The sequence below is a fragment of the Nocardia beijingensis NBRC 16342 genome (assembly GCF_001612785.1).
GTDB classification, from domain to species: Bacteria; Actinomycetota; Actinomycetes; order Mycobacteriales; family Mycobacteriaceae; genus Nocardia; species Nocardia beijingensis.
Genome location: NZ_BDBC01000037.1, coordinates 1 through 56,678, shown reverse-complemented (window position 1 = coordinate 56,678; position 56,678 = coordinate 1). Strand labels below are relative to the sequence as shown.

Below are 56,678 nucleotides of genomic sequence, written 5' to 3'. Positions count from 1 at the left end.
GAGCATGGCCTGGTTCGAACACGCCGACCGGTATCTCGACCGCGGCGCCGTGCGGTTCGCCTACGCGATGGCGGCTCGGCACGGAGTGCAGATGCCGTGGCGGTATCAGCTACACCTGCTCACACAGGTCCCCGCCGTGCGCAGGATCCGGCGCGGCATCGACTCCGGACAGCGCTGGTGGCGAGCCGCCCGACGGGGGGAACTCGCGATGACACTCCCGCCGGTGCGCCGGTGGGCAACGGATCATCACCTGCACTGACCGGTGACCCGACCCTCGAGTGGCGATTCGGCAGCACAGGCATGCCGATCGCGTACCCGGAGCGGGCGTAACGGTCTCGGGTGACGCACGTCATATCGCTTCCCTGTCATGTTCCGGCGAGGCCCGGTGTCTCGAGGGCATGACTGAACAAGGCACCCTCCACAAAGTCGTCGTCATCGGTGGCGGTTACGCGGGCACGCTCGCGGCCAATCACCTGCGGATGCGCGCCGATATCGATATCACGCTGGTCAATCCTCGCCGGGAGTTCGTCGACCGAGTCCGGCTGCACCAGTTCGTGGCCGGCACCGGCGACGCGACGATCGACTACGGCACGTTGCTGGGTGCGGGCATCCGGTTGGTCGTCGACAGCGCCACGCGCATCGACACCGCCGCCAGGGTGGTGCCGATTGGCGTCGGGTCATGCGCTGGACTACGACCACGTCGTCTACGCCGTCGGCAGCACCGCCGCCGTTCCGTCCGTGCCCGGCGCGGCGGAATACGCTTTCCCCATCGCCGAATGGGAGCACGCCCAGCGGCTGCGCGCCAGGCTGGACACGCTTCCGCGCGAAGCGCCGATCATCGTTGTCGGCGGCGGGCCGACCGGTATCGAGACGGCCGCCGAGCTGATCGAACAGGGACGCGCGGTCACCTTGGTGTGCGGCCGGGCGCTGATGCCGTCGCTGAGTGCGGCGGGTCGCCGGTATGTCGCCAAGTGGCTGTCCCGCCACGGGGTCACGGTGATCGAGGGCGACACCGTGGCCGAGGTCCGGCCGGAGGCCGTTGTGTTCGCCGACGGTGCGGTGCGTGCGAGCGCACTCACCATCTGGACGACAGGTTTCGGCGTGCCGCGGTTGGCGGCCGAGAGCGGCCTGCGGACCGACGCACTCGGTCGGTTGCTCACCGACGAGACGCTGACCAGCATCGACGACGACCGCATCGTGGCGACCGGCGACGCCGCCGCTCCCTCGGGCCAGCCGTTGCGGATGAGCGGCCAAGCCGCCGGGCCGCTCGGAGCGCAGGCCGCCGACACCGTGCTGAACCACATCGCGGGCACCGAACCCGCGGTGATAGACCTGGCCCTCATGAGGACATGCCTCAGCCTGGGCCGTCGCGCCGGCATCTGGCAGCTCGCGCGCAAAGACGACACCGCCGTGAACATCTACATCGGGGGTCGCGCCGGCGCGCGAATCAAGGAGATGACCTGCAAGATCGGGGTGGGGAAGATTCGCCGCGAAGCCGGCGAGCCGGGTTCGCTGGGCTGGCTCGAGGGCGACCCGCGCCCCGCGCAGCCGGCCTCCACCGCGTCGAAGGTCAGGTCGGCATGACCGCCGACGAGCATGCCGAGCGGTTCACCCTGCTACGGCCACTGCTGTTCACGATCGCCTACGAAATCCTCGGCTCTGCTACCGAAGCCGACGACGTACTGCAGGACAGCTATCTCCGGTGGTCCCAAGTGGACCTGGCGAATGTCAGCGGCGAGCACCGGTGACACGGCCGGGCTGCTCGCACTCCTCGCTCCGGATGTCACCTGGACCGCCGACAGCGGCGGCAAAGCCACCGCGGCGCGGCGGCCGGTGGTTGGGGCGGAGAAGGTGGCCGCCGTCCTGATCAATCTGTTCCACACCGGGCAGCGCACCCAGGACATGCGGATCGAGATGGTCGACTTCAACAACACGCCCGCGCTGGCCGCCTACAGCGGCGACCAGCTGGAAGGCGTCTTTCTGATCGAGATCATCGATGCGAAGATCACCAACTTCTATGCCGTCCGCAACCCGGACAAACTGGCCACGGCGACGGTCCCGCGCCGGATCAGCCGATAGCAGCGCCCCCGCGGTGCGGTGACGGCGCCCCACGACGTCGGGCGGGTCCGCGCGGTCAGGGCAGGGCGAGCAGGCCCTTGTTCTCGCGGACGGTGACGACGGCGACGAGGTCCGCGTACGGCGCCGAGCCGAGCCTCAGTTGGTGCCCGAGCCGGGCCATGGTCAGGCGCCGACCGTATTTGAGCCGCAGACCCTCGGCGACGGTGTCGGCCAGCGGGCCGGGGCCGTAGAGCTGCACGCTGCCCTGATGCTCGCGGGATCCGATGGCGGGCTCGCCGAGCCAGTCCCCGGCCTGGACGATGACCCGGCGGTCGCGCATCATCCGCGCGGCCTCCGGTGACCACGACGAGAGCCGGAACGCCAGCCGCCCGAGCCCGACCGGCACCACCAGACGCCGCAGCCGCTCCCAGCGGCCCGGTTCGGTCTCCTGGGTCACCAGCACGGTTCGGGCATCCCACCACAGTGAGCCCGGATGCCAGTCACTTGGGCGAGCCGGTGCGTTCTGCGGTAGATCGTGCTGGTTTCGAACTAATAAATCTGTATTCATGGGCATAGATCCTGGGTAACAGTGGAATCGGAACCCGGCAAGAGCGAAACCCTCGGCCCGAGAGCCCCCGTCGGACGAGCCCGGGCGCGACGGGCCAGGTAGCGGTGAGCGGCCCAGCGGACCGAGAGCCGAGCGGAATCCGGCCCGCTCGGCTCGCACCGCCGATGCTTACGGGCGGTACCGGCGGCGAGGGTGGCGCGGCCGAGTCGATCGCCCGTGGTCGCCGCGCTGACGATAGGTCGCGGGACGTGGAGTGGTGCCGGCGCGGGTATAGGGGATGATCTGGGTGGCTTCGGGCCCGCGAGGTGTGTCGGCGTAGGTGAAGATCACCGGTTGCCCGGCGGTGAGCGTTTTGTACCCGGGAGTGGTTATGGCGCGATACTCCGCGAATACCGGCTCACCGCGGTCGGGGGTGAGGTAGCCGAAGCCCTTCTCGGTGTTGAACCAGGCGACGTGCCCGTGCTGCCAGCGCGGTAGCTCCGTGTCGGTGTGCGGGTCGAGGTGCGGGATGCGGTCAGTAGGCGAGGTCGTAGTCGTCATACGGGTGCGGGGTGATCCAGGCTTGGTCGATGCGGTCGGTGAGAGCGGCGGTGTCGAACGCGGCACGAATGCGCTCGGCCAGCGGGTGCACCGCGGCGGTGTCCAGGCCGATGTCGCGGTCATGGTCGTAGACGAGGGTGTCCTGGCCGGCGCGATCGGTGTCGCTGCCGTACGGGAACGTGGACATGGCGGTCTCCTTCCTCGAACCGTGATCGTGCGGGAATCCGGCGAAGGGCCGGGTGGGCCCGGAGGCTCTGCGCCGACCGGGCCCACCCGTCGACAGAAGGGATCGAAGGACATGGGTCGATGAACTTCCGCTGACGGGCGGGACAGCGCCTACCCGCGCCACTTCCGGTGGCAGGCACGGCGACCGTCACTTCCCGGAAGGAGCCGGGAGCCGGTCCGCTCGATGCGAGTGCGGCAGGTCGTGTCCCGCTGGTCGCGGAATCATGGTGTGCTCCTGTGCGATACGCGCATCACCTCGCTCTCACTCCTGGTCGGCCATCCAGCGCAGCGGGCGCACGGGCGGGCCGCGCTGGGTGGCGGGCACCGGCTCCGGGCGCCGCCCCCGTAACCGGGGCGGCTGTCGCGGTCGCCGGCTACTGCTCGGGCGCGCCCGGCCTGGTCGCGGCCGCCATCGCGCCTGCGCCCCGCGCAGGATGTCGTCCACCTCGCCGAACAACTCCTCGAGGTCGGGATCCAGCGCGAGCAGCCGGTCATCCAGCCACGACAACTCGGGTGCGGCTACGGCGGTCATCACGAAGACCTCCGGTGCGGCAGCACCCGCGTTCAGGCGTTGATCGCCTGACGCTCGTGCCCGGCACAGGTGACCTCGATCTTGCGGGGCTTGGCCTCCTCCGCCACCGGGACGATCAACCGCAGCACCCCGTCGCGGTAGTCCGCGCGAATGCGGTCGGTGTCGAGGTTCTCGCCCAAGAACAGCTGACGGCTGAACACACCGCGAGTGCGTTCCGTGGCGATCATCGCCCGCCCCGGATCCAACTGCGGGCGTGAGGCCCGCACGGTGACCACGTTGCGTTCGACGTCCAGATCCAGCGAATCGGGGTCGACGCCGGGCAGGTCGAGTTCCACGAAGAACTCGTCGCCGTCGCGCCAGGCATCCATCGGCATCACCGCAGGGCGCGCCGGGGTCCCGAACACTTGTTCGGTCAGACGATCCAAGTCCCGGAACGGATCGGTGCGCATCAACATGGTCGTCACCTCCAGCTCACTCCACTCTCTACTGAAGAGAACTCAGATAACCTATGTCGCTAGACACAGATAATTTTTAGCACTCTCCATAGGCGAGTGCAAGAGGTAGGGCGAAATTTCGACCGGCGCGCCGCGATCACTCCCGCACGGGAGGTGAGGCACAGGCCCGCACGACGGGCTCGGCCGCGATCGTCTGCTGGGAATTCGCTCGGCGGCGGAGCACAATATGGGCAGAGATGGCTGTCCGGAGGGCTCACCGAAGGGCGGACGACATGCATCGAGACGGCGAGCGCCCGAAAGGGCTCTCTGTTTCCGCGCTTGCGGCGGTGGCGAACCCGTCGTACTCGCGCATCGACACGTGGAATCTGCTCGACGACGCGTGCCGCAGGCTCGCCGATGTCGACCGGGCCGGGCTGGACACCACCCATACGGCCGCCAGGGTGCGGCGCCTCCTCGATCGTCTCGGCACCTATGAGCGGTACTGGCTGTACCCGGGCCCGGCGAGACTGACGACCTTTCGCGACTATCTCGACGACCTCGCGACGGTGCGGCTCACCGATGAGGTGTCGCTGGCCGTGCGCCTGCTCTCCGAGTACGGCGACCGCGCGGCGGTGTTCGACACTTCCGCCCCGTTGGCCGATCAGGAACTCGTGGCCAGGGCCAGACAGCAGCAGTTCTACACCGTCCTGCTCGGCGACGATTCCCCGCCCGAGGTGCCCGAGGGCCTCGCGGCGAGCCTGCGGGCACTTCGCGACCCGTCCGACGACGTGCGGTTCGAACTGCTTGTCGTGCCGAGCATCGAGGACGCCATCACCGCGGCCGCGCTGAACGGCGAGATCCAGGCCGCGATCATCCGCCACGACCTCCCGCTGCGCTCGGGCGACCGGGTGCCGTTGATGACCACGCTGCTCGGCGCCAACGACGACGTGGACGTCACCGACCGCACCCGCGACTGGATCGAATGCGGCGAGTGGATCAGGAAGCTGCGACCGCATATCGATCTGTATCTGCTCACCGACGAGTCGATCGCCGCGGAGACCGAGGACCAGCCGGACGTCTACGACCGCACGTTCTATCGGCTCAACGACGTCACCGACCTGTACAGCACGGTGCTCGCGGGCATCCGCGGCCGATACTCGACACCGTTCTTCGACGCCTTGCGCGCCTACGCGGCCGCGCCGGTCGGCCAGTTCCACGCGCTTCCCGTCGCGCGTGGCGCCAGCATCTTCAACTCCAAGTCGCTGCAGGACATGGGCGAGTTCTACGGCCGCAACATCTTCATGGCCGAGACGTCGTCCACCTCGGGCGGACTGGACTCGCTGCTGGATCCGCACGGCACGATCAGGGCGGCGATGGACAAAGCCGCCGCGACGTGGTGCTCCGATGAGACGTACTTCGTCACCAACGGGACATCCACCGCGAACAAGATCGTCGTGCAGGCGCTGACCCGGCCGGGCGACATCGTTCTGATCGACCGCAATTGCCATAAATCGCACCACTACGGCCTGGTGCTGGCCGGGGCGTACCCGATGTATCTGGACGCCTACCCGCTGGAACCGTTCGCGATCTACGGAGCCGTTTCACTGCGCACCATCAAGAAGGCGCTGCTCGACCTCGAGACCGCCGGGCAACTCGGCCGGGTGCGGATGCTGCTGCTGACCAATTGCACGTTCGACGGCATCGTCTACAACCCCCGGCGGGTGATGGAAGAGGTGCTGGCGATCAAGCCCGACATCTGCTTCCTGTGGGACGAGGCGTGGTACGCGTTCGCGACCGCCGTGCCGTGGGCTCGCCAGCGGACCGCGATGGTCGCCGCCGAGCAACTCGAATCGACATTGGCCTCCCCCGGCTACGCCGAGGAGTACCGCCAGTGGCGCGCCTCGATGCGGGACGTCGACCGGGCCGAGTGGAGCGACCGAAGACTGCTCCCCGACCCCGCGCGTGCCCGGGTACGCGTATACGCGACGCATTCCACGCACAAGTCGCTGTCCGCGCTGCGGCAGGCGTCGATGATCCATGTCCGCGACCAGGATTTCAAAGCCCTCGTCCGCGAGACGTTCGCCGAAGCGTTCCTGACCCACACCTCGACCTCGCCGAACCAGCAACTGCTCGCGTCGTTGGACTTGGCACGCAGGCAGGTCGACATCGAGGGCTTCCAGCTGGTCCGCAACGTCTACGACATGGCGCTGGTGTTCCGGCACCGCGTCCGCAAAGACCGGCTGATCGGCAAGTGGTTTCGCATCCTCGACGAGGACGACTTGGTGCCGGAGGAGTTCCGTCCCTCGGCCGTCCGCTCGTACCGGCAGGTCAGACAGGGTGGCCTGGCGGAATGGAACGAGGCGTGGCGGTCCGATCAGTTCGTGCTCGATCCCACCAGGGTCACCCTGTTCATCGGCGAGACCGGCATGAACGGGTTCGACTTCCGCGAGAAGATCCTGATGGACCGGTTCGGCATCCAGATCAACAAGACCTCGATCAACAGCGTGTTGCTGATCTTCACGATCGGCGTCACCTGGTCGAGCGTGCACCACCTGCTCGACGTGCTGCGCCGGGTGGCCGCCGACTTCGACAGCAGCGCGAGCGCGGCGGGCAAGGCCGACCGCGCCCTGCGGCAGCGACGGATCGACGAGATCACCAAGGATCTGCCCGCGCTGCCCGACTTCAGCGAGTTCGACAGCGCGTTCCGCCCCGACGGCGCCAGCTCGTTCGGCGACATGCGATCGGCCTTCTACGCCGGATATGAGGAGTCCGACCGCGAACATGTGCTGCTCGGCGACGCCGGGCGCCGGCTTGCCAAGGGCAAGCCCCTGGTGTCGGCCACGTTCGTCGTCCCGTACCCGCCCGGCTTCCCGATCCTGGTTCCCGGACAGGTGGTTTCGACGGAGATCCTGTATTTCCTGGCCGAGCTCGACGTCAAGGAAATCCACGGCTACAACCCCGACCTGGGGTTGTCGGTCTTCACCGAGGCCGCGCTCCGGCGGCTGGCCTCGGCTCGGCACCCGAGTGCCGGGGCGGCCGACGGCGCGGGAAACGGCGATCTCGTGGTCGCGGGAAGCGATCCGGCCAGGACCGTCTCGTGGTAGCCGCGCCAGCGCTCTAGCCGTCGGCGGCGAGGCGGTCGAGCCACTCCCCCAGCAGATGCCGCTCCGCGCTGCTGAGGGTCGTCTGCTCGGGCAGTGCGGCGCGCAAGGCACGGGCGGCGCCTGCCGGGCCCGGGTCGCGCACGGCCGGCTTCTCATAGGTGACCGCGGCGACCATGGACTCCCGCAGCGTGGTGAACAAGGCCGGATCGCGCCGCTGCTCGGGCAGCGAAAGCCAGGTCAGCACCGCACCGCGCGTGGTGGCTTGGATGATCTGTGCCGCGAGTTCCTCGTCGACGCGCAGCAGGCCACGGGCGGCGAGACGCCGGATACGACCCATCAGGATCTCCATGCCCGCCCGGAAGGCAGCCGACGCGGTCGCGGCGGGTTCGGTGTACATCAAGGTGAACAGCGCGGGATTGGCCGAACCGAACTCGACCGCGACGTCCCAGCCTGCCCTGAGGTCCTCGATGGGGTCCTGCGGGTCGGGATCGACGCGCTTGGTGGCGAGAAACGCGACGAAGCCGTACTCGGCCACCGCGTCGAGCAGCCCGTTCTTGTCACCGAACAGCCGGTAGATGGCCGGTGGCTGCAAGCCCGCCGCATCGGCGACCGCGCGTGTGGTGACCGCGTCGCGACCCCCGTGGGTGAGCAGATCGATGGCGGCCTCGATGACCCGCTGCCGGGTCTGCTCGCGTGCCGTGGCAGGGGCATCGGATCTGACGGTCGCGGCATCGCCGCCGCCGGGATGCGAGGTCATGTATCAACGATATCGCGATATTGCTTCCATCGTTAGTATCAGTGATAACGTATTTGTGATTCCATTGGAAACAACCTCGAAACATGGAGTGCCACATGATCATCGTGACCGGAGCCACCGGGCAGCTGGGGCGTCAGATCGTCGAGCGACTGCTCACGCGCGTACCCGCGGAGCACGTCGGCGTCAGTGTCCGCGACCCACGGAAGGCGCGGCCGTTCGCCGAGCGAGGGGTCCGGGTGCGGCAGGGAAGTTTCACCGACCCCCGCAGCCTCGCCCACGCCTTCGAGGGCGCCTCTCAGGTGCTCATCGTCTCCGTGGACAAGATGGGCGAGGCGTGCGTCGAAGAACATCGCACCGCGATCGAAGGAGCCGTCGCGGCGGGCGCCCGTCGCATCCTGTACACCAGCCAGATGGGGGCCAACCCCTCGTCGCACTTCCAGGCCTGCCGCGATCACGCCGCCACCGAGGACGCGCTGCGCGCCTGTGGCGTGCCGTTCACCTCGCTGCGCAACGGCTTCTACGCCGCCAGCGCGGTGCACTTCCTCGACCACGCGGTGGATTCCGGCCGGATCGCGCTCCCCGCCGACGGGCCGGTCAGCTGGACGGCACACGCCGACCTCGCCGAGGCAGCCGCCGTCATCCTGGCCGACGAAGGCCGCTTCGACGGGCCGACGCCGCCGCTCACCGGGGGGCGAGCGCTGACCTTCGACGACATCGCGGGTATCGCGAGCGAGGTCACGGGTCGGCCCATGACCAGGACCATCACCCCCGACGAGCAGTTCCAGGAGCAGTTGACCGGCCAGGGCGTTCCCGCGCAGCGGGCGGCCGAACTGGTGGGCATCTTCGCGGCCGCCCGCGCAGGCGAGTTCGCCACCGTCGACCCGGCGCTGGCCACTTTGCTCGGCCGCGAACCCATCGGCCTGCGCACGGTGCTGCGCGAGCGACTGGCCGGCGGCGGCCGGTGACCCACCTTGGTGGGATCGAACCATGTGCAGGGGTGGTCGTCGCGCACCCTGAGTGTCCTTTCGGCGCTGTCCTGCGTCGATGAGGCTGGACAACGTCACAACGACAGCGGGAACGCCCCGCAGCACCGACACGAAGGAGCACCCATATGACCACTGACCAGCACTCGACCCGCCGCACCCGCCGCTTCGCCCGCGCCATGACGATCGCCGCGGCGCCCGTCCTGCTCGGCGTGGGACTGGTGACGGCCGGCGTGGCCCATGCCGATCAGGACCCCAACCTACCGACCTGTCGCTGGCCCAACCTGGTGTGCGGCCCGCAGACCAATCTGACGCCCGGCGGCCAGACCGCCCTCACCCCTGGCGGCGCGACCAACCTCACTCCCGGCGCGCCCAACCGGCCGCATTTCCGGCCTCAGGTCTGATAGTTCACGGCTGATGTGCACGGCGCGGGCTTGCGGCCCCGCCATCGAATAGCGGGGCCGCAGCGGAGATCCGGACACCGCGCCGCCGCAAGGGTCCTTCCGGCCGCCGCGCGATCGCAGCCCGGTCCGGCGACTACAGATCGACCCATCGGTCACGCTGCGCTTCGAGCCGAGACAGCCGGTGCCACGCGACCTGTGCCCGCGGCTGGGTCAGATGTTCAGTGGAGCGGTCGGCGGGAAGGTGACCGGCAATTCGGTCAATGCCCGGTGGAACGGACCGGGCCGCCAGTCGGGCGTCCGGTTCGGCAGGTTCAGTTCGATCTCCGGCAGCGCGTCCAGGAGTTGGTCGATGGCCTCTTGCGCGATCAGGTAGGCCAGCGGACGCGCGGGGCAGGCGTGCGGGCCGAGGCCCCAGGCCAGGTGGGAGCGATTGCCGGTCAAATCGCCGGTGCGGATCGCGGGATCGTTGTTGCATGCGGCCATGCTGATGACGACGGGCTGGTGTGCGGGCAGCCAGACGCCGTCGATGAGGATCGGGTGGCGCGGGTAGGTGATCAGCAGGTTCGCCAGTGGCGGGTCGTTGAACAAGACCTCGTCGATGGCGTCGCGGGACGACAGGTTCCCGCCGAGGATGCTGTCGCCGAAGCGCTCGTCGGTGAGGATCAGCAGCAGGGTGTTGGCGATCAGATTCAGCTGGAATTCGATCCCGGTGCCGTAGACCTGCGACACGTGATGCGACGCCTCCACGTCATCGAGCTGGGCGGGATGCTGGAGCAGCACCGAGGTGATGTCGCGCTGTGGTTCGGCTCGTTTGAGCGTCACCAGGCTCATCAGCGCCTCGCCGAGCATCTGATTGCCCTTCTCGGCGTCGACGCCCTCGAGCAGGGCGGCCGTCCCCGCGGCGACCTGCGCACCGATCTCCGGCGGGCAGCCGAGCAGATAGTTCACCACCTCGAAGACCAGCGGGAACACGTACTGGCTGATCAGCTCGGCCCGCCCTTCTCGGCAGAAGGAGTTGACCAGCGGGATGGCGAGTCCCTCCACGATGTCGTGCAGGGCATACAGATCGACCTCGTCGATGCTGGCGGTGATCGCCCCTCGATAACGGATGAAGTCGGTCCCGGTGCTGCGGCTGGCCATCGGCCGCCACTCCAGCAGGGGAAGAATGGGGCAGTCGGCGGGGATGTCCTTCTGCCAGGCGCGCGGGTCGGCGGGAAAGTGCTCCGGATCGTTGAGGATCCGCACCGCGGTGCTGTAGCCGATCACCAAGGTGGCCGGCACTCCCGGCGCCAACTCCACCGGCGCCAAAGATCCGTACCGCCCGCGCATCTCGCGGTACACACGGTGCGGATCGGCCGCGAATTCGGGCGAGTAGATGGGCACTCGCTGGTCGTCGGAATCGGTCGGCGAGCCGTGGACGACGGGGCACGTCCGAACCGGAGCCTGAGATTGCGGCGTACTCAAAGAGCGAACTCCAAACTGTTGGTGTTGCACTACGGGACTGCTGAACTACCGCTCCGTACCGCGACACTGCATCGGAGCGAACTCACCGGGACTACGCCGGGGCCGGTCGATGGTATAGCGTGGGCCCGCCCATCACCACGCAGGAGAATCCGGCCGCGACGCCACGGCGGTGGACGCCCTCGGGGTCAGACGCCGAGGGCCTGCAGAGATTCGTGATCGTCGATGGCCGTGGTGATTCGCTTCAACAACGTCAAGCAGGTCTCCACGGGCTGCATCTCGGGTTGATACGCCGCCCTGCCGATCGTGAAAGCCCAAGCGGCGTAGGCGAACATGGACTGCTGCCGGTACGCAAGCCACGCCTCGTCGAACGACGGCGCCCGGCCGTCGAGACTTCCGAGTTCGTCCAGATACGCCGCCAGCAGTTCACGGTCCCACGCACGCCGGTCCTCGGGCTCACATCCCGAATTGACGGTGTAGGCGAAGTCGTGTGCCCAGCCTCCCCGCATCACCACCTGCCAGTCGACGAAACCCATTCGCCCTGCCTCGGTTCGATAGGTTTGCCCGATGTGCGGGTCGCCGTGCAGCAAAGTCTGCGGAAGCTCGTTGGTCGCGTTGTCGATCGCTCGCTCGACGCCGGCCCACAGCCGGTCCGCCGCGCCGTGCAGGGACTCGGGAACCACCTCGGCGGCGCGGCGCAGGCCGACCTCGCAGCGCTTCTTCATGTCGATGGCGGCGAGGTAGGCCCGCAGCGCCTCGGTCGTGGTCTTGAGGTCCGTGATCGCCGGGTGCTCCCAGAAGGTGCGGTGCAACCGCGCGAGATTGCGCACCAGATCCTCGATCTGGTCCCGGGCCACCGGGGCGTTCGGCTCCACGAACCGCGCGCCGCGGGTCGAGGCGATGTCTTCCATCAGGGCGATCGATCGCCAGGACGCCGGATCGGCGGCGCCCCAGTAGCCGAACGGCGCCTCGATGTCGAGCTGCGGGCGGAAGTCGCGGAAGAAGCGGGTCTCCCCGTCGATCATCTTCCCGCCGCCGAGCAGGATGCGCTGCGAGAAAGCTGTCGTGGTCTTGGCGAACAGGTGCGTCGGCAAGCCTGCCCGCTGCCCCGCCTCGTTGTAGTCGACGCGAATCGCGACGCGGGTGGATGTCCCGCGACTGCCGTTCGAGGTCTCGAACCCGAGCACCTCGGCCTCGGGGACATCGCGGCACAGCACGGCCGTCAGCCCACTGTGGGGTCAGCGTCTCACCCGACACCGGGACGTCCTCGACATCCCTGGCCTTCGGGCGCAACACTTTCTCGCCGATGATGTGCGCACCGACTGTGACGGACCGTCCGAGCAACCAGAGCTTGTGGTTCATTCGTTTGCCTCGATTCCGGAGTACGACAGAAGCGCCCGAGCGGCCGGGTCACCGGCGCACGGGTCCGCAGGACAGTAACGCACTCCGGAAACCGCTGTACCGCATTGTGATTGCCGGACCGACACGACGATGGGCGACCAGCGCGTGATCGCCCACGGACCATAGGGATACGCGGCTGTCACTCGGTCGTGGCCTGCTGCGCGATCCGCGTCAACCGTTCCCAGGCGGGGGAGGTGATCCCGACCGAATCGTTCACCAGGCGGATCAGTCCCGGGTCCAGCGGCGGGGTGGTGCGGCCCGCTCCGGTGCGCCTGCCCGCGATCCACCGCCGGGTGCGGTCGGCGAGGTCCACCAGGCGCGGGTCGTCGGGGGACCAGTCGAACGCCGCGTCGTACTCGAGGCAGATGGCCCGGAAGCGCGGATCGCCGATGGCGTCGAGCTTGTCGGCGGCCCAGTCCGACGCCTGTCGCGGGGCGACCGCTTGCAGCAGAATCCAGAGGTCGCGTTCCATCCGGACCGCCCGGTCGCTCACCCCCAGTTCGCGTAGGCGCTCGAGATACTCGGCGACCTCGGGGGACACGAACAGCCGGTCGCCGGACCCCAATTGCGCGATCTGCTCGCGGGTGCGACGGATCTCCTCGGCGCGTTCGGCGAGCATACGGTCGATCTCGGCGACGGCCGCGGCGAACTCGCCCGAGTCCGCGCTCAGCAGTTCCTTGATCCGCGCCAGGGGCACGCCGGACCGCGCGAGTGTCCTGATCTTCACCAGATCGACGGCGTCCTCGGCACGGTAGCGGCGATAGCCGGAGGAGTCGCGCGGCGGCTCGGGCAGCAGGCCGCGGTCGTGGTAGACCCGCACGGCCTTGATCGTCACGCCCGCGTACCGCGCGAGCTGCCCGATGGTGATCATGCGCGTCTCTCCTTTCCGTGCCGGGGTACCGGCTTCAGCCCGAGGTGACCGCGGCCCGGCGCCCGGTGTCGCCCGCCGGCGGGTGCGCACGGAACAGATTGTCCCAGTGCTGATTCAAGCGCTGGATCGCCTCGGTCAGCGGCACGGCGCACAGTGCGCCGTGCTCGTCCTCGATGAGCAGCCGCCACCGCCGGAGTCTGTGCAGGCCGTCGCGGATCTGGAAGTCGAAGGTCGTCTCCCACCGTCGGCGGAACCACTCCTCCACTCGCCGATCGAGTTCGGTGGCGGTCAGCGGCCGGTCGGCGGTGCGCAGGAAGTGGTAGGCCAGGACGGCTTCCTTCACCTCCGAATCCTCTGCGGCGCCGAGCAGATGGTGGAACACTCCCGCGTCGTTGTCGAGATTGCGGAAATAGAGGTGCTCCGACAGCGTCTTCATCAACTTGATCTTGCGGTTGGAGAACTTGGCGAACTGCCGCACCAGATAACCGCCGAAGGCCGCCAGCCCGGCGCCGAGAGTGACCAGCGTGGCTTGATCGAGCCGCACGGATTCCTCGCGCAACCCCGCCCAGAACGCCAGCAACAACAGCAGCGGCCCCAGCGAGGCGACCAGTTTGGTGACGACCACGACGATTCCGGAGACCACCGCGGGCACCCCGATCAACAGTTTGTCCAGTGGCCGCATCCGCACGCGCACGCTCGGGTACAGCATCTCGAGGTCGTCGCGCGGAACGTTCTGGAACAGCTTCAGCAGCACACCGCCGTTGGGCCGATCCGCGACCGCCTCCGTGCGCTCGGTGAACGCCACGTAGACCAGGACCTTGGCGTAGCTGGTGAATTCGATGCCGCGCCGCCGCAGACCGAACAGCCACCGCACCTGTTCGGTGCGCCGCCCGACCCCGCGCCGGAAGAACATCACCGTATCGATGTCCTGCGCGTCGACCTCCAACCGCACCTTCACCAGGGAGTGCTCCGCGAACGCGCGCTCGATCTCGGCGGCATCGATGCGCGTGAAATCCGCCGACTCGGCCAACGCGACCAGCTCACGCTCCACCCGCGCCCGCGCCGCGGCCCGGTCCTGCGGGGTAGCGGCACGGATCACCCGTTCGTCCTCCGCGGGATCGACCAGCTGATAGGCATCGAGCACGGCCTCACCGCGCGCATGGAACTCGTGGTGCACCGATGCCGACAGCAGACGCGCGAACTCCAGGAACGACTCGCGTTCCGAAGCGGGAAGTTCGTCCGCGCACAGCGAGATCACCGCGCTTCTGCGGAACGGCAGGAAGTGTTCGGCGGCCATCGGCAACTCCTCTCGGCGGACCGGGTCCGTCGGGCACAACCCTATGGGGAGGCCGGGATTCGGTGCTCGAGTGCCGGTCGGTAACCTGCCGGTCGCGACTTCCGCGCGCGGCGAGGGCCCGACGCACGTCGAGCGCGGCGGCGGGCCATCCGGTCTACCGCCGCGCTGCCGCCTCCCGGATCGCCGCTACGGCGGCGGTCGGGGCGTAACCGGCGGGGACGCCTTCCACCAGGATGATGTCGCCCTCGATGTGCCGCGAGCGCAGCGGCGCGATCTCCCGGTACGCGGGCGATTCCCACCATGCCCGCGCCTCGGCGATCCCGGGGAAGCCGATCATCACCACGCCGCCGGGCCAGCTGCCTTCCTTCACCTCGTGCGGTGTCCCGTGCACGAGGTAGTGGCCGCCGAACGGTTCGAGGGTCGCCGGAAGGCGCTCGATGTAGTCCGCGATCTCTGGATGCGGTGCGGCGTCTTGCAGGTGGGCTATGGCGTAAGCGGTCATGATGTGATCGTGACATGGCGATCGCCTACGGTCGATTACCCGCGAGGTAAGCGGTGCGGTTCCGGCGGCGGTGCGCTGGGCGATCGCGATGACCGGCAATGCGTTGCGAGGCGGGCGAATACGCTCGACGCCGCGCTCACGACGGGGGCGGGGCCGTGTGCGCGGCGGTCGCCGTATCGTCGACCGGAAGCAGGTGCGGGCGTTTGGCGGTGCGCCCGTCGCCGGAGGAGCGTCCGGTGAGACGCCTACCGAGCCACGGGCCGAGAAACGACGTCGCCCAGCGCGTTTCGCTCACCACCGTGGCCAGTCGCGTGGTGGCGGGCAGCGGCGGCGACAGGGGTTCGGCCCAGGTTCCGTCGGCGCCGGGCAGGCCCAAGGCGTGGGCGAGGGCGTCGGCGATGCGCTGATGTCCGAGCGAGTTGGCATGGAGCCGGTCGGGGCTCCACAGCCGGGGATCGGTGACGGCGGCGTGCGGCTCGGTGTCGGCGACGACGACGCCGTACCGCACCGCCGACGCGCGGATGCGCTGGTTGAGCGCGGCGACGCGACCGCGGAACGGGCGCGCGAGCGGCGTGATGCGCGCGAGGTCGGGAAAGGTCACCGTCGCCACGACCGCGCCGCGCGCGGTCAGGGCGGCGAACATCGCGTCCAGGTGCCCGGCGACCTCGTCGGCGTCGAAATTCGGTCGTAGCAGGTCGTTGACGCCCGCGACCACGGTCGCGAGGTCCGGCCGCAGCGCCAGTGCGGCATCGAGTTGTTCGGCACGGACCTGACCGGCGAGTTTGCCTCGAACCGCGAGGTTGGCGTAGAGCAGGCCGGGCTCGGCCCGCGCGAGACGTTCGGCCAGCCGGTCGGCCAGGCCGCGTAATCCGGTCCGGTCGTCGCCGTCGCCGACGCCTTCGGTCTGGCTGTCGCCGAGCGCGACATAGCGCGAGTACGAGTCGCGCTCGGACAGGTCGCTCACGCTCCGCGCGCTTCCCGCTCCAGCTGCGCGGCGGCCTCGGCCTTGATGCGCTCGAACTGGTCACCCATGCGCGCCGAGAGGGCCTGGGCCGCCGACAGCGGACGCACCATGACCATGAAGTCGTCGATCTTGCCGTCCTCGTCGAAGTGCAGGAAGTCGCAGCCGGTCAGCCGCTTCCCGTCGACGGTGGCCTCGAACACGAACGCGTGGTCGCGACCGTTCGCGTCGGCGATCTCGCGCACATAGCGGAAATCCTCGAACACGCGGATCACCGCGCGCAGGATGGCCGCGGTGATCGCCTTGCCCGGGTACGGCCGGAACACCACCGGGCTGGTGAACACCACGGTGTCGGCCGGCAGCGCCTCGATGGCGGCCTCGTCGCGAGCTTCCACGGCTGCCCGGAACGGGTGCATCCCACTCTCCTAGTCAACGAATTTAATAACCTCCTCGAACACTATCGAGGTGTATCTACCCTGTCCAGAGCCGATTGGACAGAAATTTGAATAATCGCTTGAAGTGCTAGTCTGGGCGGATGGCGCTACGCAACGCGGTGCTGGCCGCCCTGCTCGAGGGCGAGGCGTCCGGCTACGACCTGGCCAAGAGCTTCGACGCCTCGGTGGCCAACTTCTGGACGGCCACCCCTCAGCAGCTGTACAAGGAACTGGAGCGCATGGCGGCCGATGGTCTCATCGAGACCAGGGTCGTGCAGCAGGAGCGCAGGCCCAACAAGCGCCTGCACGCCATCACGCCCGCCGGCCGGGCGGCCCTGCGCGAATTCGTCGAGAAGCCGGCCAAGCCCACCGCCATTCGGGACGAGATGATGGTGAAGGTCCAGGGCATGGTCGCCGAGGACGCCCCCGCCGTGCGCGCGGCGATCGCGGGCAAACTGGAGTGGTCGAAGTCGAAACTGGCCCGCTACGAACGCCTGCGCTCCCGGCTGCTGGACGGCCGCAGCGAGCAGGCGTTCCTGGCGGAGGCCGAGCGCGTCGGCCCTTACCTCACGTTGCTGCGCGGAATCTCCTTCGAGCAGGAGAACATTCGCTGGGCGGAGTTCGCGCTGTCGGTCATCGACCGGCGGATCGCCGCACACGTGTGACAACGGGACGTACGGCGCTCTACGCGTTGACTCGGACTGGTTCCGCTTCGATCCGTTCGGCCGCGCTCGCCCGGGTGAGCGGACGCACCCGGTGCAGAGCCGCGTAGCCCACGCTCGCGAGGACCAGCGCGACGAAGACACCGAGATTGCTGCTACCGAGGCCACCCGCGCGGGCGGCAGGCGTGAACAGGTAACCCAGCAGCGGACCGACATGCGGATCGGGCGAGGTGACCAGGCCGAGTCCGGCGATGGTCGCGACGATCAGACAACCGACCCCGACGCGGTTCACTTTTCCGTAGCCGCCGAGCGGACTGTAGAGGGAGGTCCGGTCGTAACCGACGCCGCGACGCTGCCACAGGTCCACCACGAAGATTCCGGCCCACGCGGCCATCACCACACCGGTGGTGGTCAGGAATGCCTGGAACGGAGCGAAGAACCCGGGTGCCGCGAAGGCCACATAGCCACCGGCGGCGGCGATCAGAGCGGCGTCGATCAGGACGGTGTAGTGCCGGGAGATCCGGACGCCCAACGTCTGCAACGCCAGGCCCGAGGAGTAGAGACCGATGATGGAGCCGGAGACGAAGCCCACCAGCGCCAGGATCAGATAGGGCACCAGGAACCAGGTGGGCAAGTGGGCCGACAGGGCGCTGATCGGGTCGGTGGCGGCCGTCGCCGCGACCTCGGGATCACCCGCCGCCAGCACCGTGCCGAATCCCATCAGTACCAGGGCGGGAGCGGTGCCACCGAACGTGATCCAGCCGACCAGCGCGCGCTTCTCGGCGGTGCGCGGCAGATAGCGGGTGTAGTCGGCCGCGCAGTTGACCCAGCTCAGGCCCAGCGTGTTCGCGACGAGCATCACCCCGCCGACGAACGCGCCGACGCTCATCTGCCCGTGGGTGGCGAACGAGATCCTGGGCAGCGTCAGCACGACGTAGACCACCGACAGCGCGGTGAACGCGAGAGCGAACCACTTCTGGACCCGCAGGATCACGTGGCAGCCGTAGATGCCGATCACCGTGGTCACCACGATGACGGTCACGAGCGTGGCGACCATGAGCGGCGCGGTGTCCATGTCGGGGTCGAGCCGATGCGCCACCGTGCGTGCCGCCAGGGTCGCCAGCACCGCCGAGAAGGTTTCCCACCCGACCAGAGCCAGGTAGCTCAGCAGCGCCGGGATCTTGTTGCCGTGAAACCCGAACGCGGCGCGGCCCGCCACCATGGTCGCCGCACCGCCTTGCTGCCCGGCCAACGACACCAGACCGAGCAGCAGGAAGGACAGCACCGCACCCACCGCCGCGGCCAGCGCTGCCAGATGCCAGTCCAGGCCCAGCGCGGTGACGTACGGGCCGAACGACACCAGGACCACATTGCAACTGGTGCCGGCCCACGGCCAGAACAAGGCGCGTGGCTTGCCTCGACGCTCCTCGTCCGCGACCCACTCGGCGCCTTTGCGCTCGAAGGACCAGTCCGACGGTTCCGCTGAACTCACAACCATGTCGAATCCCATCGTCGTCGGTGGGAAGGAACCGCCGGCCCAGCCTGACCACCGTGCACTCGATTAGCGTGCCGTTGTTTGTCGGCTCATTCTAAGAAGGTGATCAGCGTTTGGGAACCAAAGTTGACGATGCAACTAAGCATAAGTCCATTTTCGGCGAGTTTGCCTGACTTCCAAGGACTCTCACCGAGCATCCGCCCCAGCCACAGAGGAAGCGTGCAGCTGGAGAGCCAGCAATCCGCCGCTGTATAGCGTACCGATACACAACGGGTTATCCCCGATGCCGGTTGTCGATGCCTGGTGGCGACGGAACCGCGGGGGCCGATCAGCGAGCCACTACTCGAGTTCCGTTCGGTACCGCGCGCTCGGCGCGGTGGTCCGTCGCCCGCGCGAGTACCTCAGGGCACAACGATTCATCGGCGCCGGAGCTGTCGATCACCGCAGGCGGGCGAGGGCCGTCAGCTCACCAACGCCTGCGGCGACAGCGTCTTGAGCATGCCGTTCGCCCAGCGCAGTTGCCGCAAGGTCTCCGGGTGGCAACGCCGGCAGAGTTCGACCAATTCGATGTCCTGTGCCGCTTGGGCTCCCTGGGCCAGCAGTTCCCAGTCCAAGGACACACCGGCCGCGACGCGGTGCAGACGACGCAGATCGGCCAGCAGCAGCAGGGCCGGTTCCGGCCGGCGGCCCAGCAGCGTGCTCACGCGCTCTTGCAGTCCCGCGCCGAAGGTCTCGGCGCGGGGCTCCGACCGGAGGTTCAGTTCGTATCGGCGGCCTACGTCGGCGAGGGCGGCGATGTGGTCTACCGACCAGCGCCGGATATCCAGGGCCACGTGGCGGACCTCGTGCTCGGTGACGTGGCGCGCGGCGATCCCGGACAACTCCCGGGCGAGTTTGCGTTCGGATCGGTGCAGTTCGCGCAGCGCGATGCGGAGTTTCATCGGTTCGGGACCTCGAGCAGTTCGTCGTCGAGCGCCGCGCTGCCGCCCACGGTGGCGGCGATGCCCGGCGTGGTCGGCGCGGACGCGGTGGCGGTGGGCGCGGGCGCCGGGTGCCCGTGTGCGCCCGCGAGCCGTTCGAGCCGGGCGGCCGCGGTCTTGAAGATCGGCTGTTTCGAGGCGGGATCCCAGTCGGTGACGGTCATTTCGTTGGCTGCCCGCTGGTGCTCGTGCTCGCCGCCCGGCTGGTCCCAGTAGCCGTAGTGGAACGGCACGAACAGCACGCCCGCACGGATGCCGGTGATCCGCGCCCGTGCCCGGATCGCGCCACGCGGCGAGGAGATCCGCACCATATCGCCCTCCGCCACACCGAGTTCCGCCGCATCGCGGCTGGACAGTTCCACCCACACCTGCGGCGCGGCGGCCTGCAACTGCGGCGCGCGAGCCGTCTTGGTGCGGGTGTGGAAGTGATACAGGGTGCGGCCGGTGATCAGCGCGAAGGGATAGTCCGCGCTCGGCTGCTCGTGCGGGGGCACGAAGCGGGCCGCCTTGATGATCGCCTTGCCGTCGGGATTGAGCGCGCGGTACTCGGTCGGTTCCACCGGCGTTCCCGTGATCAGGTCCTTGCCGTAGCTTTCGCAGTATCGCGGGGCAGCGAAGAACTCGCCGTTCTCGTACAGTCGCTCGGCGCCATCGGGATACCGGTCGTTGCAGGGCCACTGGATGCCGCCACCACGCAGGCGTTCGTAGGTGATCCCGGTGTAGTCGCAGGGCCGCCCCGCGCTGCACTTCTTCCACGCCTCGAACGCCGATTCCGGGTCGCGCCACGGCGGTAGCGGGCCGCCGTCCTTGTCGCGGAAGTCCATGCGCCGGGCGTAGTCGAGGAAGATGTCCAGATCCGCTCGCGCCTCGCCCGGCGGATCGACCGCTTTCTCGGAGATGTGCACCGTCCGGTCGGCATTGGTGAAGGTGCCGGTCTTCTCGCCCCAGGTCGCGGCGGGCAGGACGACGTCGGCCAGTTCGGCCGTTTCCGTGCGGAACAGATCCTGCACCACCACGAACAGTCTCTCCTGGGCGAGGATGGACCGGATGCGCGACAACTGCGGCAGCGACACCGCAGGGTTGGTGGCGCTGATCCACAGCATTCGGATCGTGCCCTGCTCCGCGTAGCGGAAGATCTGCATCGCGTGCGTCGGGGGCGCGTAGTGCGGAATGCGGTGGGTCTCGATGTTCCACAGCTTCGCCAATTCGGCGACGTGCTCGTCGTTGGCCCAGTTGCGGAAGCCGGCCAAGTCGCCGTCGGCTCCGCATTCCCTGGTGTTCTCGGCGGTGGGCTGGCCGTTCATCTGCAATATCCCGCAGCCGGGCTTGCCCAGCATCCCGCGCACGATGTGCATGTTGTTGACCTGCACGGCCGCTGCCGTCGCCTGGTGGGATTGGTAGAAGCCCTGCAACACGGTCGACAGCAGCCGCCGTGCGGTGCCGACCAATTCCGCCGCCTTGCGCACGTCCGCGGCGGCGACACCGCAGATCTCGGCCACGCGCTCGGGGGTGTATTCGGCTACCGCCGCGGCCAATTCGTCGAATCCGACGGCGTTGGCGTCGATGTAGTCGCGGTCGATCCAGTCGTGCTCGATGATCTCGTGCAGCAGGCCGTTCATCAGCGCCACGTTGGTTCCCGGCAGCGGAGCCAGATGCACGGTGGCGGCCTTGGCCACGGGTGTCGGGCGCGGATCGACACACAGCAACGCGGGCGGTTTCGCTCCGGCCAGGCGGTCGAGCATGCGCGTCCACAGAACGGTCTGGGTTTCGGCGACGTTGTGTCCGAACAGCGCGATGACGTCGGCGTGATCGACATCGGTGTAGCTGCCGGGCTGACCGTCGCTGGCGAACGATTCCTTGAGGGCCTGGGCCGCGGTGGCGGTGCACAACCGCGTGTTGCCGTCGACATGGTTGGTGCCGATCGCCCCGTGCGCGATCACGCCGAGGGTGTAGTACTCCTCCAGGAACAGCTGTCCGCTGGTGTAGAAACCCAGCGCACTCGGTCCCCGCTCGGCGAGCAATTCCTTGCTGCGCCGGACGATGCGGTTCATCGCCGTGTCCCAGTCGGTCTCCACCAAGCGCCCGCCGACGCGGATCAACGGCTTCGTCAGCCGGTCGGGCGAGGCGTTCGCCTGCCACCCGAACAGGTCTTTCGGTCCGAGCCGACCGTGGTTGACCCGGTCTCCCGCACGTCCGCGGACCCCGACGATGCCGCCGTCCCGCACGGCGATGTCCATCGCGTCGCCATTGCTGTGCAGGATCGACGCCGAGGGCACCCACTTCTCGACGTCTTGCTCGTCGACTCCGTCGGCCAGATGCATGTCCACGCGGACCGGCCACGGCTCCCCTGGTTCGTACGGTGTCCGGTGGCCCCAGGGTTCGGCTATGCGGTCATGCCTGATCACCACCCGCGCATACCCGGCATGTGGTGTGGCAAACGGAGTCAGGGCGGTTCGTGCCAGACTGGCGTAGATGGAGCGAGCGAACGCCTTCCACGACGAGAAGTCCGCGCCGACCGCCGGTGGGGAGAGCACGCGCACGGTGATCGTCGCTTTCGGCGCCAACGTCGCGGTGGCGGTGGCGAAAACGGTCGCCGCGACGCTGTCCGGCTCGGCATCGATGGTCGCCGAGGCCGCGCACTCGTGGGCCGACACCGGCAACCAGGTCTTCCTCCTGGTCGCCAACCGGCGCAGCACTCGCACCGCCGACGCGAAACGGCCCCTCGGGTACGGGCGCGAGGCGTATGTCTGGTCGTTGCTCGCGGCGGTGGGTCTCTTCGTCGCGGGCGCCGCAGTGTCGGTGTGGCACGGCATCACCGAACTGCTGCACGAAGGCGGAAGCGGACAGGATTACGCGATCGCCTACCTCGTGCTCGGGATCGCCTTCCTCTTGGAGGGCACCTCGTGGCTGCAGGCCACCCGGCAGCTCGGCGGCGAGGCCGAGAGCTTCGATCAGGACATCCTCGAGTACGTGCTGGAGACCTCCGATCCGACCTTGCGCGCGGTCTTCGCCGAGGACAGCGCGGCGCTGATCGGCATCGTCATCGCGTTCGCGGGAATGGGACTGCACCAGCTCACCGGCGCCGCGGTCTGGGACGCGCTCGGCTCGGTGCTCGTCGGTGTGCTGCTCGGGGTGATCGCCGTCGTGCTCATCGACCGCAACCGGCGCTTCCTGACCGGCGAGCCCGCCTCGCCCGAACTCCGCGCCGCCGCCGCGGCCCGCATCGAGGAAATGCCGGAAGTGGCCGCGGTGCGCTTCGTGCGCTTGGAGTATGTCGGGCCCCGGCAGGTCTTCCTCGTCGCCAGCGTCGACCTGGTCGGCGATCCGGCCGAATCGAGCATCGCGCTCACGCTGCGCTCGCTCGAACGAGAACTCGAACGCAATCCGCACATCGCCGACGCGGTTCTGACGATCGCCGCTCCCGAGGACGACACGTAGCGGGTGATTCCGCCGATCAGGTGGTGACGGCGTCGAACATGCCGGGCTCGTAGGAACCTCCCGGCATCCGCGTGATCACGCCGAGCCGGTTGGCCGCGTTGATCATGGCGACCAGGTAGACCAGCGCGGTGATCTGGTCGTCGTCGTAGTGCTTGCGCACCTCGGCCCAGGTGTCGTCGGAGACACCGCGGTGGGCGTCCGCGAGGCGGGTGCCCTCCTCGGTCAGCGCGAGCGCGGCCCGTTCGGCCTCGGTGAACACGCTGGACTCGCGCCAGGCGGCGACCAGGTTGATCCGGACGGTGGTTTCACCGGCCGCCGCCAGATCCTTGCTGTGCACATCGGTGCACCAGCCGCAGCCGTTGATCTGGCTGGCGCGCAACTGCATCAGCTCCAGCGTGGTCTTCGGCACCGTCGACTGCAGGATCGCCATGCTGGTGCCGGCGAACCGCTTGCCGATCTTCGCGCCGAGTGCGCTGTCGTTGAGATTGATCCGGGTTTCCATGAGGTGGTCCTCGCTTGTGGTGGTGGTGTGCTGTGCACCGAACGAACACCAGACGTCGGCGGCCCTGGCCTTGTAACGGCGGGCCCGACGTGACCTGTGCCACTGTCCGTCGGTGTTACGAGACGGCGGGGGCCGGCGTCTGCTGGGTGACACAGCCGAAAGGGAACAGGAGCCACGCATGGCAGGCACAGCGCAGAAGACGCCCGGCGACCACCGCGCCGCCCCGGCTACCGCGGCGTTCGTCGCCCACCGGAACCTGCTGTTCACCGTCGCCTACGAGATGCTCGGCTCGGCCGCCGACGCCGAGGACGTGCTGCAGGAGACCTGGCTGCGGTGGGCGGGCGTCGACCTCGGCACCGTCCGGAATCAGCGTGCCTAACTGGTCCGGATCGTCACCCGCCAGTCGCTCGACCGGCTGCGAACGCTCGGGCGGCGCAAGGAGTTCTATGTCGGCCCCTGGTTGCCCGAGCCGCTGCTCACCGCGCCCGACGTGGCCGAGGACGTCGAGCTGGCCGACAGCGTGTCGATGGCGATGCTGCTGGTGCTGGAGACGTTGACGCCGATCGAGCGGGCGGTGTTCGTGCTGCGCGAGGTGTTCGACCTGAGCTACGACGAGATCGCCGACGCCGTCGACAGGAGCCCGGCGGCGGTCCGCCAGCTCGCGTACCGGGCCAGGGCGCACGTCGCGGCCCGGCGACCGCGCGGTGTCGTCTCCGCGGCCGAGACGCGCGACGCCCTCCAGGCGTTCCAGCGAGCGATCGACACGGGCGATCTACGGCACCTGCTCGACATCCTCGCGCCGGACGTCGTCCTGCTCGGTGACGGTGGCGGCGTGGTGCAGGCCACGCTCGCGCCCGTGCTCGGCGCGGACGACGTGGCCCGTACGCTGACGGCCGGGCTGGGCAGGCTCGCCGCGGTGTCGAGGCAACCAGCGCTGGTCAACGGGTATCCGGCGCTGATCCTCCGGCGCGACGGCGAGATCGACACCGTCTTGGCGCTTCGCATCGACGACGGGCTCGTCACCGGGCTCTACGCCGTGCGCAACCCGGAGAAGCTGTCGCGCATGCAGCGCGAAACGGCACTGTGCCGCTGACGAGGGGCCTGACACACCGCGCAGGACCGCTCCTGCTTCCTCGGGCCGGACTGCTCCTGATCTCCGGGACTCCTGCGCGCCGACAGTAGGCCAGCGGCGTCCTCGGGCCGGACACTCGGGGGCGAAGCCGGGCGACCTGGTCTGCGCGGACCCCTTCACCCGCCGGCGACTCCGGCCATGATCAGCTGGAGGTAGGCGTCCTCGATATCGCCGGCGCCGAAGACCTCGGCCAGCGCGGAGCGATCGATCTCCCCGCGCTCGGCGGCGAGCACCAGACCGAGCGCCGCCTCGCGGGCCCGGGTGCCCGGCTCGCCCTCGACCAGCTCGGCCACTACGGCGGCGGTGTTCTCCCCGCTCCACACAGCGGGTACGGCCGCGGTGACCTCCGCGGCGGGCGGTGCGGCCCCACGGAACCACCGGCCGCCATCCCACCAGTAGCAAAAGGACAGCAGGCCGATGCCCGCGCGTGGGTTCAACAGCGGATTCGCCACCCACGCCGGCGCGCCCATGTAGAGGTCCGGCATCGGCGCCCCGGCGTTGTACACGGCGTCGAGAACGGGATCGTTCCACACGCCGCCGGACAGCACGGCCCGCTCGCCGGGCACGATCCACAGCGAGGAACCGCTGCGCTCGGCCCCTTCGAACAAGCCCAGCGCGGGCAGGACCCGCGGACCCCACGGGGAGCCCACCGCGACGAAGGCCGCCGACAGCACCGCCCAGCGCGCCACCAGCAACGGCAGCGCGGGCAGACCCTCCTCTTCCACCGCCGTGCCCGGCTGCGCTGCGGCCGCCGTCTCCGCGGGACGCGACTGCCGATCGGCATGCCCGATATGGGCGGCGAGCCACACCGGTAGCCGGTCCCGCGGAAACACTTCGAGATCCGCTCGATAGACCTCGGCGGGGAAAAGGTGGTCCTCGGGGAACGGCTCGTCGCCGTAGTCGTAGTCGGTCCGCACTTCACCGGACGCCGACACCAGCAGCAGATACCGCCACCAGGGCCCGCCGGGCTCGGCGGCCGACGCCTCCCGATGCGTGCGGACCAACGCCAGCACCTCCTCCGGAGGCAGGATCTGGACCGTACCGCCCTGCGCGTCGGTGGCGACGACCGACGCCAGCTCGGCGGCGACCGTCAGCACGAAGACCGCGTGGATCTCGTGGTCGCCCCGCGGAGCGAGCCCGGTCAGCGATTCGGCGATCCGCCGGCTCGCCGGATCCGGTGGCGTCGGTCCGTGCGCGGACGACTGCTCGGCTGCGGTCACGACGTGGCACCTCCTCGTTCGCGGCGCGAGGCTACCACCGCACGGGAAACGAATGGTGCTGCCGAAAACGGCTTTTCGAGGTCGGACGATCGATTCATGCTGCGCCCGACCAGAGTTCGCCCGGTCTTTGATGAAGGTTCAACTCCCTGCGGTGTAATCCGATGACGTCGACCGCCGAGGAGGCGAACGTGGGGAGCACTCCGAGAGGGCGCTGCGGGACCACCGTGGAGCAACGGTGACCCTCCACCTGCCCGACGGGTTGCAGTGGCTGGCCTGGGTGGCAGGCACGACCTGGCCGAAGGGTGACGAGGACGCCGCATGGGCTGCGTCCGAGGCGTGGAAGACGGCGAGCAAGGAACTGGAAGCGCTACTCACGGCCATCGACGAGGCCGAGCAGACCACGGTGTCGGCGTACCCGCAGGGGGAAGGCGGGGCCGCGATGGGCGCCCGCTACGACGTCCTGCGCACCGGGGACCAATCCCTCGAGGCGCTGGCGAAACTGATGAGCACCGTCGGCGACAGCGCGTTCGACATGGGCACCGAGATCCAGGCGACCAAGATCACCGTGATCGTCACCCTGGCCTGGCTCGCGCTCGAGATCCTCTGGGCCTGGCTGTTTCCGCCGACCGCGCCCGCCGTCGAAGCGGCCGCGATCACCACCACCCGGTCCTTCCTCAAGGTGTTCGAGGACTTCGTCCAGAAGATCATCACGAATATCGCCGCCCGGCTCGGCGCCCCGACGGTGAAGCGGCACTTCTGGACCCGCGCGGTGCAACTGCGGCCGGTGCTGCCGACGGCGAAGGGCTACGGCGTGTACGGCGTGCGGGCAATCGAGGCCGCCGCCATCACCGGAACGATCAACGGAGCGGTGCAGGTCGGCCAACTGGCGGCGGGCAAGCGCCGCCACTTCAACGGCGGCGAGTTCGGACTGTCCATCCTCGCCGGTGTCGCCGGCGTGATCCCCGGCCGCGAGGCAGGCCGGTATCTCGGCAAGGGCATCGACAGGTTCGCGGGCAAGAACCTCGGCAACGCGTTCGGGCGGGTTGGTCGCGGCGTCGTGATCGGCGGCGCCTCCGGCGCGGTCGGCACCGTGTTCGGGAACGTGGCCGCGGGGGCGGTCACCGGCGACTGGTCGTCGTTCTCGTCGGGACCGGGCTGGGTCGGCGGCATCGCGCGTGGCGGCCTGGTCGGCGGAGCGCGCGGCGGATTCGCGCTCGGCACACCGATTCCGCCGGGGCGCGGGGACATCCGCTCCTACGTGTGGATGCCGAAACCCTCGACCGGCAACACCGGACGCCCGCCGGTCCACGACGGGTCGTCCACCGGAACAGGCGGGAGCAGGTCGGCGTCGAACACCGGCGCGGGCGGGAGCAGGCCCGCGTCGACGGCCACCGGCGCGTCGGCCGGCGCACCTTCGGGAGGGTCATCGCCCGCGGCGTCCACGGTCGCCGGTTCCACCGGTACTCCCGCGCCGCATCCCAACCGCTCGGCATCCGGTAACTCGCGCCCGGCCTCCGCTGTCGGCAGCGGCGGTGCCGCGTCCACTCACTCGGGCAGCTCTGGACACAGCGTGTATCACGACGCCAGCAGTCAGTACAGCGGAGGCGGACCATCCGTCCGACCCGGCACACCCGACACCGTCAGCACCGGATCGGGCCACAGCGTCTACCAAGACGCCACCAGTCGATACGGCGGAGGCGGACCATCCGTCCGATCCGCCACACCGGACTCTGTCAGCACCGGGTCCGGCAACACGGTGTACCACGACCCCACAACCACCTACAGCAGAAGCGGTCCATCCGTCCGCCCTGGCACACCCGAGACCATCAGCACCGGATCAGGCCACAGCGTCTACCACGACCCTGTCGGCACGAGTTCCTCCTCGACGGGATCGAACTCCAGCTACTCCACCGGTTCCGGGGCGGGCGGGTCCGGCCACTTCACCGGTCGGCCCCCCACTTCGTGGGAGTCGTCGGTGGACGGCTGGGGCTCGACCGGAAGCCCGCCGCCCGGCAACACGGGATCGGGATCTTCCGGGGCCGCGCAGATTTCGCTCGTGTCCCCGTCCCCCGGTCCGACACCGCCCGCCCCCAGCGGACACCCGCCGTCCGGTGGGAGCACCGGACCCGCGGGTTCGCAGGTCACCGGTTCCTCCGGCACGCAGGGAAATCCGATCGCCACCGGCGCCGACGAGCCGTTCCTCGGCGAGGGTAAGGACGTGCGCGGCAAGACGCGTCCGAAACAGTGGCCGTCGGTGGAGCCGTTGCCCGGCCCCTTCCAGCCACCTCCCGGCGGCGCCTCGCAGCCGAGCGACTGGCTGCCAGGGGCCCCGTCCCCGAAGGCCGGCACACAAGCCGCCACCGCAGGCCCTGAGGACGTCGATGTTTCTTTCACCCTCTAGACCGCCGACAGCGAAGGGAGTGCCATGGCCGCCGATCGGGTAGAGATCGACCCGGAGAAGCTGCGCCGGGCATCGGAGCTGACCGGGGAGTTGTCCACCAAGGTCACCACGATCGCCGAGAAACTCCGGAACACTCTGGGCGGCATCGAGTCCGATGCCACCACGATGCCGTGGGGCGACGACAAACGGGGCAGGAAATTCGCCGAGGGCGAGAAGGGCTACCAGGCGGCGCGCAACAACCTGCTCGACGGCGCGACGGGCGCCGCGCGGACCCTGCACGACATGTCGGAGGGCCAGCGCGAGGCCGCTGACTCGTTGAGCGGCACCGACCAGGCGTCGGGCGGACAGTTGGGTGGGTGAGCGGTACATGGTGAACGAACGTCTGCACGCGGACATGGCCACGATGCTGGAGGGGCTGGGCGAGCAGTTGCGCGGCATCGCCGAACTCCAGAAGCAGCGTTCGCAGCTCACCGCGACGGTGACCGCGTGCGACAAGCGCATCGAGGTGACGGTGAACGCCGACGGCATCCTGATCGCCACCAGCTTCGCCGACGACGTCCTCGATCTGAGCCTCGACGAGATCGCCGAGAACCTGACGGCGGCCGTGCAGCAGGCGTCGGCGGAGGTCGCCCGGCGCGGCAGGGACCTGATGGCGCCGCTACTGGAACGGAAGAACGCGCTGCCGAAGCTGTCCGAGATCGTCGAAGGCGCTCCCGATCTCGGTTCGCTCATGCCGACCGCGCCCGCCCCGCCGACGACGCCGCCCGATCCGGCACGCTGGCCCGTCGACGATTCCGGCGGCGCCGGACCGCGGTCGGTGGTCGCCGACAACGACGACTGACGTCGCGGTGCACATCCGAAGGAGCGGGGACCGGATCCCCGGCGGAGGAAGATGACGATGGCCCTCGAATCCAACACGTGGTCCGGCCTGGAGAACCAGGCGAAGGCGGGGTATCTGAAGTTCGACCCGGCCGATGCCCTCGCCGCGGCCCAGGCCTGCGCGGAGCTGGTCGACGATCTGCTCGGGATGGCCGCCGCGGTGACCGACCTGCGCCTGAACAACTTCGCGCCGATCGGCACGCTGACCTCCGGCACGCAGCTGGCGATGGCGTTCACCAGCAAAGGTTCTCGCCTGCACACGATCCTGAGCGACCACGCGAAGATCGTCACCGACATGGGCGAGACCTACATCGCGGCGGGCAAGGCGTACACGAAGACCGACGGGGAGTCCGGGGACACCTTCAAGGCGCTCAGCGCGCTGAAGATGCCGACCGAGGCGACGCCCTACACGCCGGGCAAGAAGGCCCCCGGTGCACCCGACGCCGAATTCGACAAACCCAGCGGCGGTTTCACCTGGACGGACGGGGACGGCAACACCCACGTCGAGAAGGCGAACGCCGAGAGTTTCCCCTCCTCGTTGAAGGACTACCAGGGCGCGAAGGATTCCGGTGTCACGGCCGACATCGAGAACAAGGACAGTCTCAGCTTCGCCGAACTGTACGAGCTGGGACGCGATCTCGATCCGCAACCGGTGCTCGCCGCCGCGGGCACTTGGCACAGCCTGGCCAACGACCTGCTCGGCCGGTTGAACACTTTCGTGACCGTGATCTCCGCCGGTACGGAGGCGTGGGAGGGGCAGGGCGCCGCCGCGGCCGCGGACGCGGTCCGGTCCTACTCCGACGGCGTGCAGCCGCTGATCACGTCGATGATCGCGATGAGCCAGAACCTGGACTACACGGCGCAGTGGCTGCACCTCACCAAATTGAGCATGCCCGCGACACCGGACCCAGGGGACTGCTGCCCGGGGAGGGTGACCCGGCGGTACCGCAACGAGTGGCAGAAGCACTACGGCGAGGGCATGAAGAACACCGTGTCGGTGATGCCGGTGGTCAACGGGCCCATCGCCACACCGCAGCCCGGCGGGCAGGGGCAGAACCAACCGGGCGGCAACCAGAACCAGCCGGGTGAAAACCAGAACGCGCCCGGCGACAACCCCAACGAGCAAGCGCAGGATCGGACGACCGCGGGCCGTAGGCAGCGCACCGGCTACGAAGACCAAGGCACCGGCAACCAGAACCCCGGCCAGGACTATCAGGCGGGTTACCGAGACGGTTACCGCGAGGGGCTGGAAGCCGGACAGGGTGGCTCCGACAGCGCCGGTCCCGGTTCCGGGGCCGGTCTCCCCGGCGCCGACACGCGGACCGCGGGCGCTTCGCCGGGAAGCGGCGGCTCCCTGCCCGCGGGCTACGAAGCCGCTGGGCTCGGCTCGCAGTCCGAAGACGGATCGACGGCCGGCGGGGCCGGTTCGGGTCCCGCGGGCCGGTTCGGCGGCGCCGCCGAATCCCAGGGCAGCACGGCGCCCGCCCGCGGGTCCGGTGGGTCGGGAAGCTCGGCCTTGCCGCGCGGCAGTGTGTCATCCGGTGGACAACCCGAATCCGCCGGGAGCAGCGGTATGCCGGAGGTGCCCTCGCTGGGCTCGGTCCCCCTGCCGCGCATGTCCTCCGGGACGGACGGCTCGTCCGGCGGGTCACCGGCGAGACCACGTGGCACGGCTTCCGGCGCCGACCCGGCGTCGCTCGAAGACGCGCTGGCACGGGCGACGGGCGCGGACCCCGCGCAGGTGCGGTCGGTGCTCGACAACCTCCCTGGGCTGCTGAACGAGGACACTCTGTCGCAACTCACCGGGCTGCCGCCGGAGCAGGTGCGCTCGATCCTGGACAGCGTCCCGGATGTCGTCGACGAGAACGCGCTGTCGGAACTCAGCGGAGTGGACCCGGCAGGTGTGCGGTCGGTCCTGGCGAACCTCCCCCTGGCATTGGACGAGCAGGCGCTCGCGGCGGCGACCCGAACGGACGGCCCGTCCACCGCCGGCGCCGGTCTCGCCGCGCAGGACACCGCGTCAGGGGTGGCGCAAGGCGCCGGTTCGCTCGCCTCCGCGGGCCGGGAATTCCTCGGGCAACTGGGGAAGGCGCTGACCGAGGGGGTGGACACACTGACCCGATTCGGGAGCACGCTGCCGGGCGCGGAGAAATTGCAGGAACTGTTGCGGCAGTTCGATCCCGACGCGCTCGCAGCCGGGCACACGCCCGTCGACCCTGCGGGAGCGGGTGGGGCCGGCTCGGCCCCCGGCGGTCGAGGAACCGGAGTGGAAGCCGGACTATCGGAGTATCCGACGCAGCAATCCCGTGCCGCACAGTTGTTTCCGCGTGCGTCGCTGCCGGGTGCCGAAGCCCCGGTCTATCCCGCCGTCGCGGCGGGTGCGCGGCCGGACGGTGTGCCCGCGGGCGCGCCCATGATGGGAGCGCCAGGCGCCGCGGGCGGTGGCGCCGGGCAGGGCAACACCGCACACAAGCCCGCCAGGTTCCTGCAGTCCAAAGTCCATCTCGATGATGCCATCGGCGCCGCGCCCGACCGCGTGAAGCCGGTGGTCGACTCGTGAACCGGTTGTGGGAATTCACCGATCTGGAGTTCAACCTGCTCTGCGAGGAGGTCAGGCAGGGCGAGTTGCCCGCGCCGTTCGTCTTCACCAGCCGCACGCGGCTGGCGGCGGACTACGAGCAGGAGAAGGCCGAGGTCAGGCAGCGGCTGCTGCGGTGGCTCGACCACGATCTGGACGCCTTGGCGGGCGCGATCGCCAAACCCGACGTCTTCCTCGTCGCGCATGCCTGGAACGACCAGGACTTCGGCAACCCCGAAACGCGCACCAGGGTGCACGCGGTCCGGCACCGGGCGCGCGGGTACGTGATCACCCAGCGGCCGGGTGAAACACTGGCGCACAGCGGCGGATTCGATGCTTTCGAATGCGATCCGCACGCCTTGGCCGACACGGTGGTCGGGCTCCTTCCCCGCTGCGGGGCCGGCGGGCTGGACGCCATCCGTCTCGCGCTCCCGGCCGCCCGGCCCGAGCCAGAGCCCGACCGCTCGGCCACCACGATCTCGGACAACGACGACGATGCCGACGACGACGTGTTCCGCAGCGCGGCGTTCTTCGACACCCCCGCCGTCAGCACCGGAATCGTCAAGGTGCTGCAGGGCCGCTCGAAGTACGGCCCGCGGGGACGGATCGAAGCGGGCCTGCTGTGGCGGGACCTACCTGACGACGGACGTTACGTAATGCCCCTGGATCACCCTGCGCCGATCGCCACCGCGATGGGCAGCGACCGGCTGGCCCTGTGGGTGCGCGACCGGATCGAGGAGATCCTCGCGCGGATGGATTCGCACATGGAAACGGAGGAGTGAGCACAACGGCGACCGAACGAACCGGTAACGGTTGCGTGAATCGCGGCTCGCGTGCCCGCCGCGCCGGGAAAGGCGAGAACCATGAAACTGACAGTCATCGGCGGCACCGGACGGATCGGCTCGCAGGTGGTCGGGAAGCTGTCCGCGGCCGGGCACGAGGCCGTTGCGGCGGCGCCGTCCACCGGCGTCGACCTGATCACCGGCGAGGGCCTCGACCGGGCGCTGGAGGGAGCCGACGTCGTCATCGACCTGGCGAACTCGCCGACCTTCGACGAGGCGTCGGTGGATTTCTTCCGCATCTCCATGCGCAACCTGCTCGATGCCGGTGAGAAGGCCGGTGTCGGACATCAGGTCGTGCTGTCGATCGTGGGCGTGGACCGGGTGCCCGAACTGGACTACTACCGGGCCAAGACCTTGCAGGAGGACCTGCTGCGGCTGGGCCCGACGCCGTACTCCATCGTGCGCGCCACCCAGTTCTTCGAGTTCATGGACGCGGTGCTGTCCTGGACCTCCGACGACGACACCGTGCGCCTGCCCGCCACCCCGATCCAGCCGATGGCCGCCGCGGACGTGGTCGACGCGGTCGTCGAGGTCGCCACCGGCGCGCCGCTGGGCGGAGTCCGGAATGTCGCCGGTCCCGAGGTCTTCCGACTCGACGATCTCGGCAGGCTCACCCTGGCCGCTCGCCACGACAGCAGGACCGTCGTCACCGACGACACCGCGGGCATGTTCGCCGCCGTCTCCGGCGATGTCCTCACGGCGGGCCCGGACGCGCGCGTGGCCCCCACGCACTACCGGGAGTGGCTGGAGAAGCTGAACTCGGCGTAGTTCTCAGGCGAACGGCCATCGGGTCAGCCGGTCATCGGCGCGCGCCTCGTATGGCCGTGCGCCGAGCGCCCGCGCGCGGTCGCGTGCCGCGACGACTTCCTCCCGCGCGCCGGGAAGACCGAGGATTCCGCGTGCGGTCCCGCGATAGAGCCCGGACGGACCGAGACACACCAGTCCCGGCCACTGCACCAGCAATGTCTCGCCCCACCCCTCGGTCAGCGGTTCGAGTCCGGCGGTGAGCTCGACCACCCGGTCGCGCTGCCCTGGCGCGCGCTGCCCCACCGCGAGCAGCGCCTCGATCAGCAGCGGCACCCGAACGACGACGCGCGGGCCGTGCCACCTCCCCGGCAGGGCGACGATCGATTCGATCGACGCCATCGCGCGCTCGTGGTCGCCCAGTTCCGCCGCGGCCATGGCGACCACGAGCGCGAAGTCCTCGTCGAAATCCTCCGCCATGCGGTCGGCCTCGGCCAGTGCTTCGCCGAGTCGTCCGCGGTGCCACAACTCGATCGAACTGCTCGTCAGCACCGAGACCTCGGCGAGCAGCCGGGCCCGATCGTCGACCGTTCCCAGGTCGGCGGCGAAGCGCGTCATCAGCTCCTGGGACCGCGCGTAGTCGCCGCGCAGCACCGCGAGCATCACCTGCCACCACAACTGGGTGGCCGCGAGGTCGGTGCCGCCGTCGGCGGCCAGGCGCTCGAACTCGGCCGACAACCGGCGGACCAGCCGCATGTCGCCCGCCTCCAACGCGCAGACCCGCCGCAGATGAACCGCCGTCGCCCGGACCGCACGGTCGTGACCGGCGAGTTCCTCGAGTTCCTCGGCGATCTTGCGCCGGTCGGCCACGGTGACCGGATCCCAGGTGCACACGAACTCGGCCAGCAGCACCTGCGGCCACGACCGGCTGCCCGGCGCGCTGCGCGCCCGCGCCTCGGCCAGGGCGTCGAGATCGCCCGAGATACCGTGAATCGCGCGATCGGCGGCCTCGATCGCCTCCACCTCCGCGACCAGGTCGGCGTCGAGGTCGAGGCGATGAGCCAGCGCCCGCGCCCGCAGCCCCGACGAACCCGCCTGCACCACACCGTATCCGGAGAAGTACCCGGCCACCCCGCGCGGCGCGGCCAGCAGAGCGGTCCGCGCCAGCCCAGGCCAGTCGCGGCGCTCACCACATCGCCGCCCGGCCCGGTCGAAGCACGCGGCGGCCTCGTCGTAGTGGCCGAGGCGGTTGTGCGCTTGCCCCGCCAGCCGATCCAACTCGATCGCCAACTCCGCGTCGCCGGGATCGGCGTGGCGCATGCCACGGGCGGCCAGCTCGGCGCACTCGCCGGCCGCGTCGCGCGACAACGCGTCCCGCGCGGCGGCGGCGCAAGCGTGGGCGGCCGCGGGGTCGAGCGCATCGAGCGCCGCGGCGCTGCGATGCAACGCCTGCGCGGTGAGCGCGCCGGGCCGCAGGTCGGCGAGCGCCTCCGCGATGCGCTTGTGCAGCAGCGCCTTTCGGATCCGGCCGAGAGTGGCCAGCACGGCGGCGCGCACCAGTTCGTGCCCGAAGACGACGGCGTCGTCGCGCACCGTGACGACGCGCGCGGCGACGAGTTCACCGATCCGGTCGTCGAAGCGCGGCGCGCCGTCGGCGGCGGCGGCCAGTCCGATCGGGACTCGCGGTCCGATGACGGCCAGCACCTCGGCGAGCGCGCGCGCCGACGGTGAGACCGTGCCGAGTTTCGCCGCCGTGATCTCGGTGGCGGCGCCCCCGGCGTCCAGCGAGCGTCCCGCCCGGACCAGATCGCACAGTTGCGCCGCCACGAAGGGGCTGCCGCCGCTCAACTCGACGATCTGGGCGCGCACCGCCGGACGGGCCGCACCTGCCTCGGCGCGCACCAGTTCCTCCATCGCCGCGTCGGGCAGCGGCGAAAGATCGACCGCGACATGAGCGCCCGCGCGGCGCAGCAAGCGCACGGCGGCGTCCACCTCGGCCGGAAGCGGCTCGGGCCGGACGGTGAGCAACAGCAGGACGGGATGGGCGCGCAGTACCCGCATCGCCGCCGCGATCGTCCGCACCGAGTCCGGGTCGGCCCATTGCACGTCGTCTATGACCGCGACCACATGGCCGGTCTCCCGCGCCACGTCCGCGAACAGGGCCGCGAGCGCACGCGGTCCCGCGATGTCCGGGACCGCGCGGCCTGCCAGCGCCGCCTGATCCAGCCATGGCGTCAGCGTCGCCTGCGCCGAAGGGCCGACGCCGCTGCTGCCCGCGGTGAAGAAGGCCGGGTCGCCGTGGCGTCGCACGGCGTCTTCGACGACGGCCGTTTTGCCGATGCCGGGCGCGCCGCGCACCGTCACGACGGTAAGCCCGCGCCGCGACCGTTCCCTGGCGCGGTCGATGACCTCGGCGACGTCCTCCCGGCCGACCAGGGCGGATCGTCCCGCCACCGGAGTCGCCGACGGCGTGGCCGGATTACGGATCTCGTTCTCCACCCGCGCGGTGTCGGGCGCGGGATCGAGCCCGAGATCCTCCCGCAACGTGCGCCGCAACCGCACGAGGACATCCAGCGCTTCGGAGACCCGTCCGCAGTCGCGCAACGCCAACGCCAACAGGCGAGCCGTGCCCTCCCGATGCGGATGCCGCGCGCATTCCTCGGTGAGCAGCGTGACCGCGTGCCGCGCCCGCCCCAGCACCAGCAAGCCCTCGGCGCACATCTGCACGAGTTCACCGCGCAATTCGTCCAGACGCGCCCGTTCCGGAGCGAGTTCGGCGATGTCGCCGACATCGGACAGCGCGTCGCCGCGCCACAGCCGCAACGCGCGTTCCAGGAGGCCGACGGCGCCGGCCACGTCACCGTCGGCGTGCGCGGCTCTGGCGTCCCTGGACAGCACGTCGAGCAGGTCGAGATCGGTGCCCGATCCGCCGCAGCGCAGCACGTAACCATTCGAACTCGTCTCGATCCGGACTTCGGGCACCGGCTTCAGCGCCCGCCGCAACCGCGACACGTAGCCCTGCAGGGTGACCAGGGCGCTCGCGGGCGGATTGCCCCGCCACAGAAGTTCGCACAGATAATCCGCGCTGCGGGTGGTGCGTTCGGCGGCGAGGACGATCAGCAGGTCGGCGTGCTTGCGCGCCGGGATGGTGATGCGGGCTCCGTCCGGGCCGCGCACCTCCAAGGGGCCGAGCACCGCGATGGCGGGTGCGTCGGCGCCGGACCGGCCGCGCACCAGCGTCACACCAGCGCCCTCGCCGACCCTTGGCTCATGACACACACGCAAGCACTCCTGCCAACCGCGACCACCGGCGACGAGCGGACCGTCGCGGGCCGCCCCTCTCGCGAGACTGTACTGCGGATGTGCGGCGCCGCGCTGACCATCGGCGGTGCCCTGTGCATCGCGGGCGGCACCCTGCATCCCATCGTCGCGGGCAAGGGCCATTCGGTCGAGGCGCTCACCAGTCCCGGCACGCCGATCGCACAGACCCTGCTCGGAATCGGCACCGTCCTGCTCGTACTCGGCCTGCCCGGCATGTACGCCTGGCTGCGACCGCGTATCGGCCCGGCCGGATTCGCCGGCACGGTCGCCTACCTGCTCGGCAATATCGTCACCGCGACCGGTCATCTCACCGTCGAACTGTTCGTCGCCTACCCGTTCGCGTCCGATCCGCGAACCGCGCACCTCATCGCCGGCAACGACAACATGATCGACACGACCGCGTTCGCCCTGTTCAATTCGATCGGCGGCGTGGTCATGCTCGCCGGTATGGGCCTGCTCGGCGCGAGTCTGCTGCGCCACAACGCGATTCCCCGCTGGATCGCCGTGCTCACGCTGCTCGGCATGGTCGGCTTCTTCCTGCCGATTCCCGCCACCCAAGGGCTGTCCGGATTCATCTACGAGGCGCCACGCGGCATCGCCGTCGCTGCCATCGGTGTGCTGATGCTGCGCCGCCCGACGGGATTGCGCCGCTGGGCGGCCCGCGGTGTGGCGGCGGAGCACGAGCGCACCCAGTGATCGGGACCGGATCGAGCCGGGATGTCCGCACCGCGGCGGCGGCGCCGAGGTGCGGACGTCCCCGCTCATTCGGCGGCCGCGCCCACCGTGGACAACTCCCAGAAGTCGGCGTAACGGCCGCCGAGGCGCAACAACTCGTCGTGGCTGCCCTCTTCCACGATCCGGCCGTCGTCCAGGAAGACGATGTGGTCGGCCCGTCGGACGGTTCGCAACCGGTGCGCGACCAGCACCACCGTGCGGCCGGCCAGCAGCCGTTCGATGCCGTCGTGGACGGCGGCCTCGTTCACCGGGTCCAGCGCGGAGGTCACCTCGTCAAGCAACACGATCGGCGCGTTCTTCAGCAACGCCCGCGCGATCGAGACGCGTTGGCGCTCACCGCCGGACAGCAGCGCACCGCCCTCGCCGACGTTCGTCGCCCACCCGCCGGGCAGCCGCTCGATCACTTCGTCCAGCCCGGCCGCGGTCGCCGCCGCCCGCACTTCGGCTTCGGCGGCGCCGGGACGGCCCAGACGCACGTTCTCCTCGATCGTGCCGTCGAACAGGTAGACGTTCTGGAACACCACGGCGATCCGTTCCATCAGCGCTTCGGTGCTGATCGCCCGCACGTCCACACCGCCGACGCGCACCGCGCCGCCGTCCACGTCGTAGAACCGCGCGAGCAGTTGCAGCAGTGTGCTCTTGCCCGCGCCGGACGGGCCGACGACGGCCACCCGCCGCCCCTCCGGCACCGACAGCGACACGCCGTCGAGCACGGTACGGTCGCCGTGCCGGAACACGACGGACTCGAACGCCAGATCGTGGCCGACCGGCCGGATCGGTTCGCGCGGTTCGGGCAGCGGCTCGGCGCGCAACACGGTGTCGAGGCCGCCCAGCACCGTCCGGGCGCTGCGCAGCTTGCCACCGATCTCCGACAGCGACAGCAGCGGATCCGCGCAGCGGGCGACCAGCACCAGCATCGCCAGCATCTCCGCCGCGCCCGCGTTCCCGCCGAGCGCGACGTAGGCGCCGAGGGCCAGCAGCACGGTGAACATCGCCTGCACGGTGAGCGTCAGGCCCACCATGCCGGGCAGCGCGGCCAGCACGGCGCGGCGGGAGGCGCGCTCGAGTCCCGACAGCGCGTCGTCGAGCAACCGGAATCGTTCGGCCGTGCGACCACCGGCGCGCAGCACCGGCTGCGCCTGGAGATATTCGACGACCCTCGCGGTGGCCTCCTCCGCGCGTTCGACGCGGTCGGCGTCGGCGGCGGCCATCGCACGTCCGGTCCAGATCTGGATGGCCGCCACCACCGGGACGGCGGCCAGCGCGGCCAGCCCCATGTGCCAGTCGAAGGCGAGCAGCACGGCGACGATCGTCAGCGGCGTCACGCAGGCGGAGATCATCGGCGCCAGCAGATGCGCGATCACGCTCATCGCCTGCAGCACACCCTCGCTGGCGAGGACCGACACCTCTCCGACGCGTCCGGCGGTGAACCAACCGAGCGGCAGCCGGGCCAGATGATCGCCGAAACGGTGATAGACCCCGCGCAACAACGTGGTTCCCACCAGGAAACCGGACAGATCACTGCGATAGCGCAGCACCGCATAGCAGGCGATCGCCGCCCCGAAGGCGATCAGCCACGGCCGGGCGTCGGCGGGCGTGCTCCCGAGCAGGGCACGCAGTACCGGCACCAGCAGGGCATAGGACAACCCTTCGGCCACCGAGGTCGCTGTCATCAGGACCACGGTCCGGCGTACGGCCGGGGCGTACTCGTGTCCGAGCACGCGCAGCAACATTCGGATCATCGGGGTTCCTTCCCTCGCGGTGCCTGGTCGGCGAACGATCGCGCGGACAGGCTCTGCCCGCTCCACGACCCGAATTCGCGCCGCAGCATGTTGCCGATGGATTCGGCCTTCTCGGTGAGCGCGGGCCGGTGGGATCGCCAGAATTCGGCGAACCGGCCGTCAGCGGCCAGTAGTTCGCCCGGCTTGCCGCGCTCGACGATCGACCCGTTCTCCAGCACGACGACGGTGTCCGCGTCGGCGATGGTTTCCAGCCGGTGGGCGATGACCAGGATGGTCCGCTCGCCGTCCAGCGTCGCCAGGGCTCGGCGCACCGCCCGCTCGGTGTGCGGGTCGGCGAAGGCGGTGGCCTCGTCGAGCACCAGCACGGGGGTATCGGCCAGCAGCGCGCGTGCGATCGAAAGCCGTTGCGCTTCACCGCCGGACAGCTCGGCTTCCGCACCGAGCACGGTGTCGTAGCCGCGCGGCAGTTCGAGGATCCGATCGTGGATGTTCGCCAGCCGGGCGGCGCGCACCACGTCGTCGAAGCCGGCATGCGGCACCGCCAGCGCGATGTTGTCCGCGACCGACGCGCGCAGCAACCGCACGTCCTGGAAGACGAAGGACACCATCCGGTAGAGCGCCCGGCTGCCGAGCTCGCGCAGATCGACGCCGCCGAGCAGGATCGCACCGTGGGTGGGGTCGAAGAACCGGGGAAGCAGCTGGACAAGCGTGGACTTCCCGCTTCCCGACGGCCCGACGATCGCGGTGACCGTCCCCGGCTCGAGCACCAGGTCGATGCCGCGCAGCACTTCGTGCTCGGTGTCGTAACCGAACCGCACGTCCCGCAGTTCCACCCGGTGTCCCCGCGGCGCGACCGGGCGCGCAGGCTCCGGCAGCTCCGGCGCCGCGAGCACTTCCCGGATCCGGCCGACCGCGCGCCGGGCCGCCTGCAGATCGTCGAAGCCGTGGCCAAGCGCCGCCACCGGAGCGGTCAAACCCAGCCCGAGCAGCAGGAAGGGCAGCAGGTCGGGTGGGGCCATGGCGCCGCCCGTGATCAGGACCGCGCCACCGGTCAGCACGACCAGCAGCACGAACGGCGGCGACAGCACCACCTGCATCGCCGCGCCCGGCCCGGCCAGACCGCGCACCATACGCAGGAAGGAGTTCGTGAAATCGTCTGTCGCCGCGCGGAATTCCCGGTGCGCGCGTTCACCCGAGCCGAATGCCTTGACCACCGGGATGCCCTGCACGAATTCGACGGTCGCGCTCGCGATCCGAGCCATCCCCGCATCGAACTCCTTCTGCTCACGCAAGCGGGCGGAGGTCATCATCAAGGGCACCAGCGCCACCGCAAGCGCCACCGGTATCAGCGTGACCACGGTGAGCCGCCAGTCCACGGTGAACAGATAGATCAGCGACACCAGCGGCACGACGAATGCCGCGACGAGCTCGCCGGGGGTGTGGGCGATGAGCGGGTGCACGGTGCCGACGTCTTTGCCCACGATCTTCGCCAGCTCACCGGTGCCACGCCCGGAGAACCAGCCGATCGGCACCCGCCCCAACCGCGCGGCCAGTTCCCGGCGGAACATCAGTTGCACCCGGCTGTCGAGCAGGTGCCCGATTCCGGACGACGCGGCCGTGAACAGCAGCCGGACGAACAACCCGGCCGCACCCGCGATGACGATCATCCGGACGTGCCCGTGATCGACCGGTCCGGGCGACAACAGCGTCCGGCCCAGTTCGACGACCGCGAGCAACGGCGCCAGACCGGCGACGGCGCCGATGATCTGCGTGACGACTACCGCGGCGAACCCGCCGAGGTACGGGCGCAGCGACACGGTCGCCCTTCCCGGCGCCGTGGTGCCGGTGTCCGACGGGGGTGGTGTGGACTGCTTCCTCGCCTCGGCGAGGTCGATGGTGGTCATGGTTCTCCCCTTTCGGCCGATCGCGCTGCGCCTAGGCGGTTTTCGAGCCGGTAGCCGGTTCCAGCGCGCGGCGGAGCACGGCGGCGATTTCGGCGCTCTGGCGCTGCGACACTCCGGCGGACCGGATCGCTTGCGATCCGTGGAACGTGCCGGGCCACTGGTGCAGCTCGACCGGCACGCCCGCGCGCAGCAGGCGCAGCGCGTACTCGATGTCCTCGTCGCGGTTCGGGCAGTACTCCGCGGTGGCGATGTAGGCGGGTGGCAGGCCGGACAAATCCTCGGCGCGCGCCGGTGCGGCGTACGGTGTCGCGGGCGTGGCGGCAAGGTAGTGCTGCCACATCTGGGCAACTTTCGCCCGGGTCACGAAGGGGGTGTCGGTGAAAGCGCGCGCCGACCACGTCAGCTGACGGTCGTCGAGGACGGGCTGGTTGAGCAGTTGGAAGCGGATCGGCGGCCCTTGCTCGTCTCGGGCACGCAACGCGACCGCGGTCGCTAGCCCAGCGCCCGCGCTGTGCCCGCCGATCGCGATCCGCGCCGGGTCGACGCCGAGCTCGGTCGCGTGCTCGGCGGTCCAGGTCAGCACCGCGTAGATGTCGTCGTGCGCGGCGGGGAACGGATGCTCGGGAGCCAGGCGGTAGCCGACCGAGATCACCGTCACGCCGGAGTCGTTCGCCAGCAGCGTGGCCCACGGATGTTCGGTGTCCAGGTCGCCCATGACGAATCCACCGCCGTGCAGCCAGATGAGGGCGCCGCCCTCGGTCCGGCGCGGCCGGTATATCCGTATCGGCACCTCGACATCGCCCGGTACCGTGCGATTTTCGATCGACATGCCCGCGATGTCGGGCACCGGAATGGCGGCGGCCAGCTCGGCGAGATGCTTCCGGGCGATGCCGGGGTCGCTCAGGTCGGCCGGGGGGAAGAAGGAGACAGCGGCCTCGAGTTCGGGATCCAGAATCATGCGTCGATGGTCGCGCCGTCCCGGCGCGCTCGGCTTCCGGCGACAGGAGTCACCGTCTACGTGAATGCGCGTACGAGAGCGTCGATCGGCTGCGCCGGCCGTCGTAGCCGAGCACGGAGATCTACGGCGTTGTGCGGCACACTGATTCGCCGGATGCCGACGATCCGGCGGCTACGAGGAGAACTCCACCAGCCCGGTCTGGTAGGCGATCACGACCAGCTGGGCTCGGTCGCGCGCGCCCAGTTTCACCATCGCTCGGCTCACATGGGTGCGCGCGGTGGCGGGACTGAGGAACAACGCGGCGCCGATCTCGTCGTTGCTCATGCCCTCCCCCACCAGCGCCAGTACTTCGCGCTCACGGTCGGTCAGCACGGCGAGCCGGTCCTCGGCGGACTTGGCGGCCCGCCGCCGCGCGGTGAACTGACCGATGAGCCGCCGGGTGATCCGCGGCGCGAGCAGCGCGTCACCGGCGGCGATCACCCGGATGGCGTGCAAGAGTTCGGCCGGTCCCGCGTCCTTGAGCAGAAACCCGCTCGCACCGGCCTGCAACGCGTCGAAGACGTTCTCGTCGGTGTCGTAGGTGGTGAGGATGAGCACCTTCACCCGCTCCATCCCGTTGCCCTCGGCGATCTGCGCGGTGGCGCGGATGCCGTCCAGTCGGGGCATGCGGATGTCCATCAGGACGACGTCGGGGCGGGTGGCGCGGGCGAGTTCGACGGCTTCCGCGCCGGTGGTGGCCTCACCGACCACCGTGATGTCGTCCTCCAGGTCGAGCAGCACCTTGAAGCCGGAACGGACCAGGCGTTCGTCGTCGGCGAGCAGGACTTTGATCGGTGGTGCCGAGTTCACAAGCGCGTCCCGACCGGTGTCAGGGGCAGGCGCGCGGTGACCTCGAACCCGCCTTCCGGGCGCGGCGTCGCGTCGAGTTCACCGCCGAGCAACCGGCAGCGTTCGCGCATCCCGGCGATGCCGCGTCCGGTCGTGGCGGAGCTGTCGATCCGAACGGGTGCGGCATCGCGGCGACCCTCGTCGACCACCCGTATCCGCACGGCGTCGATGCCGGGTTCGAGCGCCACCCTCACCTTGGTCGGGCCGACGTGCCGGATCACGTTGGTGATCGACTCCTGCACGATGCGATACGCGGCGCTGCCCACCGCGCTCGGCAGCGGCGTCACCGCGGCCGTCTGCTCGAAAGCGATGTCGAGCCCGGCGTCGCGGGCCTTACCGACGAGCTCGTCGATCTGGCCGAGCCCCGGATAGGGCTCGCGCTCGTCGCCGTCGCGGAGTACGCCGAGGATCGCGCGCATCTCCCGCAGCGCCCGCGAACTGGTCTGCTCGATGGTGCGCAGGGCTTCCCTGGCCTGTTCCGGTCGCTTGTCGAGCACGTGCGCGGTGACGCCGGATTGCACGTTGATGATGGCGATCGCGTGGGCGACCGTGTCGTGCACTTCGCGGGCGATCCGCAGCCGTTCGGCGTCGACCCGCGCCCTTGCCTCCTCGTCGCGGGAGCGTTCGGCGAGTTCGGCGCGTTCCTGCGCGTCGGCGGCGATGACCCGGCGGGATCGGACGGATTCACCGAGGATCGTGCTGATCACCGACGCGCCGATCCGGAAGAACACCCACCCGATGGCCACCAGCGGCTGCACATCGGCGGCGGCGATCAACCAGCCGACGGACAACGCCGTGATGCCCGCGCCTGCGATCAGCAGCGACCGCTTCCCGTCCCCGTAGGCGGCCAGGGTGTACAGGGCGACGAAGAGGCCGAGATACGAAAGCCGGTCGGGGAAGCCGAGACCGAAATAGACCAGGCTGGCCGCCGCCGTGACCGCGAACACCGCGACCGGCTGCCGACGGCGGGCCGCGACGGCCAGGCCGCTGGCGATCAGCAGCACATAGCCGAAACCCGACACCGGCGTGTAGGCCGGTTCCAACGGCACCGGTATCGCGGCACTCTGCACCTGGATCACGGTGACGAACAGCGCCAGCAGAACATCCGGGAACCAGGCGGGCCGACTCGACACCCAGGCGGACAGCCGTCGTGCCGCCGCCTGCTGAACCATGCCGTGAGCGTACGGCATCCGCGAGCGCTCGCGCTCCTGACCGGATGCGCGATCGACTACGACGACCGACGCAGCCGATCACGATCTCCTACGCGGATGCGCGTAGGCAGCGGCGCGCCGCAGCCGACTCAGCCTCGCGCATCGGCCGCCGCTCGCTGTCGAATGCCTGCCCATTCGCAGAAGTGGTTGAGGTGTCGACAAGCGCGACCGCCGACTACATCGCCTGGCTGCGCGCGGGCAATGAGCGCTGAGCGGGTTTCGTGGCCCCGCACGCGCCGCTGGGCCGGAAGGGTTCGACGAGTTGGGCGAGGTAGCCGCTCGGATAGTGCGGTTTGGCGGCCATGCCGAGATCGTCGCTGGTGAAGCGGCGGTCCGGGTCGTAGGAGTACGTGCGCAACAGGTGATCCCAGATCAAAGTGAACAGTCCGAAGTTGACGTCGCCGATGCCCGCCCATTTCAAGTGGTGGAACCGGTGTGCCTGGTTGAGCGCGAGCACGGTACGCAGCGGGCCTACGCGGTAGTCGACGTTCGAGTGTTGCAGCAGCAGTTGCACCGCCACAGTGAAGGCGAGGGCGGCGGCCACCGTGGTAGGCAGTCCGAGCAGCACGAGCGGGGTGACACCGGCGACCGTCTCCAAGGTCTGGTGCAGCGGGTGTTTCATGAGGCCGTTGAAGCCGTAGGCGCGTTCGACGCTGTGGTGCACGGCGTGCAACCGCCACAGCGCGGGGATCTTGTGGCTGGCCAAGTGGGTCAGCGTGATGCCGAGGTCGGCGACCAGGACGGCGGCCAGCACTTGGATCGCGAAGGGCCACCGGTGGGGCCAGACATCGGCGGCGGGAATCAGCGCGGCCATCAGCGGCAGCGCCGCCACGCCGCCGAGCGTGAGCAGTTCGTTGACCACGGCGTGCGCGGTGTCGCGGGGGCCGTCGTCGTGGGCGCGGTTCCAGTCGTCGTGGTAGGGCAGGATCCGTTCGGCGGCGAACGATACGGCGATCGCGAGCACCAGCAGCGGCAGCAGCCACACTTTGCCGGCACCGGAGGCGATGACGGCGAGGGCGGCGCCGTTGACGGCCAAGAGCATGAACGGCACGTAGCCGTAGCGAACCAGGGTATGCATGCCGTTCAGCGTGGGTTCCGCGAGCCCGTGACGCTTGAACAGATCCGCTACGACCGCACCAGCGTGACGGCACCGGCGAGTTCGGAGGGCGTGAGGCCGAACATCTCGCGGCAGACTCGGGTGAGATGTGCGCTGTCGGCGAAGCCGGCGGCATGCGCCGCGTCGGTCAGCGTGCCGCCGCGCCGGGCGTGGTCCATCGCCTGTCGCAGGCGCGCCCACCGCAGGTACGGCGGGAACGCCAACCCGAGTTCGGCGCGGAACAGATGACCGAGACGGCTCGCCGACAATCCGACCGCGGCGGCGAGCTGGGCCAAACGCAGTGGGCCGCTCAGCAGGTCCGGCAGCAGTTCGAGCGCGTCGCGCAGCGCCGGGTGCCGGGCCGCGCCGGTAGGAGCGGCAGCACCGATCAAGGCCGTCAGCGCACCGTGCGCCAGTTGCTCCTGGTCCCGCTCACCGCCGTCGAGATCCAGTAACGGAAGCGCGGCTCGTGACCACGCGGCGACCGAGTCGACGGCGCTTCCGGTGTGCTGAACACACGCGGTCAGCGCGCGCCCCAGTGCCGATTGCGCATCGGCGAATATCAGCAATCCGGTCGCCGTGCCGCTGGTTTCGTGCGGAATGCCGGGAGGAATCAGCGCCGCTCGCCCTGCCCAGCAGCCGCCGGTGTCGTCGCGCAGACCGACCGAACCGCTGGTACTGAAGATCAATTGCGCCGCGGCGTGATGATGGCGGTGCGCGCTCCCGATCCGGCCGGAATACAGCAGTCTGCCCGGATACAGCGTCGCGGTGCCCTGCCACATGGCGCCTCCCGGTCCCCGCCCGCTACGACTCGGCCGCGGCGGCCTCGATCGCCTGCTTCATCTCCGCGATGCCGTATTCGGTACGAATGCGGACTTCCGGCGCGGCCGACTCCGGCAATACGTCAGTGATCCAGATCAGCCTGCCGCGCTCCCCCTCGGCACGAACCTCGAACGAAGCGTGGTGGTATTCCAGCGCGGGCCGGGCGCCTTCGAGGACCGAGTACGCCAAGCGGCGAGCCTCGTCATCGATGGAAACGATCAGTTCGCGGATGACGTGCCCGTCCGGAAAGGTCAGCCGGCGCTCCGCGCCGTCCAGGCGGGTATCGACCACCCGCCCGGGGAGCAGGCGTCGATGCACGGCGCCGACATCACGCACGACATCCCAGATGTGGCTGGGCGAAGCGCCGATCACGATCTCATGGCGAATCGCCGTCATGGGGCCGACGTTATCACCGCCACAGATCGCCGCAAGGCAACTCCGGCAGCTCGACGTGGACGTCGTCGTCGATCGTGACGATCAGCTCCGGATGGCTGTGCGCCAAGTCGGCGGCCACGCTTCTGGCCTGTTCCGCGCATGCCCGGTAGTCCAGGACCAACGCGCCGGATTCGATATGAATGTGTCGGATGCGCTGCGGATTCGTCATGTCGGCCGCTGTTCGTTCGGCACGCTCCGCGCCACCCCCGGACATCGATCGCCAGGCGGTCGAGCCATGCGGCGAACCGGGCGTCCTATGGCTCACGTTGCGGAACTCCTCATAACTTAGGATGGGTGGCGCCGTTCGATTTCCCTCCGACCGGCCACCGACCGGCCCATACCGGGAGGTCTCACCCATCTCGTCAATCTACTCCAAAGAATGTCGAGTAACTTACCAGCTATCGCCGATGCACTCCAGAGGGAGCGCATCGGCGTCAGGCGACTCAGCGCGGCGGCTGACTCATGTCTCGATTCATGGTCGGGATCTCGATGCTGATCGGCATCCGCAATTCCGCCAGATACAGCAGCGCCGCCCTGCGGAGGAATTCGTCGAACAGCCAGTAGGCGTCGGGCGCGAGCGGCACCACGGGCAGCAGCCCTTCCCGCACGGCGATGAACGGCCCCCAGCTCAACCGCAGCAGCGGGTCCCAGACCGGCTCCCTGGCGATGGCCAGCCCGTCGGCGATGCGGTCGCCGAGCAGGAAGCGGGTGAAGGAGCCGAGCACCGGTTTGGTGAGGACGGTGAAGTCGAGGTTGGCCCCGAGACGCAGCAGGCGGTCGGCCAGTTTGGCGCCCTCCGGCGTCGGCGCCAGGATCGGATCGAGCACCTGCGCGGCCTGCGAGTTCGCCTCTGCCCAGGAGTTGGGAATGTACTCGTCGCGAATCCCGAGCATGTGCGCGCCCACCTGCCAGGAATGCAGGAACGCCTCCGACTCGGCGGGGGGAATCGGCACCTGCCACGCGGTCAGATGCTTCATGACGGTGGTCGGCAAGCTGTGCCAGGTGACCATCATGTCGTTCTGACTGATCGGAATGTCCTCCTCGGCGGAGGACACCCAGTGCGGGGACTGCGGCAGCAGGTGACGAACGGCGGCATGAACCAGCCGGGTCTTCACGCAGGTCACGACCATCTCGCCGTCGGGGCCGTAAGCATTCGCGGTGCCGATGTCGTAACCGAGTTTGGCGGTCTTCAAGATGCGGTCCTTCAGGTCGTGACCGCCTTTGGAGTAGTAGACCGCGCGCGCCTCCTTGGGAATGACCGTGCTCATCATGCCGCTGGCCAGCCCGTAGAGCACGCCGAGATACAGTCCGCGCTTCTTGTTGAAATCGACGGCGGTGGCGAGCTTGCCGCGATCCGCCCATGGCGGAAGCTGACGTGCGTACTCCATGAAGTCGCGCAGATCCGCCGGCAATCCGTCCGGCAGGGGCTGGCCGTTCGCGGTCCAGGTGCGCAACAACTCGTTGACCCTCGGCACCTCCCCTCGATCGATCACGGAGGCGACCAACTGATCCGCCTCCGGGTCCCAGACGGTGAGCGGATCGGCTCCTTCGCCGTAGCCCGCCACCGAACCCTGCGGCGACCACGTCCACGGCTCCGCGCGTGCCGGGGTCACCATGGCCAGGGCACCGAACGCGCCGAGCACCCCGCCGGCTTTCAACGCGTCGCGCCTGCTGAATCCATCCATGTCTGCGCCACTCCTCATTGAGCCGAGCGCCGCCGTGATGATGCGACGAAGGAACGGCGACACTCGTTCATCGCCGTCGCAGCGATAAGAACAGTCATTAACTTAGCAAGCGCGGGCGTCGGTTGTCCCGACTTTTCCGCAACTTCCCGGTACCGATCGCGCCACGGCCGACATCTGCCCTGCTCGCACAGTTCTTGCTACATGATCAGCATCTTCGCTGTAGTCGGACATAGGTCCAGCAAGCCGGGCTCCGGGCTGGAGCCCGACCAGGCGACAGGAACGCTGCACCCACTTTCCGGTCTTTCGGAACTAATCTCTAGTCACTTATCAGCGGCAGTGCCGTCTTCCCGCCGCGATCGGGGCCCCGGCACAACGAAACGGGCCGGGCGGTTGTACCGCCCGGCCCGTGTTCGGTCGCGGTCAGCGACCGCTGTGGCTGTGCTGTCCGCCACGCACCTTCGCTTCATTGGGCTGCGCTTCGGCGCCCTTACGTCCGGCCTCGCTCGGATCCGCGGAGTTGCGGTCGCCGAAGCTGCCGGTGCTGGCCCGGCCGCCGCGACGCGCCTGCTCCTCGGTGTCGGAACGGTTGCCGAACTGGCCCGGGTTGTTCTGGTCTGCCATCACTTGCTCCTTTCGGTAGCGGATGAAACCGACTGTGGCTCTTCGCGCCACGTCTTGGCGCTACCCGGCTCCCAGCCTTCGAATCGGCCTCGGCGCTTCTTCACACGATCGAAAAGAACTGTCCGGTCGACGCTTACGCGAACACCCGTCGCCGCTCCTGTTCCCGAGCAGCGCGCAACCACCCTGCGCCGCGATCACGAGCGGCGTGCGTCGAGCTTGTCGATGTCGCCGAGAACCTTCTCGTGCCAACTGATCTCGGCTTGGATCCGCATGGTGGCGTGTTCCACGATGAGGTCGTCGGCGATGTTCTGATCGGGCCAGCGGCGGTCGAGCTGATGCTCGATCCGGGAGCGTCGCGCCCGCAGCGCGGCGAGGCGGTCCTCGAGGTATCCGCGCAGCAGTTCGCGGTCGAGGTCGTCGCTGACCGCCAGCGCGAGATCAACGGGGTCGGGCCGGATGTCGACTTCGGTGAAGGCTTCGTCGCGCAGCGCGCGCAGCTCCCTGCGCCCTTCGGCGGTGATCTCGTAGACGGTGCGCGCGGGAAGCGCGCCGTCCTGCTCGGTGCGCAGCGGCCGGATCAATCCCTCGTCCGCCATCCGGTGCAGGGCGCCGTAGAGAGACCCGGGTTTGACCCGTGACCACAGGTCGGCACGGTCGAGGCGAGCATCGCGGCGCAGCTGATGGCCGTGCATCGGGCCGCGTTTGGCGAGAGCGGCGAGGACGAACAACCTGGTCTCGTTCACCGATCCAGTCTGACACGACTACTCGTATTTGAGTACCCTGCCGAGTATGGCTGTTCGACCGATCCTCATCGCGGGCGATCCGCGGCTGACCACGCCCGCGGTCCCCGTCACCGTTTTCGACGACGACCTCGCCGCCTTCGTCGACGACCTGTTCGACACCAACACCGCAGCCAACGGGGCGGGCTTGGCCGCGAACCAAGTAGGAGACCCACGAGCGGTGTTCGTCTACGACCTCGTCGACGCGGGCCGACGGCACCGCGGGCACGTGATCAATCCGGTCCTGCGGACATCCCCGATCCCGGAGACGATGCCGGACCCCGACGACGACTTGGAGGGATGCCTGTCGGTACCAGGTGAGTGGTACCCCACCGGGCGAGCGCACCGGGCCGAGGTCACCGGCGTCGACGTGACCGGTCGCCGCGTCACCGTCGAGGCCACCGGCTATCTCGCCCGCTGCCTTCAGCACGAAACCGATCATCTCGGCGGGCTGCTCTATCTCGAACGCCTCATCGGACGAAACAGGCGAGCCGCCCGCCGCATGATCAAGGACCGGCAATGGACCCGCCCGGGTCGCAGCTGGCTGCCCGGCACGGACACGCCGTGATCCGCCGTTCGCGCCTCGCACCGGCTCAGCGACCCACCCCGCGTATCCACCGCGACCATCCGGGTATCCGGCGCCAGGACTTGTCTCCACCACCGCATCGGCGGATGATCTGAGCAGAGTCACCCCTGCCTCGGATCGTCGTCGCCGGGTCGGGTTCGGATCGCCCAATCGCTCAGCCAAGGACATCACGATGATCACCAAAGCCACGCAAGCGATCGCCGCAACCGCTCTCACGCTGACCATCGGGGCCCTCTTCGCCCCGGCGGCCTCGGCCGCACCGGCGTCACCTGCACCGACGACGAACGCCCTCGGGTCGGTCGCGGTCTGCCTCAACGTTCCGCTGGGTCCGGTCAGTATCAGCTTCTGTGTCTGAGGTCGCCACACGCGGGACCGGCATCCGCGCGCCGGTCCCGAGAAAGCCGAACAGCCACGGTTCGACAACCGGCCGCTACGGTCCGGCGGCCTACCGTGTCCGCCTGGCGTCGGTGCACGTCCCGGCCCACGTACGGCACGGGGACGTCACGATCCGCGCCGTCAACCGCGCAGCGCGCGGTCCAGCAACGCCCATGCCTGCCGGGCGGTCTCCTTCTTCGACTGCGCGTCGGTCTTCGACAGCACTGCCGCCAGCATCGCCAACGCCAGCACCACGTCGGCGGTGGTGATGTCGGCGCTGATCGTGCCGCGCTGGCGCGGATCCTCCAGCTTCTCCCCGATGAGGGTGATCAGCCGTCGCGCCACCTCGAACAGGCGCATGTCGTCGGTGTTGGTGGGATGGATCATCGCGATGAACGCCGCCGAGGTGGTGATCTGCTCGACCATGATCGCCAGCAGATCGTCGACGGTGACCGCGGGATCGGCCGCCAGCGCCTCGATGCCATCGATGTTCTCCTCGAACACCGCCAGCGCGATGCTCTCACGCGTGGGGAAGTGCCGGTAGAGCACGCCCTGCCCCACTCCGGCGGCCCGCGCGATGGAGCTGAACGGCGCGTCGAACCCGCTGTCGGCGAAGACCTCTCGCGCCGCTTGGACCAAGGCCGCTCGATTGCCGGCCGCCGCCTTCGGCCCCCTGTTCCCACGGCGTGGCGAGGTCATTGGGGCAAGGTTACCGGACTGTCGCCGACCGGCCCGCAGCGCGCCGCTCAGCCTGGAACCACCACGTCGTGCGTGCTCGTGCCCCCGTTCGGGCACCACACCGACACCCGGTGCGGGCCAGGGGCGACGTTGTCGACGACCGGTCCCGGTTCCTGCCCACCGCTGGCGGGACCGCGGGCTACTGTGGCGGCGAAACCGCTTGCCGCTCGGCCAGTTCGGCGAGCCGGTCGAGGGAGGCCGACAGTTTGTCCGCGGTGGTCGCGCGGGCGCGGACCTGACGCTTCTCGTCGGTGAGCGACGTCCAGTCGTAGGTGTGGGTGACGCGGGTGCGGCCCTCGCCCACCGGTTCCAGCTCCCAGCGCCAGAGGTGGCCCGGCGGCTGGTTTCCCGGTTCCGACGGACGCCACGCGATGCGGCTGCCCTCGCTGAACTCCACCACGTGGTTGTCGCGCACGGCCCCGTTGGTCAGGGTGGTGCTGAACACCGCTCCGGCTTCCCGCACCCGCTGCCCCGCCGCGGCCTCGGCCAAGTTGTCGTTGCCGTCCCAGCGCGGCTGCTCGGCGGGGTCGGCGATGAGTTCGAAGATCTCCGCCTGACCCGCGTTGATCTCACGGCTGGCGCTGACGATACGGGGAACCTCGTTCTGGTCGGTCACGTGCCGATCGAAGCATCCGGGTCGAGAACCGGGCAAGCCTTCTGCTCGAGGTCTGCGCTAATTCCCCGGCGGCGATTCGACGACCGATCCGCGCCAGGGCATCCCGATCGGTGCGGTATGACTGATCCGACCCGATATCCGATCGACGAAGGGACGCGCTCATGGGCGAGCGAGTTGCAGTAGTGTCCGGCGCCGCACGAGGGATCGGTGCGGCGATCGCCAAGCGTTTGGCGGCGGACGGGCTTCGGGTCGGGGTGCTCGACCTCGACGCGGCCGCCTGCGCCGACACGGTCGGCGCGATCACCGAGGCGGGCGGCCGGGCCGTCGCGCTCGGCGCCGACGTGTCGGACGAGGAGTCGGTCGCCGCCGCCGTCGCACAGCTGGAGGGCGAACTGGGCGCGCCGACCGTCGTGGTCAACAACGCGGGGATCCTGCGCGACAACCTGCTGTTCAAGATGAGCGTCGCCGACTGGGACGCGGTGCTGAACGTGCACCTGCGCGGCGCCTTCCTGCTCACCCGCGCGGTGCAGAAGCACATGGTCGAGCAGAAGTGGGGACGGATCGTCAACATGTCCAGCACCTCGGCGCTGGGCAATCGGGGCCAGGTGAACTACTCGGCGGCGAAGGCCGGCCTGCAGGGCTTCACCAAAACGCTGGCGTTCGAGCTGGGCAAGTTCGGCGTCACGGCCAACGCCATCGCGCCCGGATTCATCGTCACCGACATGACCGCCGCCACCGCCGAGCGCGTCGGCGTCTCCTTCGAGGATTTCCAGAAGGCCGCCGCCGCGCAGATTCCCGTGCAGCGCGTCGGCACGCCCGAGGACATCGCGCACACCGCCTCGTTCCTGGTGAGCGAGGGCGCCGGTTTCGTTTCCGGCCAGGTGATCTACGTGGCGGGCGGTCCGACCAACTGACGACCGGCCCCCGCCCGCCGTGCCGGGGCGGGCGGGGGCGGTAACGTCGCAGCACATGAACCGGCGTGGGGCTCGTCGCGGCGTGACGAGCTATGTTCTCTTGCTGCCGAGCCTGATCGGCGTCGGCGCGTTCCTGGTGTTGCCGATTCTGGTGGTGGCCTGGCTCAGCCTGCACAGCTGGAACCTGTTGGGACCGATGGAGTTCGTCGGGCTGCGCAACTGGCGGTCCGTGCTCGGCGACGCCGCGTTCGGCCACGCCATGCTCGTGACGCTGGCGTTGACCGCGATCGTGGTGCCCGCGCAGACGGCGCTGGGTTTCGCGGTCGCGGCGTTGCTGGCCCGGCGGCGCGGCGCGACGAGTCTGCGGGTCATGTACGCGCTGCCGTGGATGTGCGCGCCGGTGGCGGTCGGCGTGGTGTGGCAGTGGATGTTCGCTCCCACCGGCGGCGCCGTCAACGCCGCGCTCGGCAGGCGCGTCGAATGGCTGTCGGACCCGGCGCTGGCGCTGCCGTCGGTGGCCGCGGTGAGCGTGTGGGCGAACTTCGGATACGTGGCGCTGTTCTTCGTGGCCGGAATCCGGGCGATCCCGGGCGAGATCCTCGACGCCGGAGCGCTGGACGGCGCCACCGGATGGCGCCGGATCCGCTGGCTGATCCTGCCGCTGCTGCGGCCGACCATGTTCTTCGTGCTGGTCACCGGCGTGCTGACCGCGTTCCAGACCTTCGACACCGTGTACGCGCTGACCAGAGGCGGACCGGGCGACCGCACCGATGTGCTCGCGATGCGGATCTTCACCGAGGCGTTCGACGCGGCGCGTCCCGGCCGCGCCGCCGTCATGGCGCTGGTGGTGTTCGCGGTGATGTTCGCGATCACCGTGGCGCAGCACCGCTACTTCCGGGATCGGACCACGTATGAGATCTGATCGGCTGCGTTCGGCGGCGGCCTACGCGGTGCTCTCGGCCGGAGCGCTGCTGACCGTGGCGCCCCTGCTGCTCAGCGCGCTCACCGCCGTGAAGACACCAGGGCAGTTCGCCACCGGATCGCCGCTGGCCCTTCCGCATCCGGCCACCGCCGACAATTTCCGGACCGTGCTCGACTACGGGTTCGGGCGTGCGGTGCTGGTGACCGCGCTGATGACGGTGTTCGTCACCGGCGGCCAATTGGTCACCTCGGTGCTGGCGGCGTATGCCTTCGCCCGCACCGAGTTCCCCGGCCGCGATGCGCTGTTCTGGATGTATCTGGGCACCATGATGGTGCCGCCGATGGTGACCCTCATCCCGCTGTACCTGATGTTCGCGCGGCTGGAGCTGCTGAACACGTTCTGGGCGCTGGTGCTGCCGTTCGTGTTCGGCTCGCCCTACGCGATCTTCCTGTTGCGCCAGTACTTTCGCGCGATTCCGCAGGAGCTGATCGGCGCGGCGCGCTTGGACGGCGCGAACACCCTCGACATCATCGTGCACGTCATGGTGCCGATGAGCAGGCCGGTGCTGGCGACCTTGACGCTCATCACGATCGTCTCGCAGTGGAACAACTTCATGTGGCCGCTGGTCGCGAGCAGCGGCCGCTCGTGGCAGGTGCTGACGGTGGCGACGGCGAATCTGCAGACCCGCTACAACGCGCAGTGGACCCTGGTGATGGCGGCCACGACGCTGGCCATCGCGCCGCTGGTGGTGCTGTTCGTGATCTGCCAGCGGCCGGTGCTGCGCTCGATCGCGTGGACGGGCGTGAAATGAGGACCTCGACCCGCGTGGTGCTCGCCCTCGCCCTCGCCGCGGCGCTCCTGGTCGCGGCGGCCCTGTGGCTCGGGCGCGACGGCGACGGGTCCGGCCGCACCGTGGTGGGCTTGCGGATCTGGGACGAGAGCCTCGTGCCCGCCTACCGTGCCTCGCTCGCGGAGTTCGAACAGGCGAATCCGGACGTGACGGTGCGGATCACGGTGGTGCCGTGGTCGTCCTACCAGCAGAAGTTGCGCCTGGACGTGGCCGGTGGCACCGCCGACGATCTGTTCTGGACCAATCTCTACGAGGACTACGCCGACGCGGGCCGGTTGCTCGACATCGGGGCGGCGCTGGGTCCCGATGCCGCGAGAGCGTGGGATCCCTCGGCGGTCGCGCAGTACACCCGTGCCGGGAAGCTGTGGGCCGTACCGCAATTCGTCGATGCCGGGACCGCGGTGTACTACAACCGCGAGTTGCTCGCCGCCGCGCGCATCGATCCCACCGAGCTGAGCGCGGCGCGGTGGAGTCCGAGTGGCGAGGACACCCTGCGCCCGCTGCTGCGCAGGCTGGCGGCGGTCGCGCCGTGGGCATACAACGCCGGTCACGACTTCCAGTCCATCGAGCTGCCGTATCTGGGCTCGAACGGAGCACGCTTCCAGGACGACGACGGTCGCTTCGTCTTCGACAGCCCGCAGGGCGTCGCCGCGTTCGACTATGTGGTGCGGTTGATCGCCGATGGGCTCGCACCGTCGCCCGCGGACACCAACACCAACCCCGACTTCGCGAAAAACGCGTTCTTACAGGGCAAACTTGCGCTGTTGCAGTCCGGGACGTTCAGTCTCGCGCAGATCACAGCACAGGCCCGCTTCGAATGGGGCGTCGCGCTGCTGCCCGCGGGCCCGGCGGGGCGGGTGAGCACGAACAACGCGATCGGCGTCGCGGCGAACGCGGCCACCCGTCATCCGGAGGCGGTGCGCCGGGTGCTGGCCTGGCTCGGCAGTGGCGCGGGCAATCGCCATCTGGCCGAGGGCGGAGCCGCCATCCCCGCGGTCGTCTCCGAACAGCAGCGCTATCGCGATCACTGGGCGGGGAAGGGGGTGGACGTCTCTCCGTTCTTCGACGTGCTGCGCGGTCCGCGAATCTCCTCCGGTGGCGGTCCCGGCTTCTCGGCCGCGCTGCGCGCCGTCGACCCGATCCTCGCCGAGATGTATCTCGGCCGGATTCCGGTGCCGGAGGGGCTGTCGCGCGCCCGCGCCGCGGCCGAGGCCGCCGTCGCGGAGCACTGAGTGAGCGCTCACGCGCCGGCCGCGGCGCGTGAGCGTGGGAAGGCGACGCGGCGAACCGCACCGAAGCGGCTTCGACTCAGCGGTCGCACGAAACGTCTTGGACCCGGTCACGTCGATCCACGGGCTTGCCGGGCGTCGACGGCTCAGTTGTCGTACGACGCGACGCCGACCGGTCCGACGCCGACGCACAGGTCCAGACCGGGGGTATCGGCGGAGATGCGCAGTGCCGACCCACTACCTACGAGTCGCACGAACACGGTGTTCAGCCCCTTCCGGACCGGCGCCGACACCGCTTCACCGTGTTCCATAGCGACGCTCACCCGCCCGTCCCGGCTTGCCACATAGTTCAGTTGCGCGGTCCACTTGTTCGCGAGCATGGGACCGTCGAGGCGCAGCAGCGTCGATCGGGCTCCGTCGACGCGGTACCCGCAGCCCGGCTCGGGTCCGGAGAGGATGGCCCGGTTCCACCAGACGGCGGCGTCGACGATGGCACCGTCGTCGGTGATCATGCGCAAGTGTGGTGTCGAGACCGCGAATGTGCCGGGGGCGGCTACGGGCGCAAGCACGCTGCTGGTCAGATTCTGGGGATAGGCCATCGGGTTCAACACGTTCCACGGCACTTCCTGCTCGAGCAGGGGCACGCCGTCCCACGCGCGCAGCGCCGACCGCACGGTCGTGATGTACGTTTCGGACGGGCCGACCCGCCACGATCGCACGAACGTCCAGGTGGACCAGAGACTGCTCACGACGAACACCGCCGTCACCCCGACCGCGAGCGGCCGGACCGGAAGCGCCATCCGCCGGCCGCGGGACGGCCGGGGACGAGCCCGCAGCATGAGCGCG

Annotated in this window: 54 protein-coding genes and 3 pseudogenes (1 of these 57 running past the window's edge); 23 read left to right on the top strand and 34 right to left on the bottom strand. The window is 69.6% G+C overall.

All coding sequences use genetic code 11. The annotated features are described in order from the left end of the window. The 4 genes and pseudogenes from NB3_RS21500 to NB3_RS21490 form a co-directional block, all read left to right on the top strand. Positions 1-259, top strand: partial view of an FAD-dependent monooxygenase gene (locus NB3_RS21500; protein ID WP_067806343.1) — the 3' portion only. 983 nt of this gene lie to the left of the window's left edge; 259 of the gene's 1,242 nt are visible here — the last part of the coding sequence; the start codon falls outside the window, past its left edge; the stop codon is at positions 257-259. Between the two features lie 139 nt (positions 260-398). Then, positions 399-1,584: pseudogene (locus tag NB3_RS21495) on the top strand (NAD(P)/FAD-dependent oxidoreductase). Next, entirely contained in the window at positions 1,581-1,748 is a 168-nt protein-coding gene (locus NB3_RS36915) for a sigma factor (RefSeq protein ID WP_443093673.1), read from the top strand. The pseudogene NB3_RS21495 and the gene NB3_RS36915 overlap by 4 nt, the downstream one beginning before the upstream one ends. Next, complete coding sequence (locus tag NB3_RS21490; RefSeq protein ID WP_067806339.1) at positions 1,726-2,079, top strand: sigma-70 family RNA polymerase sigma factor family protein; 354 nt, start codon at positions 1,726-1,728, stop codon at positions 2,077-2,079. Before NB3_RS36915 ends, NB3_RS21490 begins: the two co-directional genes overlap by 23 nt. 55 nt (positions 2,080-2,134) lie before the next feature. Here NB3_RS21490 and NB3_RS21485 read toward each other — a convergent pair whose 3' ends face one another. The 5 genes from NB3_RS21485 to NB3_RS21465 all read right to left on the bottom strand — a co-directional run bounded on the left by NB3_RS21485 (position 2,135) and on the right by NB3_RS21465 (position 4,393). Beyond that, complete coding sequence (locus NB3_RS21485) at positions 2,135-2,521, bottom strand: hypothetical protein (RefSeq protein WP_067806338.1); 387 nt, start codon at positions 2,519-2,521, stop codon at positions 2,135-2,137. Between the two features lie 273 nt (positions 2,522-2,794). Beyond that, on the bottom strand, positions 2,795-3,166 hold the full coding sequence (locus NB3_RS36650) for a cold-shock protein (RefSeq protein ID WP_067806335.1): 372 nt from the start codon (positions 3,164-3,166) through the stop codon (positions 2,795-2,797). Further along, positions 3,141-3,353, bottom strand: coding sequence for an Rv3202a family protein (locus NB3_RS21475; RefSeq protein ID WP_067806332.1), 213 nt, complete (start codon positions 3,351-3,353; stop codon positions 3,141-3,143). The genes NB3_RS36650 and NB3_RS21475 overlap by 26 nt, the downstream gene beginning before the upstream one ends. Positions 3,354-3,653: 300 nt before the next feature. After that, positions 3,654-3,923: a hypothetical protein gene (locus NB3_RS21470; RefSeq protein WP_067806329.1), complete on the bottom strand. Its 270-nt coding sequence runs from the start codon at positions 3,921-3,923 to the stop codon at positions 3,654-3,656. Between the two features lie 32 nt (positions 3,924-3,955). Next, positions 3,956-4,393 (bottom strand): Hsp20/alpha crystallin family protein, encoded by a 438-nt coding sequence (locus NB3_RS21465; RefSeq protein WP_084823546.1) that lies wholly within the window; start codon positions 4,391-4,393, stop codon positions 3,956-3,958. Positions 4,394-4,650: 257 nt separating this feature from the next. Here NB3_RS21465 and NB3_RS21460 point away from each other — a divergent pair, with 257 nt between their 5' ends. Continuing rightward, a complete protein-coding gene (locus NB3_RS21460; RefSeq protein ID WP_067806323.1) occupies positions 4,651-7,461 on the top strand; it encodes an aminotransferase class I/II-fold pyridoxal phosphate-dependent enzyme in 2,811 nt (936 codons plus the stop codon). A 13-nt stretch (positions 7,462-7,474) separates the two neighbouring features. Here NB3_RS21460 and NB3_RS21455 read toward each other — a convergent pair whose 3' ends face one another. Beyond that, positions 7,475-8,218, bottom strand: coding sequence for a TetR/AcrR family transcriptional regulator (locus tag NB3_RS21455; RefSeq protein ID WP_067806320.1), 744 nt, complete (start codon positions 8,216-8,218; stop codon positions 7,475-7,477). A 95-nt stretch (positions 8,219-8,313) separates the two neighbouring features. Here NB3_RS21455 and NB3_RS21450 point away from each other — a divergent pair, with 95 nt between their 5' ends. Continuing rightward, positions 8,314-9,183 carry an SDR family oxidoreductase gene (locus tag NB3_RS21450; protein ID WP_067806317.1) on the top strand — a complete coding sequence of 290 codons (870 nt, stop codon included), beginning with the start codon at positions 8,314-8,316 and terminating at the stop codon, positions 9,181-9,183. 146 nt (positions 9,184-9,329) lie between these two features. After that, on the top strand, positions 9,330-9,605 hold the full coding sequence (locus NB3_RS21445; RefSeq protein WP_067806314.1) for a hypothetical protein: 276 nt from the start codon (positions 9,330-9,332) through the stop codon (positions 9,603-9,605). A 210-nt stretch (positions 9,606-9,815) separates the two neighbouring features. Here NB3_RS21445 and NB3_RS21440 read toward each other — a convergent pair whose 3' ends face one another. From NB3_RS21440 to NB3_RS21410, 7 genes are all read right to left on the bottom strand, one after another. Beyond that, positions 9,816-11,069, bottom strand: a complete 1,254-nt coding sequence (locus tag NB3_RS21440) for a cytochrome P450 family protein (RefSeq protein ID WP_067806312.1) — start codon at positions 11,067-11,069, stop codon at positions 9,816-9,818. Between the two features lie 185 nt (positions 11,070-11,254). Further along, on the bottom strand, positions 11,255-12,283 hold the full coding sequence (locus NB3_RS21435) for an aminoglycoside phosphotransferase family protein (RefSeq protein WP_244892013.1): 1,029 nt from the start codon (positions 12,281-12,283) through the stop codon (positions 11,255-11,257). A 323-nt stretch (positions 12,284-12,606) separates the two neighbouring features. Continuing rightward, the gene (locus NB3_RS21430; protein ID WP_067806309.1) at positions 12,607-13,338 is read right to left on the bottom strand and encodes a MerR family transcriptional regulator; all 732 of its coding nucleotides are present in this window, start codon (positions 13,336-13,338) and stop codon (positions 12,607-12,609) included. Positions 13,339-13,372: 34 nt separating this feature from the next. Beyond that, positions 13,373-14,635 carry a TMEM143 family protein gene (locus NB3_RS21425; RefSeq protein WP_067806306.1) on the bottom strand — a complete coding sequence of 421 codons (1,263 nt, stop codon included), beginning with the start codon at positions 14,633-14,635 and terminating at the stop codon, positions 13,373-13,375. Positions 14,636-14,789: 154 nt separating this feature from the next. After that, positions 14,790-15,137, bottom strand: a complete 348-nt coding sequence (locus tag NB3_RS21420) for a DUF1330 domain-containing protein (protein WP_067806304.1) — start codon at positions 15,135-15,137, stop codon at positions 14,790-14,792. 136 nt (positions 15,138-15,273) lie between these two features. After that, positions 15,274-16,101: an SGNH/GDSL hydrolase family protein gene (locus tag NB3_RS21415; RefSeq protein ID WP_244892012.1), complete on the bottom strand. Its 828-nt coding sequence runs from the start codon at positions 16,099-16,101 to the stop codon at positions 15,274-15,276. Further along, complete coding sequence (locus NB3_RS21410) at positions 16,098-16,514, bottom strand: nuclear transport factor 2 family protein (protein ID WP_067806301.1); 417 nt, start codon at positions 16,512-16,514, stop codon at positions 16,098-16,100. Before NB3_RS21410 ends, NB3_RS21415 begins: the two co-directional genes overlap by 4 nt. A gap of 119 nt (positions 16,515-16,633) precedes the next feature. On the opposite strand from NB3_RS21410, the gene NB3_RS21405 reads away from it, so the two are divergent. After that, the gene (locus NB3_RS21405) at positions 16,634-17,197 is read left to right on the top strand and encodes a PadR family transcriptional regulator (RefSeq protein ID WP_067806299.1); all 564 of its coding nucleotides are present in this window, start codon (positions 16,634-16,636) and stop codon (positions 17,195-17,197) included. Positions 17,198-17,216: 19 nt separating this feature from the next. On the opposite strand, the gene NB3_RS21400 is transcribed toward NB3_RS21405, so the two are convergent. The 3 genes from NB3_RS21400 to NB3_RS21390 form a co-directional block, all read right to left on the bottom strand. Continuing rightward, on the bottom strand, positions 17,217-18,692 hold the full coding sequence (locus tag NB3_RS21400) for a purine-cytosine permease family protein (protein ID WP_169810730.1): 1,476 nt from the start codon (positions 18,690-18,692) through the stop codon (positions 17,217-17,219). A gap of 458 nt (positions 18,693-19,150) precedes the next feature. Then, positions 19,151-19,630, bottom strand: coding sequence for a hypothetical protein (locus NB3_RS21395; RefSeq protein WP_067806295.1), 480 nt, complete (start codon positions 19,628-19,630; stop codon positions 19,151-19,153). Further along, entirely contained in the window at positions 19,627-22,071 is a 2,445-nt protein-coding gene (locus tag NB3_RS21390; RefSeq protein WP_169810732.1) for a molybdopterin oxidoreductase family protein, read from the bottom strand. The genes NB3_RS21395 and NB3_RS21390 overlap by 4 nt, the downstream gene beginning before the upstream one ends. Before the next feature lie 70 nt (positions 22,072-22,141). Between NB3_RS21390 and NB3_RS21385 the strand changes: the two genes are divergently transcribed. Next, positions 22,142-23,107: a cation diffusion facilitator family transporter gene (locus NB3_RS21385; RefSeq protein WP_067806294.1), complete on the top strand. Its 966-nt coding sequence runs from the start codon at positions 22,142-22,144 to the stop codon at positions 23,105-23,107. A gap of 16 nt (positions 23,108-23,123) precedes the next feature. Here the strand turns inward: NB3_RS21385 and NB3_RS21380 are convergent, their stop codons facing one another. Continuing rightward, positions 23,124-23,609, bottom strand: a complete 486-nt coding sequence (locus NB3_RS21380; protein WP_067806293.1) for a carboxymuconolactone decarboxylase family protein — start codon at positions 23,607-23,609, stop codon at positions 23,124-23,126. 178 nt (positions 23,610-23,787) lie between these two features. On the opposite strand from NB3_RS21380, the pseudogene NB3_RS21375 reads away from it, so the two are divergent. Beyond that, positions 23,788-24,702: pseudogene (locus tag NB3_RS21375) on the top strand (RNA polymerase sigma-70 factor). A 155-nt stretch (positions 24,703-24,857) separates the two neighbouring features. Here the strand turns inward: NB3_RS21375 and NB3_RS21370 are convergent. Continuing rightward, the gene (locus NB3_RS21370) at positions 24,858-25,961 is read right to left on the bottom strand and encodes a hypothetical protein (protein ID WP_067806291.1); all 1,104 of its coding nucleotides are present in this window, start codon (positions 25,959-25,961) and stop codon (positions 24,858-24,860) included. A 235-nt stretch (positions 25,962-26,196) separates the two neighbouring features. Here NB3_RS21370 and NB3_RS21365 point away from each other — a divergent pair, with 235 nt between their 5' ends. The 6 genes from NB3_RS21365 (at position 26,197) to NB3_RS21340 (ending at position 33,429) form a co-directional block, all read left to right on the top strand. Beyond that, complete coding sequence (locus tag NB3_RS21365) at positions 26,197-28,362, top strand: WXG100-like domain-containing protein (RefSeq protein ID WP_067806288.1); 2,166 nt, start codon at positions 26,197-26,199, stop codon at positions 28,360-28,362. A gap of 24 nt (positions 28,363-28,386) precedes the next feature. After that, complete coding sequence (locus NB3_RS21360) at positions 28,387-28,722, top strand: hypothetical protein (RefSeq protein ID WP_067806286.1); 336 nt, start codon at positions 28,387-28,389, stop codon at positions 28,720-28,722. Between the two features lie 7 nt (positions 28,723-28,729). Next, positions 28,730-29,203, top strand: a complete 474-nt coding sequence (locus tag NB3_RS21355; RefSeq protein ID WP_157111933.1) for a YbaB/EbfC family nucleoid-associated protein — start codon at positions 28,730-28,732, stop codon at positions 29,201-29,203. A 57-nt stretch (positions 29,204-29,260) separates the two neighbouring features. Beyond that, positions 29,261-31,801 carry a PPE domain-containing protein gene (locus NB3_RS21350; protein WP_169810729.1) on the top strand — a complete coding sequence of 847 codons (2,541 nt, stop codon included), beginning with the start codon at positions 29,261-29,263 and terminating at the stop codon, positions 31,799-31,801. Then, on the top strand, positions 31,798-32,601 hold the full coding sequence (locus NB3_RS21345) for an ESX secretion-associated protein EspG (protein ID WP_067806279.1): 804 nt from the start codon (positions 31,798-31,800) through the stop codon (positions 32,599-32,601). The genes NB3_RS21350 and NB3_RS21345 overlap by 4 nt, the downstream gene beginning before the upstream one ends. Positions 32,602-32,682: 81 nt before the next feature. Further along, entirely contained in the window at positions 32,683-33,429 is a 747-nt protein-coding gene (locus NB3_RS21340) for an SDR family oxidoreductase (RefSeq protein ID WP_067806351.1), read from the top strand. Between the two features lie 3 nt (positions 33,430-33,432). On the opposite strand, the gene NB3_RS21335 is transcribed toward NB3_RS21340, so the two are convergent. After that, entirely contained in the window at positions 33,433-36,648 is a 3,216-nt protein-coding gene (locus tag NB3_RS21335) for an ATP-binding protein (protein WP_169810728.1), read from the bottom strand. Between the two features lie 27 nt (positions 36,649-36,675). On the opposite strand from NB3_RS21335, the gene NB3_RS21330 reads away from it, so the two are divergent. Then, positions 36,676-37,422: a hypothetical protein gene (locus NB3_RS21330; protein WP_067806276.1), complete on the top strand. Its 747-nt coding sequence runs from the start codon at positions 36,676-36,678 to the stop codon at positions 37,420-37,422. A gap of 65 nt (positions 37,423-37,487) precedes the next feature. Here the strand turns inward: NB3_RS21330 and NB3_RS21325 are convergent, their stop codons facing one another. The 12 genes from NB3_RS21325 to NB3_RS21270 all read right to left on the bottom strand — a co-directional run bounded on the left by NB3_RS21325 (position 37,488) and on the right by NB3_RS21270 (position 49,566). Continuing rightward, positions 37,488-39,203: an ABC transporter ATP-binding protein gene (locus NB3_RS21325; RefSeq protein WP_067806273.1), complete on the bottom strand. Its 1,716-nt coding sequence runs from the start codon at positions 39,201-39,203 to the stop codon at positions 37,488-37,490. Beyond that, positions 39,200-41,107, bottom strand: coding sequence for an ABC transporter ATP-binding protein (locus NB3_RS21320; RefSeq protein ID WP_084823544.1), 1,908 nt, complete (start codon positions 41,105-41,107; stop codon positions 39,200-39,202). The genes NB3_RS21325 and NB3_RS21320 overlap by 4 nt, the downstream gene beginning before the upstream one ends. Positions 41,108-41,138: 31 nt before the next feature. Next, positions 41,139-42,065, bottom strand: a complete 927-nt coding sequence (locus tag NB3_RS21315) for an alpha/beta hydrolase (RefSeq protein WP_067806271.1) — start codon at positions 42,063-42,065, stop codon at positions 41,139-41,141. Positions 42,066-42,236: 171 nt separating this feature from the next. Further along, the gene (locus NB3_RS21310) at positions 42,237-42,914 is read right to left on the bottom strand and encodes a response regulator transcription factor (RefSeq protein ID WP_067806269.1); all 678 of its coding nucleotides are present in this window, start codon (positions 42,912-42,914) and stop codon (positions 42,237-42,239) included. After that, entirely contained in the window at positions 42,911-44,125 is a 1,215-nt protein-coding gene (locus NB3_RS21305; RefSeq protein WP_067806346.1) for a sensor histidine kinase, read from the bottom strand. The genes NB3_RS21310 and NB3_RS21305 overlap by 4 nt, the downstream gene beginning before the upstream one ends. Before the next feature lie 214 nt (positions 44,126-44,339). Next, positions 44,340-45,242: a sterol desaturase family protein gene (locus NB3_RS21300; protein ID WP_067806267.1), complete on the bottom strand. Its 903-nt coding sequence runs from the start codon at positions 45,240-45,242 to the stop codon at positions 44,340-44,342. A 47-nt stretch (positions 45,243-45,289) separates the two neighbouring features. Continuing rightward, complete coding sequence (locus NB3_RS21295; RefSeq protein ID WP_067806265.1) at positions 45,290-46,042, bottom strand: helix-turn-helix transcriptional regulator; 753 nt, start codon at positions 46,040-46,042, stop codon at positions 45,290-45,292. Between the two features lie 22 nt (positions 46,043-46,064). After that, the gene (locus NB3_RS21290; protein WP_067806263.1) at positions 46,065-46,478 is read right to left on the bottom strand and encodes an SRPBCC family protein; all 414 of its coding nucleotides are present in this window, start codon (positions 46,476-46,478) and stop codon (positions 46,065-46,067) included. Positions 46,479-46,491: 13 nt separating this feature from the next. Further along, positions 46,492-46,686 carry a hypothetical protein gene (locus NB3_RS21285; RefSeq protein ID WP_067806260.1) on the bottom strand — a complete coding sequence of 65 codons (195 nt, stop codon included), beginning with the start codon at positions 46,684-46,686 and terminating at the stop codon, positions 46,492-46,494. Positions 46,687-46,960: 274 nt separating this feature from the next. Further along, a complete protein-coding gene (locus NB3_RS21280) occupies positions 46,961-48,202 on the bottom strand; it encodes an oxygenase MpaB family protein (RefSeq protein WP_067806257.1) in 1,242 nt (413 codons plus the stop codon). A 420-nt stretch (positions 48,203-48,622) separates the two neighbouring features. Beyond that, positions 48,623-48,823 carry a hypothetical protein gene (locus NB3_RS21275; protein WP_067806253.1) on the bottom strand — a complete coding sequence of 67 codons (201 nt, stop codon included), beginning with the start codon at positions 48,821-48,823 and terminating at the stop codon, positions 48,623-48,625. Positions 48,824-49,017: 194 nt separating this feature from the next. After that, positions 49,018-49,566, bottom strand: a complete 549-nt coding sequence (locus tag NB3_RS21270; RefSeq protein ID WP_067806251.1) for a PadR family transcriptional regulator — start codon at positions 49,564-49,566, stop codon at positions 49,018-49,020. 46 nt (positions 49,567-49,612) lie between these two features. On the opposite strand from NB3_RS21270, the gene NB3_RS21265 reads away from it, so the two are divergent. Continuing rightward, positions 49,613-50,170 carry a peptide deformylase gene (locus tag NB3_RS21265; protein ID WP_067806248.1) on the top strand — a complete coding sequence of 186 codons (558 nt, stop codon included), beginning with the start codon at positions 49,613-49,615 and terminating at the stop codon, positions 50,168-50,170. Between the two features lie 190 nt (positions 50,171-50,360). Next, complete coding sequence (locus tag NB3_RS21260; protein WP_067806245.1) at positions 50,361-50,543, top strand: hypothetical protein; 183 nt, start codon at positions 50,361-50,363, stop codon at positions 50,541-50,543. A gap of 161 nt (positions 50,544-50,704) precedes the next feature. Here NB3_RS21260 and NB3_RS21255 read toward each other — a convergent pair whose 3' ends face one another. Then, the gene (locus tag NB3_RS21255) at positions 50,705-51,262 is read right to left on the bottom strand and encodes a TetR/AcrR family transcriptional regulator (RefSeq protein WP_067806243.1); all 558 of its coding nucleotides are present in this window, start codon (positions 51,260-51,262) and stop codon (positions 50,705-50,707) included. A gap of 178 nt (positions 51,263-51,440) precedes the next feature. Then, positions 51,441-51,917 (bottom strand): SRPBCC family protein, encoded by a 477-nt coding sequence (locus NB3_RS21250; RefSeq protein ID WP_067806242.1) that lies wholly within the window; start codon positions 51,915-51,917, stop codon positions 51,441-51,443. A 161-nt stretch (positions 51,918-52,078) separates the two neighbouring features. Between NB3_RS21250 and fabG the strand changes: the two genes are divergently transcribed. Genes fabG through NB3_RS21230 form a run of 4 tightly spaced genes read left to right on the top strand, consistent with a single transcriptional unit; the run spans position 52,079 to position 55,835 of the window. Then, on the top strand, positions 52,079-52,831 hold the full coding sequence (gene fabG, locus NB3_RS21245; RefSeq protein WP_067806240.1) for a 3-oxoacyl-ACP reductase FabG: 753 nt from the start codon (positions 52,079-52,081) through the stop codon (positions 52,829-52,831). A gap of 55 nt (positions 52,832-52,886) precedes the next feature. Beyond that, positions 52,887-53,753 (top strand): carbohydrate ABC transporter permease, encoded by an 867-nt coding sequence (locus tag NB3_RS21240; RefSeq protein ID WP_067806236.1) that lies wholly within the window; start codon positions 52,887-52,889, stop codon positions 53,751-53,753. Next, complete coding sequence (locus NB3_RS21235) at positions 53,743-54,564, top strand: carbohydrate ABC transporter permease (RefSeq protein WP_067806234.1); 822 nt, start codon at positions 53,743-53,745, stop codon at positions 54,562-54,564. The genes NB3_RS21240 and NB3_RS21235 overlap by 11 nt, the downstream gene beginning before the upstream one ends. Further along, complete coding sequence (locus tag NB3_RS21230; protein WP_067806231.1) at positions 54,561-55,835, top strand: ABC transporter substrate-binding protein; 1,275 nt, start codon at positions 54,561-54,563, stop codon at positions 55,833-55,835. The genes NB3_RS21235 and NB3_RS21230 overlap by 4 nt, the downstream gene beginning before the upstream one ends. Positions 55,836-55,978: 143 nt before the next feature. Here the strand turns inward: NB3_RS21230 and NB3_RS21225 are convergent. Beyond that, positions 55,979-56,678 (bottom strand): annotated as a pseudogene (locus tag NB3_RS21225) (hypothetical protein); the annotation flags it as partial.

Coding starts and splice junctions, on each gene's coding strand:
- NB3_RS21295 (WP_067806265.1), bottom strand. CDS start 46,042: ATGTGGCAGGGCACCGCGACGCTGTATCCGGGCAGACTGCTGTATTCC.
- fabG (WP_067806240.1), top strand. CDS start 52,079: ATGGGCGAGCGAGTTGCAGTAGTGTCCGGCGCCGCACGAGGGATCGGT.
- NB3_RS21300 (WP_067806267.1), bottom strand. CDS start 45,242: ATGCATACCCTGGTTCGCTACGGCTACGTGCCGTTCATGCTCTTGGCC.
- NB3_RS21490 (WP_067806339.1), top strand. CDS start 1,726: ATGTCAGCGGCGAGCACCGGTGACACGGCCGGGCTGCTCGCACTCCTC.
- NB3_RS21315 (WP_067806271.1), bottom strand. CDS start 42,065: ATGATTCTGGATCCCGAACTCGAGGCCGCTGTCTCCTTCTTCCCCCCG.
- NB3_RS21330 (WP_067806276.1), top strand. CDS start 36,676: ATGACACACACGCAAGCACTCCTGCCAACCGCGACCACCGGCGACGAG.
- NB3_RS21400 (WP_169810730.1), bottom strand. CDS start 18,692: ATGGTTGTGAGTTCAGCGGAACCGTCGGACTGGTCCTTCGAGCGCAAA.
- NB3_RS21460 (WP_067806323.1), top strand. CDS start 4,651: ATGCATCGAGACGGCGAGCGCCCGAAAGGGCTCTCTGTTTCCGCGCTT.
- NB3_RS21360 (WP_067806286.1), top strand. CDS start 28,387: ATGGCCGCCGATCGGGTAGAGATCGACCCGGAGAAGCTGCGCCGGGCA.
- NB3_RS21445 (WP_067806314.1), top strand. CDS start 9,330: ATGACCACTGACCAGCACTCGACCCGCCGCACCCGCCGCTTCGCCCGC.
- NB3_RS21425 (WP_067806306.1), bottom strand. CDS start 14,635: ATGGCCGCCGAACACTTCCTGCCGTTCCGCAGAAGCGCGGTGATCTCG.
- NB3_RS21235 (WP_067806234.1), top strand. CDS start 53,743: ATGAGATCTGATCGGCTGCGTTCGGCGGCGGCCTACGCGGTGCTCTCG.
- NB3_RS21230 (WP_067806231.1), top strand. CDS start 54,561: ATGAGGACCTCGACCCGCGTGGTGCTCGCCCTCGCCCTCGCCGCGGCG.
- NB3_RS21275 (WP_067806253.1), bottom strand. CDS start 48,823: ATGGCAGACCAGAACAACCCGGGCCAGTTCGGCAACCGTTCCGACACC.
- NB3_RS36650 (WP_067806335.1), bottom strand. CDS start 3,166: ATGACGACTACGACCTCGCCTACTGACCGCATCCCGCACCTCGACCCG.
- NB3_RS21405 (WP_067806299.1), top strand. CDS start 16,634: ATGGCGCTACGCAACGCGGTGCTGGCCGCCCTGCTCGAGGGCGAGGCG.
- NB3_RS21455 (WP_067806320.1), bottom strand. CDS start 8,218: ATGACCTCGCATCCCGGCGGCGGCGATGCCGCGACCGTCAGATCCGAT.
- NB3_RS21430 (WP_067806309.1), bottom strand. CDS start 13,338: ATGATCACCATCGGGCAGCTCGCGCGGTACGCGGGCGTGACGATCAAG.
- NB3_RS21420 (WP_067806304.1), bottom strand. CDS start 15,137: ATGACCGCTTACGCCATAGCCCACCTGCAAGACGCCGCACCGCATCCA.
- NB3_RS21240 (WP_067806236.1), top strand. CDS start 52,887: ATGAACCGGCGTGGGGCTCGTCGCGGCGTGACGAGCTATGTTCTCTTG.
- NB3_RS21395 (WP_067806295.1), bottom strand. CDS start 19,630: ATGAAACTCCGCATCGCGCTGCGCGAACTGCACCGATCCGAACGCAAA.
- NB3_RS21385 (WP_067806294.1), top strand. CDS start 22,142: ATGGAGCGAGCGAACGCCTTCCACGACGAGAAGTCCGCGCCGACCGCC.
- NB3_RS21380 (WP_067806293.1), bottom strand. CDS start 23,609: ATGGAAACCCGGATCAATCTCAACGACAGCGCACTCGGCGCGAAGATC.
- NB3_RS21265 (WP_067806248.1), top strand. CDS start 49,613: ATGGCTGTTCGACCGATCCTCATCGCGGGCGATCCGCGGCTGACCACG.
- NB3_RS21285 (WP_067806260.1), bottom strand. CDS start 46,686: ATGACGAATCCGCAGCGCATCCGACACATTCATATCGAATCCGGCGCG.
- NB3_RS21475 (WP_067806332.1), bottom strand. CDS start 3,353: ATGTCCACGTTCCCGTACGGCAGCGACACCGATCGCGCCGGCCAGGAC.
- NB3_RS21450 (WP_067806317.1), top strand. CDS start 8,314: ATGATCATCGTGACCGGAGCCACCGGGCAGCTGGGGCGTCAGATCGTC.
- NB3_RS21305 (WP_067806346.1), bottom strand. CDS start 44,125: ATGGTTCAGCAGGCGGCGGCACGACGGCTGTCCGCCTGGGTGTCGAGT.
- NB3_RS21260 (WP_067806245.1), top strand. CDS start 50,361: ATGATCACCAAAGCCACGCAAGCGATCGCCGCAACCGCTCTCACGCTG.
- NB3_RS21290 (WP_067806263.1), bottom strand. CDS start 46,478: ATGACGGCGATTCGCCATGAGATCGTGATCGGCGCTTCGCCCAGCCAC.
- NB3_RS36915 (WP_443093673.1), top strand. CDS start 1,581: ATGACCGCCGACGAGCATGCCGAGCGGTTCACCCTGCTACGGCCACTG.
- NB3_RS21410 (WP_067806301.1), bottom strand. CDS start 16,514: ATGCACCCGTTCCGGGCAGCCGTGGAAGCTCGCGACGAGGCCGCCATC.
- NB3_RS21340 (WP_067806351.1), top strand. CDS start 32,683: ATGAAACTGACAGTCATCGGCGGCACCGGACGGATCGGCTCGCAGGTG.
- NB3_RS21320 (WP_084823544.1), bottom strand. CDS start 41,107: ATGACCACCATCGACCTCGCCGAGGCGAGGAAGCAGTCCACACCACCC.
- NB3_RS21280 (WP_067806257.1), bottom strand. CDS start 48,202: ATGGATGGATTCAGCAGGCGCGACGCGTTGAAAGCCGGCGGGGTGCTC.
- NB3_RS21355 (WP_157111933.1), top strand. CDS start 28,730: ATGGTGAACGAACGTCTGCACGCGGACATGGCCACGATGCTGGAGGGG.
- NB3_RS21255 (WP_067806243.1), bottom strand. CDS start 51,262: ATGACCTCGCCACGCCGTGGGAACAGGGGGCCGAAGGCGGCGGCCGGC.
- NB3_RS21470 (WP_067806329.1), bottom strand. CDS start 3,923: ATGACCGCCGTAGCCGCACCCGAGTTGTCGTGGCTGGATGACCGGCTG.
- NB3_RS21350 (WP_169810729.1), top strand. CDS start 29,261: ATGGCCCTCGAATCCAACACGTGGTCCGGCCTGGAGAACCAGGCGAAG.
- NB3_RS21325 (WP_067806273.1), bottom strand. CDS start 39,203: ATGATCCGAATGTTGCTGCGCGTGCTCGGACACGAGTACGCCCCGGCC.